Genomic DNA, 57,671 nt, shown 5'->3' with positions numbered 1-57,671 from the left:
ACGGAGCAACGCCGCGTGAGTGATGAAGGTTTTCGGATCGTAAAGCTCTGTTGTTAGGGAAGAACAAGTGCGAGAGTAACTGCTCGCACCTTGACGGTACCTAACCAGAAAGCCACGGCTAACTACGTGCCAGCAGCCGCGGTAATACGTAGGTGGCAAGCGTTGTCCGGAATTATTGGGCGTAAAGGGCTCGCAGGCGGTTTCTTAAGTCTGATGTGAAAGCCCCCGGCTCAACCGGGGAGGGTCATTGGAAACTGGGAAACTTGAGTGCAGAAGAGGAGAGTGGAATTCCACGTGTAGCGGTGAAATGCGTAGAGATGTGGAGGAACACCAGTGGCGAAGGCGACTCTCTGGTCTGTAACTGACGCTGAGGAGCGAAAGCGTGGGGAGCGAACAGGATTAGATACCCTGGTAGTCCACGCCGTAAACGATGAGTGCTAAGTGTTAGGGGGTTTCCGCCCCTTAGTGCTGCAGCTAACGCATTAAGCACTCCGCCTGGGGAGTACGGTCGCAAGACTGAAACTCAAAGGAATTGACGGGGGCCCGCACAAGCGGTGGAGCATGTGGTTTAATTCGAAGCAACGCGAAGAACCTTACCAGGTCTTGACATCCTCTGACAACCCTAGAGATAGGGCTTTCCCTTCGGGGACAGAGTGACAGGTGGTGCATGGTTGTCGTCAGCTCGTGTCGTGAGATGTTGGGTTAAGTCCCGCAACGAGCGCAACCCTTGATCTTAGTTGCCAGCATTTAGTTGGGCACTCTAAGGTGACTGCCGGTGACAAACCGGAGGAAGGTGGGGATGACGTCAAATCATCATGCCCCTTATGACCTGGGCTACACACGTGCTACAATGGACAGAACAAAGGGCTGCGAGACCGCAAGGTTTAGCCAATCCCATAAATCTGTTCTCAGTTCGGATCGCAGTCTGCAACTCGACTGCGTGAAGCTGGAATCGCTAGTAATCGCGGATCAGCATGCCGCGGTGAATACGTTCCCGGGCCTTGTACACACCGCCCGTCACACCACGAGAGTTTGCAACACCCGAAGTCGGTGAGGTAACCTTTATGGAGCCAGCCGCCGAAGGTGGGGCAGATGATTGGGGTGAAGTCGTAACAAGGTAGCCGTATCGGAAGGTGCGGCTGGATCACCTCCTTTCTAAGGATATATGGAGCAGTGTGCGTTTTCGTCTTGTTTAGTTTTGAAGGAACTTGCAAAAGATCCTACAACATCATATCTTCGATATGAAAGATGGGCCTGTAGCTCAGCTGGTTAGAGCGCACGCCTGATAAGCGTGAGGTCGGTGGTTCGAGTCCACTCAGGCCCACCATCTTCTATTAAATAGGGGCCTTAGCTCAGCTGGGAGAGCGCCTGCCTTGCACGCAGGAGGTCAGCGGTTCGATCCCGCTAGGCTCCACCAACGTGTTCTTTGAAAACTAGATAACAATAAGTAATACATTCACATTGAATGCAATGCAAAGTTCATCACACATAGTGATTCTTTCTAAAGTAAGAAATGGTTAAGTTAGAAAGGGCGCACGGTGGATGCCTTGGCACTAGGAGCCGATGAAGGACGGGACGAACACCGATATGCTTCGGGGAGCTGTAAGCAAGCTTTGATCCGGAGATTTCCGAATGGGGAAACCCACTGCTCGTAATGGAGTAGTATCCATACTTGAATACATAGAGTATGAGAAGGCATACCCGGGGAACTGAAACATCTAAGTACCCGGAGGAAGAGAAAGCAAATGCGATTCCCTGAGTAGCGGCGAGCGAAACGGGAACAGCCCAAACCAAGAGGCTTGCCTCTTGGGGTTGTAGGACACTCTATACGGAGTTACAAAGGAACGATATAAGCGAAGAGGTCTGGAAAGGCCCGCCAAAGAAGGTAACAGCCCTGTAACTGAAATGTTGTTCTCTCCAGAGTGGATCCTGAGTACGGCGGAACACGTGAAATTCCGTCGGAATCCGGGAGGACCATCTCCCAAGGCTAAATACTCCCTAGTGACCGATAGTGAACCAGTACCGTGAGGGAAAGGTGAAAAGCACCCCGGAAGGGGAGTGAAATAGATCCTGAAACCGTGTGCCTACAAGTAGTCAGAGCCCGTTAAAGGGTGATGGCGTGCCTTTTGTAGAATGAACCGGCGAGTTACGATCCCGTGCAAGGTTAAGCAGAAGATGCGGAGCCGCAGCGAAAGCGAGTCTGAATAGGGCGCATGAGTACGTGGTCGTAGACCCGAAACCAGGTGATCTACCCATGTCCAGGGTGAAGTTCAGGTAACACTGAATGGAGGCCCGAACCCACGCACGTTGAAAAGTGCGGGGATGAGGTGTGGGTAGGGGTGAAATGCCAATCGAACCTGGAGATAGCTGGTTCTCTCCGAAATAGCTTTAGGGCTAGCCTCAAGGTAAGAGTCTCGGAGGTAGAGCACTGATTGGACTAGGGGCCCCTACCGGGTTACCGAATTCAGTCAAACTCCGAATGCCGATGACTTATCCTTGGGAGTCAGACTGCGAGTGATAAGATCCGTAGTCGAAAGGGAAACAGCCCAGACCGCCAGCTAAGGTCCCAAAGTATACGTTAAGTGGAAAAGGATGTGGAGTTGCTTAGACAACCAGGATGTTGGCTTAGAAGCAGCCACCATTTAAAGAGTGCGTAATAGCTCACTGGTCGAGTGACTCTGCGCCGAAAATGTACCGGGGCTAAACGTATCACCGAAGCTGCGGACTGTTCTTACGAACAGTGGTAGGAGAGCGTTCTAAGTGCTGTGAAGTCAGACCGGAAGGACTGGTGGAGCGCTTAGAAGTGAGAATGCCGGTATGAGTAGCGAAAGACGGGTGAGAATCCCGTCCACCGAATGCCTAAGGTTTCCTGAGGAAGGCTCGTCCGCTCAGGGTTAGTCGGGACCTAAGCCGAGGCCGAAAGGCGTAGGCGATGGACAACAGGTTGATATTCCTGTACCACCTCCTCACCATTTGAGCAATGGGGGGACGCAGGAGGATAGGGTAAGCGCGGTATTGGATATCCGCGTCCAAGCAGTTAGGCTGGGAAATAGGCAAATCCGTTTCCCGTAAAGGCTGAGCTGTGATGGCGAGCGAAATTTAGTAGCGAAGTTCCTGATTCCACACTGCCAAGAAAAGCCTCTAGCGAGGTGAGAGGTGCCCGTACCGCAAACCGACACAGGTAGGCGAGGAGAGAATCCTAAGGTGATCGAGAGAACTCTCGTTAAGGAACTCGGCAAAATGACCCCGTAACTTCGGGAGAAGGGGTGCTTCTTAGGGTGTTAAAGCCCCGAGAAGCCGCAGTGAATAGGCCCAGGCGACTGTTTAGCAAAAACACAGGTCTCTGCGAAGCCGTAAGGCGAAGTATAGGGGCTGACGCCTGCCCGGTGCTGGAAGGTTAAGAGGAGCGCTTAGCGTAAGCGAAGGTGCGAATTGAAGCCCCAGTAAACGGCGGCCGTAACTATAACGGTCCTAAGGTAGCGAAATTCCTTGTCGGGTAAGTTCCGACCCGCACGAAAGGCGCAACGATCTGGGCACTGTCTCAACGAGAGACTCGGTGAAATTATAGTACCTGTGAAGATGCAGGTTACCCGCGACAGGACGGAAAGACCCCGTGGAGCTTTACTGCAGCCTGATATTGAATGTTGGTACAGCTTGTACAGGATAGGTAGGAGCCTTGGAAACCGGAGCGCTAGCTTCGGTGGAGGCATCGGTGGGATACTACCCTGGCTGTATTGACCTTCTAACCCGCTGCCCTTATCGGGCAGGGAGACAGTGTCAGGTGGGCAGTTTGACTGGGGCGGTCGCCTCCTAAAATGTAACGGAGGCGCCCAAAGGTTCCCTCAGAATGGTTGGAAATCATTCGCAGAGTGTAAAGGCACAAGGGAGCTTGACTGCGAGACCTACAAGTCGAGCAGGGACGAAAGTCGGGCTTAGTGATCCGGTGGTTCCGCATGGAAGGGCCATCGCTCAACGGATAAAAGCTACCCCGGGGATAACAGGCTTATCTCCCCCAAGAGTCCACATCGACGGGGAGGTTTGGCACCTCGATGTCGGCTCATCGCATCCTGGGGCTGTAGTCGGTCCCAAGGGTTGGGCTGTTCGCCCATTAAAGCGGTACGCGAGCTGGGTTCAGAACGTCGTGAGACAGTTCGGTCCCTATCCGTCGCGGGCGCAGGAAATTTGAGAGGAGCTGTCCTTAGTACGAGAGGACCGGGATGGACGCACCGCTGGTGTACCAGTTGTTCTGCCAAGGGCATCGCTGGGTAGCTATGTGCGGACGGGATAAGTGCTGAAAGCATCTAAGCATGAAGCCCCCCTCAAGATGAGATTTCCCATTCCGCAAGGAAGTAAGATCCCTGAAAGATGATCAGGTTGATAGGTCTGAGGTGGAAGCGTGGTGACACGTGGAGCTGACAGATACTAATAGATCGAGGACTTAACCTATATTCTAATGTGAAGCTTGAACATTGTTATCTAGTTTTGAGAGAACATTCTCTCCATCAGGTTTGGTGGCGATAGCGAAGAGGTCACACCCGTTCCCATACCGAACACGGAAGTTAAGCTCTTCAGCGCCGATGGTAGTTGGGGGTCTCCCCCTGTGAGAGTAGGACGCCGCCAAGCTTGTATAAGGATCAGTTCCATACGGAACTGGTCTTTTTTGTTTTTTAAGAAAAGGAACAAACACCCGATCTGACATGGATACATATACTAAACTACCATCTGAAACATTCTTAATTTTGTATACAATTGAAAGCGCTAGGGCATACTGAAGCTATAAGTGGAGGTGTCACAATGAGCAAAAAAGAGCGAGAAGCGATTTGTTTGATTTGTGAAGAGAAAAAGACAAAGGGAATTTATTTATATCATCAGTTTTTGTGCCGCGACTGTGAGCGAAAGTTAATTTCTACATCGACCTCGGATCCTAGCTATTCCGATTATGTGAGAAAGCTTAAAAATCTTCATACGCCGCCTTTGTATTCATAGACCACTAGATGGTCTTTTTTTATGAGCTATGAAGGATTGGGCTTGTTTTTTGGAACTTAGTTTGGACATCATCCGTAATTCATAATAAGATAAACAGAGAGCCTGATTATTCATAGGAGTCGATGAACATGAAATCAATCTTTTATACATTTATATGGGCCATCCTCTCTACTTTTTTTTCGCTTGTGATTTTAACCGTCAGTATAGGGGTTTTCCATCATCATGTTGGATTATCGATACTGTATGCGATGATTGGGTGGGGCGTGATGTTTGTGGGGAGCAGATGGACTGCTTTCCAATTGTTTTTAAAGAAACATGGACTGTCTCGTAGTGATTATGTATATATCAAACAGCATTTAAAAGAAGCAGGACAAAAGCTTGTGCGTTTAAAAAAAGCTTTATTTGCTGTGAAAAACGTACAAACGATCAAACATAATTATGAAGTTTTTCGGCTTGCACGACGAATCTATACAATAACAAAAAAAGAGCCTAATCGATTTTATGATGCACAGCGTTTTTATTTTGAAAGCTTGGATTCTGTCGTTGAACTAACTGAGAAATATGCACTCTTGTATAATCAGCCTAATCGTAGTCATGAGCTGGAAATGACATTGAGCCAAACCCGAGTGACATTGACAGAGCTGCAAAAGCAATTGACGAATGATTTGCAGCAAGTGTTAGGAAGAGATATAGAAGCTCTTCATATTGAGCTTGAAGTAGCTGATAAAATGATGAAGAAATAGATGAAAGGAGTCAAACTCGATGAAACCGGAAGATCGCGCCACAACATCACTTGCTTCCAATACAGATCTTCAGTTTCGGGTGTTTGATACCTTATCTGATGAAGAGAAAAAAGAAGCTGTGCAGCGAGCTCAGCAGATCCCTGAAAGTCCGCAAAAGCTCCTTTTCTATGGTACACGTGTGCAGGAACGACTATTGGAACAATCACAACAGATGATGAAATATGTTGAGAAAAAAGATATCGATCAAATAGGAGACGTGCTTGAAGCCTTTTTGCAGCAGCTGCAAGTAGTGGAGCCTGAGGATTTAGTGCCAAAGAAACAGGGCTTTTTTTTGAAATGGTTTCAACGGGATAAGCGATCTATTCAGGAGATCATATCACGATTTCAACATGCAAAATCACAGATCGAGAGATTGTCCGCAAGGCTTCGTTATGCAAGAGGTGTATTAATCTCGGATCATATATTATTAGAGCGTTTATTTGAAGAAAATCAAACATATTTTCAAGAGATGACGATGCAGGTTGCCGCAGTTGAAGCGAAAATGACAACGTTAGAGCAGCAGCCTCTTTCAGAAACGCAACTTTCTGTTGAACGGACGTTAGAGGAGCAATTGATGAGTCAAGAAGTCAATGAAGAAGAGTATGTGGAGAGACTAAAGGAACGAAAGTATGATTTGCTGTTAAGCCGGCAAATTGCATTGCAATGTAATGCTCAAATTCGGATGATCCAGCATACGAATCATACATTGGCCAATCACATTCAATCAACTGTTTCAGCATCTATTCCTCTATGGATCAACCAAATGTCGATTGCATTAACACATATTCAGCAGCGGGCCAATTCAGCTCTTGAGAACCGAATCCAAAAAACATATGAAAATGTATCGAAACAGCAGGGGCAGATTCTTGAAGAGGCATCTTTAGCCCCTATAGATACGTTGAAAAAGGTTCAACGTCAATTAGCTGAAACATTACAGGAAACATTACAGGTGAAAGAGCATGGAAGCCAAGAGCGAGCTCAATTGAAAAGCAGAATGTATGAGGCAGAGCAGCAGTTGGCGAATCCAATAAAGGAATGAGAAACCATCTTTCGGTTCACTTGTTTGAACGTTATAATAGACTTAAGATATCGTTAAAGTGAAAAGGGTCGATTTGTTTGAGAACACCTTTATATACAGCATTAGCACAGCATGCGGAAAAGAAGCCTTATTCTTTTCACGTTCCAGGACATCACAATGGAGATGTCTTTTTTGATGAGGCACGGTCTCACTATGCTTCAATCCTTCAATTGGATGTGACGGAGCTTGAAGGCCTAGATGATCTTCATCACCCGACTGGGGTCATCCAAGAGGCAGAACATTTATTGACTAAGCTATATGGTTCAGGTCAAAGCTTCTTCCTTGTGAATGGCACAACAGTCGGAAATTTGGCGATGGTGATGACAGCATGCCGCACGGGAGACGAGATTTTTGTCCAGCGTAATTGCCATAAGTCTGTCTTTCATGCGATCGAGCTTGCAGGGGCAACGCCTATTTTGATAGACGCTGAGATAGACGCACACTTGCACGTTCCAACACATGTGACGGATGATACAGTGAGAAAAGCCATAGCAAAACATCCTCATTGCCGGGCAATCGTTTTGACTTATCCGAACTACTACGGACACGCAGCTGATTTATCAAAGCTGATTCACATGTGTCATGAAGCAGGTATGGTTGTTTTGGTTGATGAGGCACATGGTGCGCATTTTGTCTTAGCCGGTGCCTTTCCTCCATCTGCTCTTTCCTATGGAGCGGACGTGGTGGTACAATCAGCACATAAAACCCTTCCGGCAATGACGATGGGTTCCTATCTTCATCTTCAAGGGGACCTAATCGATGCGAAGCGTTTGAAAACCTTGCTCACGATGCTTCAAAGTAGTTCGCCCTCTTATCCAATTATGGCCTCATTAGATGTAGCAAGAGCTTATGTCGAGGAGATCAAAGGAAAAGGGACATTGGATGTAATCATGAAAGAACTGACAGAGCTGAAAGATCAGTTCAACCGTCTGACCCATCTTGAAGTGGTTGAACCTGACTCGCTACATTCCGATCCTTTAAAATGCGTCATTCGATCAACAAAAGGACTGACTGGTTACGAACTAAAGCAGGTGCTTGAATCAGTGGATGTTCATCCAGAGCTTGCGGACGAACATCAGGTTTTACTTGTACTTAGCTTAGAACAGAGGCAGAACGTTCCTTTCAAGCGGATTGAGCAGGCTCTTAAGCAAAGTGATTCATTGCTCAAAGGAAAAAAACATATCCAAAATGAGACGATATCTATTGAGACTGATGTACAAAATCAAGACATAGAGGCTGTCCCATTTGAACATGCAGCAGGCCGGATGAGTGCAGAATCCATTATTCCCTATCCACCTGGAATTCCTTTGATGATTAAGGGAGAGCGTATTGAAAAAGAACAAATTGAGGCGTTAAGCCGTTTGCTTGGTCACGAGGTTCATATTCAAGCAAGTCAGGTCATTCATCAGAGAAAATTATATGTTTATATAGAAGAGGAGACACTATGAGTGGTATGTTTATTACGTTTGAAGGGCCAGAGGGTGCCGGAAAAACGACAGTGATACGAAAAGTGTACGAAGAAATGGAACGTCAAGGATATGCAGTGATGGCGACACGCGAGCCGGGTGGGATTGACATTGCTGAACAGATCCGTGAAGTCATTTTAAATGAAAAAAATACAAAAATGGATGCGAAAACAGAGGCATTGCTGTATGCAGCAGCAAGAAGGCAGCATTTGGCTGAAAAGGTAGAACCGGCATTGCAGCGCGGAGAGACAGTCTTGTGTGATCGTTTTGTTGATAGCTCTCTTGCTTATCAAGGCTATGCGAGAGGACTTGGAATTGACCAAGTCAGATCAATTAACGACTTTGCTATTGATGGCACGATGCCGCAAATGACGATTTACTTTTCCATTACACCTGAGGAAGGGCTAAAGCGAATTCACGCCAATCAAGGAAGAGAAAAGAATCGATTAGACATGGAGACGCTGAATTTCCACCAGTTGGTCAGAGAAGGCTATGAACTACTTATTGCGCAATCACCAGAACAATTCCATGTAGTGGATGCTTCTCAGCCAATGCAAGATGTCTATGAAGAAGTACTTCGAGTGATTCAGGACACATTAAAGAAAAATCAAAAATGATCTCATTCCCAATCGTTGTTATAATATAGAGGAAGACATCGGCATGTCACCTGTGCCTAAAACAAAGGAGGCCAATCAAATGAAATTAATTGTTGCCGTTGTACAGGACCAAGATAGCAGCAAGTTGTTGAAAATATTGACTGAACATCAATTCGGCGTGACAAAATTAGCTTCAACTGGTGGGTTTTTAAAGTCTGGGAATACGACTTTTATCATTGGTTGTGATGATGTCCGAGTGGATAAAGCGTTACAGCTTATAAAAGAAAATTGCCGTAAACGTGATCAAATGATTGCACCTGTATCTCCAATGGGTGGTAACGCAGATTCATATGTACCATACCCTGTTGAGGTTGAAGTTGGTGGAGCTACTGTCTTTATTCTGCCAGTTGAACAATTTCATCAATTCTAAGGATGGGTTGCTGTGAAAATTAATCAAGATATGCGGCTGCTTTTAGAAAAGCGTGAACTCCAAGGCATGAAAGGAAGCCAGACATCTGCCTCTTTTAAAGCATCGATGGAGACGCAAAGCGGCAAAATGCGCTTAGAGCAGCTGACGGTTATGCTGAGTGATATCGAAGTGTTCGGTAAAAAGCTGACAAAGTCACGAAACTTAAAGGACTTGGCTAGGTTTAAAGGTCTTGTGAAGCGCTTTGTGAAAGAGACAGTCGATAATGGGTTAAATATAGAAACATCAAGAAGCTTTGACATTTATGGCAACACGCGTACACTCGCTTTAGTCAAAGCATTAGATGAAAAGCTGATTGAATTAACAGAGGATATGATGGACCAAGAGAAGCCATCTATTGATTTGCTTGAACGTATTGGAGAAATAAAAGGTTTATTGATTAACCTTTACACATAGAGAGTGATAACATGGCAATTAGCTGGGATGACATGAATGAGTTGCAGCCGCGCGTCATGCGGCTGATTTTTAATAGTATTGATAAAGATCGACTTGCGCATGCCTACTTATTTGAAGGAAAAAAGGGTACTGGTAAGCGGGATGCTGCGATGCTTTTGGCTAAGAGTTTTTTTTGCTTGGAATCAGGAGTGAAACCGTGTGAATCCTGTCAAAACTGCAAGAGGATTGAGTCAGGTAACCATCCCGATTTACATCTCGTGCAGCCTGATGGTCAATCAATTAAGAAAGCGCAAGTACAGGCATTGCAAGAGGAATTTACAAAAGCAGGTGTGGAATCTCACCGAAAAATGTATATCATTCTTCATGCGGACAAAATGACGGTTAATGCCGCGAACAGTTTATTAAAGTTCCTAGAGGAGCCTAACCGGGAAACGATGGCAATTTTAATCACTGAGCAATCGCATAAAATGTTGGATACGATTATTTCAAGATGTCAGATGCTCAGCTTTCAGCCGCTGCAGCCACAATCCTTGGAGCAGCAGCTATTACAAGAAGGCGTATCTCAGCATCTTGCAAGGCTTTTGTCGAATTTAACCAACAATTTAGCAGAAGCACTCGAATTAAGTCGAAATGATCAGTTTGCAGAGTCTAGAGCGAAAGTGATAAAATTGTATGAAGTCTTACACCAGCGAAAAGAACATGCATTTTTTTATATACAGGATCAATGGATGCCTTTTTTCAAAGAGAAAGACCTTCAAGAAACAGGTCTGGATATGCTTTTATTTATATATCGTGATGTATTGTCGATTCAAATAGGAAATGAAGATAAAGTCATTTATCAAGACTTATTCCAGACAATGAAGCAGCACGCGCTGCATTCCACACAGCAGATGGTGACGAACCAGATCCTTGCTGTATTAGAAGCGAAAAAGAGACTTCAATCCAACGTGAATGCCCAAGGGCTGATGGAGCAATTGGTGTTGATGTTGCAGGAGGGATAAGCTTGTACAACGTAATTGGTGTTCGCTTTAAAAAAGCGGGCAAAATCTATTATTTCGATCCTAATGGATTTCATATAGAAAATGATAGTTGTGTCATTGTAGAGACGGTCAGAGGAGTTGAGTACGGACAAGTGGTCATCGCTAATAAAAAAGTAGATGAACACGATGTCGTTCTTCCTCTGCGTAAGGTGATTCGTGTAGCAGACGAACGAGACCGACTCATCGTTGAGGAAAACAAAGAAGCAGCGATGACAGCCTTTGATACATGTCTTCAGAAGGTAAGTGAACACGGTCTTGAAATGAAACTGGTTGATGTTGAATTTACATTTGACCGAAACAAGGTCATTTTCTACTTCACAGCGGATGGCAGAGTAGATTTCCGTGAGCTAGTGAAGGATCTTGCATCGATCTTCAAAACGAGAATTGAACTTCGCCAGATTGGTGTAAGAGACGAGGCAAAAATGCTGGGTGGCATAGGACCTTGCGGGCGAATGCTTTGCTGTTCGACATTCTTAGGAGACTTTGAACCAGTATCCATTAAGATGGCAAAAGATCAAAACCTGTCGCTAAATCCCACAAAAATTTCAGGGCTTTGCGGTCGTTTGATGTGCTGCTTGAAATATGAGAATGATGAGTATGAAACAGCGAAAGAACAATTGCCGGATATCGGTGAAACGATTCAAACATCTAGTGGCTCTGCAAAGGTAGTAGGGCTCAACATTTTAGAACGAATTTTGCAAGTTGAATTAACCGGGCAAGAAAAAGTGGTAGAATATACTTGGGAAGAATTATTACAAGAAGGCGTTGTATCTGCACAAACAACTGAGTAACGAGGTGTGCCACCTTGGATAAAAAGGAACTATTTGATACGGTGATCAATTTAGAAGAACAAATTGGTTCTCTTTATCGCCAGTTAGGTGATTTGAAAAATCATATCGGTGAAGTGATTGAAGAAAATCATCAGCTGCAGATGGAGAATCAGCACTTGCGTGAACGTCTGGATCAGTCCGATCGGGACAAATCGTCTGAGACAGAGAATGATTCTGCTCAGAAACCAGGTCATTCTGATATAGGAGAAGGTCATGATAATCTGGCTCGGTTATATCAGGAGGGCTTCCATATTTGCAATGTACATTATGGAAGCATACGTAAAGAGGGAGACTGTTTGTTCTGTCTGTCATTTTTAAATAAAAAATGAGAAAAGGCTTCCGCTGAATCGGAAGCCTTTTTCACAGGAAAAGAAAGGATACATCATGGTTTCGTTAAGAGAAGATGAACGATTAGATTATTTGCTCGCCGAAGATATGAAAATTATTCAAAGTAAAACGGTTTTCGCCTTTTCATTGGACGCAGTGTTATTAGCAAAATTTGCGTATGTGCCCATCCAAAAAGGAGAGATCATTGATCTTTGCACGGGAAATGGCATTGTGCCATTGCTGCTTTCGACTCGATCTAAGGCTTCCATTACTGGGGTCGAAATTCAAGAGCGGCTGTTTGATATGGCAAAAAGAAGTGTGGCGTATAATCAACTTGAAAAGCAGATAGAACTGATTCATGGCGATCTGAATGATATGCCAGCACGCTACGGCAATCACAAAGTAGATGTCATCACATGTAATCCACCATATTTTAAGACACCTTCTAAAGAAGAAATCAATGAGAATGAATACTTGGCCATTGCTCGGCATGAAATTCATTGTACATTAGAAGATGTCATTCGCGTTTCTTCCACGCTGCTGAAGCAAGGAGGGAAACTGGCGATGGTTCATCGGCCGGGACGGCTGCTTGAGATTGTGGAATTGATGAAGAAGTACCGAATTGAGCCAAAACGAATTCAATTTGTTTATCCCAAACAGGGGAAAGAAGCCAATACCATCTTAGTAGAGGGGATAAAAGATGGAAAACCAGATCTGAAAATTCTCCCGCCTCTTTTTGTTTATGGAGATGATCAAGAGTATACTGAGGAAATCAGGACGATACTGTATGGAGAAGCATAATCATTATTTCTATGTATTGAAATGTGCAGACGGCAGCCTATATGCAGGTTATACAAATGATTTACAAAAAAGACTGACGACCCACAATAGTGGAAAGGGAGCAAAGTATACAAGAGCAAGACGGCCAGTTGAGCTGTATTATCATGAATGTTTTGCAACCAAAAGAGAAGCCATGCAGCAAGAATATCGTTTCAAAACGTGGACACGGAAAAAGAAAGATCTTTATATAGAAGAAATGCGTATTGAAAAGGAGGCGGCACATGAAAACACAGAAAAGCTTTGATGGTCAATCAGATATGGGCATTCTATATCTCGTCCCAACCCCAATTGGCAATTTAGAAGATATGACGTTTCGAGCCATACAAACATTAAAAGATGTAGACTATATTGCCGCAGAGGATACAAGACAAACGAAAAAACTTTGTCATGTCTATGAAATTGATACGCCATTAACGAGTTATCATGAGCATAACAAAGACAGTAGCGGCCACAAGTTGATCGAATGGTTAAAAGAAGGAAAAAACATCGCACTCGTGAGCGATGCTGGTTTACCGACGATCTCTGATCCAGGTGCTGAAGTGGTCCGTGACTTTACGAATATCGGCGGTTATGTCGTTCCGTTACCTGGAGCAAATGCTGCACTTACAGCACTCATTGCCTCAGGGATCACGCCACAGCCATTTTTCTTTTATGGATTTCTTGACCGACAAAAAAAGGAAAAGAAAAAACAGCTCGAAGCTTTGAAGAAGCGTCAAGAAACAATCATTTTCTATGAAGCGCCTCATCGGTTAAAAGAAACGCTGACTTTGATGAAGGAAGTGTGGGGCAACCGGAATATCGCCATTACGAGAGAACTAACGAAAAAATTTGAAGAGTTTATTCGTGGAGATTTAGAGTCTGTGCTGACATGGGCGGTAGAGAATCAAATCCGAGGTGAATTCTGTCTAGTCGTACAAGGTAACGATCAAGATGAAGAAGAGCTAAATGAAGAAGCCTGGTGGAAGTCCTTATCTGAAAAGGAACACGTAATCCATTACATAGAGGAAGGATTAACGTCGAAGGAAGCGATTAAACGTACAGCCGTCGAACGCGGTGTACCAAAGCGCACCATATACGATGCCTATCATATTGAACAATAAAGAAAGGTTCTTGCAAACGGTGCAAGAACCTTTTTTATATCAAACTTATTTTTGTGATTGAAGTTGGTTTTGGATTTCGTTAATGATTTGCTCTGCACCTTCACGGCTAAGAACTAATTTACCATTAGCAAGTTTAAGGTTATCGTCTGATACTTCACCTGTAACTTGGCAAGTCATGTTTGGTTTATATTTTTTTAGGATAATTTTTTCATCATCAACATAAATTTCCAAAGCGTCTTTTTCAGCGATTCCTAGAGTACGGCGAAGTTCGATTGGAATCACCACGCGCCCTAATTCGTCAACTTTACGTACAATACCTGTAGATTTCATCTTCATTCTCCTCCCAAAGAGTTCTTATTCTTAATATAATATTATCTTCGTCATTATTCGACAAATTCCTTACATTCATAGCATAACAAGGTTTCCATAAATCGTCAATCATTTTGTTTACTATTGTTTGTAAAATATGACTCTTAAAGTCAAAAGACCTTGAAACTACTGATTTATAAGGATTTTGCGGCTTTTTTCTATGAAAATATGAGAAATGACGAGTTCAGATTAACAAGACTTTTGCCCTAAATTAGACAATTGTAAATCTGGAGATAGATTTCATACGACAATATTCGACAAAATGTCGACAGGTTTGTCGTTTTTTTCGAAAAACTCATCTTTTTCGATCATTTCATCTTGTTCTATGTATATATGCTTGATCTTAAAGGCTAAGATGGTATCATAGAGAAAGCACAAGTGCAAAATTTAATAAATGGATCTAACACATTTTCATGTAATGATGATAACCGCTCTCGTCCATTGGGCGGGAGTTTTTGACATTTATACACGCAGGAGGTTCCAACATGCCGGAAAAGAAAAAAACGTTCTATCTGACAACACCTATTTACTATCCGAGCGGAAAATTACATATTGGACATGCTTATACGACAGTAGCAGGGGATGCTATGGCTCGTTATAAACGTCTTCAAGGCTATGATGTGATGTATTTAACGGGTACAGATGAGCACGGACAAAAAATTCAGCAAAAAGCTGAAGAACAAAACATCACACCGATCGAGTATTTAGATCCTGTCGTAGCAGACATTCAATCACTATGGAAGAAACTCGACATTTCCAATGATGATTTCATCCGTACAACAGAAAAAAGACATACGAAAATCATTGAGCAAGTATTTCAAAAGCTGCTTGATCAAGGCGATATTTATTTAGACCAATATGAAGGCTGGTACAGTATTCCTGATGAGACATTCTATACGGAAACACAGCTTGTGGATGTTGAGCGGAATGAAAAAGGAGAAGTCACTGGCGGGAAAAGCCCTGACAGCGGACATCCTGTCGAATTAATTAAAGAGGAATCATATTTCTTCCGTATGAGTAAGTATGCGGATCGTTTACTAGACTATTACGAAAAGAATCCAACGTTCATTCAGCCTGAATCAAGAAAGAATGAAATGATCAATAACTTCATCAAACCAGGTTTAGAGGATCTAGCTGTATCAAGAACAACCTTTGACTGGGGAATTAAAGTTCCAAACAATCCAAAGCACGTCATCTATGTATGGATTGATGCGTTGTTCAACTATTTAACTGCGATTGGTTACGGTACTGATCAGGATGAAAAATATAAAAAATATTGGCCTGCCAACGTGCACCTCGTAGGGAAAGAAATTGTTCGTTTTCATACGATTTATTGGCCAATTATGCTGATGGCACTCGATCTGCCGCTGCCGAAACAAATTTTCGCACACGGCTGGCTGTTGATGAAAGATGGTAAGATGTCTAAATCAAAAGGGAACGTAGTAGATCCGGTCACATTAATAGATCGCTACGGTCTTGATGCCCTTCGTTATTACCTCCTTCGTGAAGTACCATTTGGTGCGGATGGTGTGTTTACACCAGAAGGATTCGTGGAACGTGTAAACTATGACCTTGCCAATGACTTAGGTAACTTGCTTAACCGTACAGTTGCGATGGTTCAAAAATATTTTGACGGTACATTAAGCAGCTATAAGGGTCCAGTTAATGAGTTTGATGAGGAGCTTAAAGCAGTAGCTGAGCAAACAGTCAAAGCCTATGAAGAAGCGATGGAAAACCTTGAATTCTCTGTGGCTCTTTCAAATGTTTGGACATTAATCAGCAGAACCAATAAATATATTGACCAGACAGCTCCTTGGGTGCTGGCAAAGGATGAAACAAAACGAAAAGAGCTGCATTCTGTCATGTATCATTTAGCAGAATCACTCCGCATCACAGCAGTGCTCTTAACGCCTTTCCTAACGAAAACACCTGAGAAAATTTTCTTCCAGCTTGGCATTGAAGAAGAGAAGCTTAAAAGCTGGGATAGCATTCTATCTTTCGGTGCGATTCAACAAGCGACGGTACAAAAAGGCGAACCTTTGTTCCCGCGTTTAGAGGTTGAAGAAGAAGTAGCATATATTAAAGAGAAAATGCAGGGAAGTGCACCAAAGGTAGAAGAAAAGAAAGTAGAAATAGAAGAAACAGAATTACCTGAGCTAGGAGCAGAAATTGCTTTTGATGATTTCTCAAAAGTTGATCTTCGAGTCGCACAGGTACTGGAAGCAGCCCCAGTGAAAAAAGCAGATCGTCTCTTAAAGCTGCAGCTTGATTTTGGATTTGAAAAGAGACAAATTGTTTCGGGGATAGCCAAGCATTATCAACCTGAGGAATTAGTAGGGAAGAAGCTCGTCTGTGTAGCAAATCTCACACCAGTTAAACTCAGAGGGGAAATTTCCCAGGGAATGATTTTAACTGGAGAAACTAGCGGGAAATTGCAGGTTCTTGAAGTGGATCAATCTCTAGCAAATGGAACAAAAATTTTATAAATCAACAAAGGTGTTCCACGTGTAACATTTCGTCGAACACCTTTTGTTTTTTAGAAGAATTGTCGAAAGGAGCAATCAACGATGTTATTTGATACACATGCCCACTTAAATGCGGAACAATATAATAAAGACTTAGAGCAGGTGATCGAAAGAGCGAAGAGTGAAAAAGTCGAAAAAATCGTAGTGGTAGGGTTTGACCGCCCGACAATTACGAGAGCAATGGAATTAATTGAAGAGTATGATTTCATCTATGCAGCCATTGGCTGGCACCCAGTCGACGCCATCGATATGACAGATGAGGATTTGCTGTGGATCAAAGAATTATCTCAACATGAAAAAGTCGTTGCAATTGGAGAAATGGGTCTCGATTACTATTGGGACAAGTCGCCAAAAGATGTGCAAAAAGAAGTCTTTAGACGTCAAATTGCTCTTGCGAAGGAAGTGAATCTTCCGATCATTATTCATAATCGTGACGCAACGGAAGATGTCGTGACGATCTTAAAGGAAGAGGGAGCGGCTGAAGTTGGAGGGATTATGCATTGCTTTACTGGCAGCCTAGAAATCGCAAAAGCGTGTATGGATATGAACTTTTATATTTCATTCGGTGGACCCGTGACATTTAAAAATGCCAAAAAACCGAAGGAAGTTGTCAAAGACATACCAAGTGACCGACTTTTGATTGAAACAGACTGCCCATACTTAACACCAGCGCCATTTAGAGGAAAACGCAACGAGCCAAGTTATGTGAAATATATCGCAGAACAAATTGCGGAGTTACGAGAAATAAGCTTTGAAGAGCTTGCTGAATTGACCACAAAAAATGCGAAAAAAGTTTTCGGTATAAACTGACAGTATATGATGTCAATCCTTGTTTAAGCTTGTCCATTTGTGAAACATAACGAAAATGTTCTACACGTTTACGCCTCTTCATAGGATAAGTTGTCGATAAGTCTTTCTTCCCTTCCTTCCATTAATCTCCCATAATAGGGTTACAATCGAGCATTTTTGTACAGTGGGTGGAAGGGTTGACAGGTTTTGAGATACTCTATATAATCTCTCCGAGGAGAAGGAGGCGTTTTTCATCGTACAAAAAATGAAAAATCTGTTTTCTGTTAAGCTAGGAAAAGGCAAGGTTTTATTACTAGTTGTTTGCTTGCTTTTAGCTGGAACTGGGACGGCTTACGGTGCGCATGAGCTCACTAAGCAGTCTATTACCATTTCAATCAATGGTAAAGAGAAGACAATTCGTACACATGAAGAGACAGTAGCGCAGCTGTTTTCAGACCTTGGAATAAAGACCAAGGCGGAGGATCATATCTCTCCAAGTCTAAATACAAAGATTGAAGACAACATGAACATTGTGTATGATGCGGCTATACCGGTTCATCTGACCCTAGATGGGAAAGAGAAAACGATATGGACAACAGATCAGACGGTTGGAGCATTATTGAAGAATGAGAAGATAGATATTGGGAAGCACGATCAAGTAACTCCAGGAAAGAATAACAAGATTAAAAAGGATATGGATCTTGTGGTTCAGCAGGCCTTCCAGGTCAGCGTAAATGATGGAGGAAAAGAGAAAAAAGTGTGGACCACTTCGACTACGGTCGCTGACTTTTTAAAGCAACAAGAGCTGAAGCTCAAGAAGCACGATAAGATCAAACCTGCGTTACATAGTCACATTTCTAATAAAAGCGCAGATATCCAGATCACTCGGGTGGAAAAAGTCACCGATGTAGTGGAAGAGAAAATTGCTTTTGATACCAAACATAAAAAGGATCGTTCTCTTGAAAAAGGAAAAGAGAAGGTGCTTAAAAAAGGTGAAGAAGGTAAATTGAAGAAGCACTATGCCATTGTGAAAGAAAACGGCAAAGTGGTGTCTAAAGAATTGATTAAAGAAGTGACTGAAAAAGATAGCAAGGATCGTTTAGTGGCCATTGGTACACAAGAGTCCCAAAAAGAGCCTAAAGCGACACCTGCCGTTTCAAGAAGCAATGAATCGTCAGGAAAAGAATTTTATGTGACGTCGACAGCCTATACAGCGAGCTGTGCTGGATGTACGGGCAGAACGTCAACTGGCTATAATTTAAAATCAAATCCAGGTGCAAAGGTCATAGCAGTTGATCCGAGTGTCATTCCGCTAGGCTCTAAAGTGTATGTGGAAGGCTATGGATATGCCGTTGCATCAGACACTGGATCTGCTATAAAAGGGAATAAAATTGATGTGTTCGTCCCAAATAAGTCGGCAGCTTATCAATGGGGAAATAAACGAGTGAAAATTAGAGTACTCAAATAAACACATCAAATCATTTATATGAACAGAGGGCTTTGCGCACCCTCTGTTTTTTTGGTTATAATAGAAGCACTGTTTTCTAATTAATTAGACGCAAAAACAGCAAGAAAGGTTTCATTTTTTAACCAAAAATTGTTTATTGTTTTTGCAAGCGGAGGAATACATGAAAATCAAAGAAATCATTGTGGTGGAAGGTCGTGACGACACTGCGAGAGTGAAGATGGCAGTTGATGCAGATACGATCGAAACAAACGGATCAGCCATTGGCGATACAGTTATTCAACAAGTGCGTCTTGCTCAGGAGACGAGAGGGGTCATTATTTTAACTGATCCTGATTTCCCTGGGGAGAAGATCCGGAAAACCATCGCAGAAGCGGTTCCTGGCTGTAAGCACGCATTTTTGCCAAAACATCTTGCGAAGGCGAAGCGGGACAAAGGAATTGGTGTCGAGCATGCTTCCTTGGACAGTATTCGGGAATGCCTTGCCCATGTCCATGAGGAAATGGAAGTAACGGAAAGTGACATTACATTAGATGACTTATTTGACGCAGGCCTAATCGGAGGCGAATCATCGAAACGCCGCAGAGAACGACTAGGTGTGCTATTAAATATAGGATATACCAATGCGAAGCAGCTGCATAAGCGCCTTCACATGTTCCAAATAACCAAACATGATTTTATTGCGGCCTTAAAGACCGTCATGCAGGAGGAAGCCGATGAATAAAGATATAGCGACACCCATCAGAACGAAGGAAATACTGAAGAAATACGGTTTCTCTTTTAAAAAGAGCTTAGGGCAGAACTTTTTAATTGATACAAATATACTCGATCGTATTGTCGATCACGCAGAGGTGACGGATGAGACCGGCGTGATTGAGATTGGGCCTGGTATCGGTGCATTGACCGAGCAGCTCGCTAAGCGTGCAAAGAAAGTCACTGCTTTTGAAATCGATCAGCGGTTATTGCCCATTTTAAACGATACACTTTCTCCATATGATAATGTTACGATCATTCATCAAGACGTATTAAAGGCAGATGTGGGAAAGGTCATCGAGGAAAACTTTGCTGACTGTAAAGAAGTGATGGTTGTCGCCAACCTTCCGTATTACGTGACGACACCGATTATTATGAAGCTGCTTGAAGAAAACCTTCCATTGAAAGGGATTGTAGTCATGCTGCAAAAAGAAGTAGCAGATCGTATGGCCGCTGTCCCTTCATCAAAGGAATACAATTCGCTGTCTATCGCAGTTCAATACTATACGGAAGCGAAAACGGTGATGGTTGTGCCTAAAACGGTTTTCGTTCCACAGCCAAATGTCGATTCGGCTGTGATCAAGCTGACCGTTCGTGAAACGCCTGCTGTCTCAGTAGAAAATGATGAGTTTTTCTTTCAATTGATCCGTGCGAGCTTTGGTCAGCGCCGAAAAACATTGATGAATAATCTCATGAACAACTTACCTGATGGAAAGCAACATAAAGCGATCATTGAAGAAGCACTTCAAACAGCAGACATTGATGGAAAGCGCCGCGGCGAGTCATTATCCATTGAGGAATTTGCCCGTTTGGCGAATGTTTTACAAAAAGCCCTGTCTTAAGGGCTTTTTTCTTTTGTTTTTCACCACTTCGTTTGTTCGGGCATAGGCTAGAAAGAACAGCACCATGAAAGACGAACATATTTAGCGCAAGACGATACCAACAGGATATGAGCCTGATTGTGGAGTGAAAAGCATGCAATTTCAAATAGGAGATATGGTGACAAGGGCATCCTATCAAATGGATATTTTGTTTCGAATTATTCGAATTGATGAGACCGATCAGCACGAAGCCACCGCCATATTGCATGGGAATGAAGTGAGGCTGATTGCTGATGCCAAGTTGTCAGATCTCGTCAAGGTTCAAAAAGAGGAACAGCTGACTAGAGAGAAAAATGACGAAAGAAAAATCAATGAATCGCTCGATTTACTAAGACAGGATTATCAGCTGCTGCGGGAAAAACAAGAGTATTATACTTCTGGACAATATCAGCATCAGGAGCAGTATTTTCACATGCCTGGAAAGGTCCTTCATTTAGATGGAGATGCTTCATACTTAAAGAAATGCTTAGATGTATATGAACGAATTGGAGTACCTGTGTATGGGGTGCATTGCCATGAGAAGAAAATGCCAAGCATGATTGACTCGTTAATTGATCAATATCGGCCAGATATATTGGTTATCACAGGACATGATGCGTATTCCAAGCAAAAGGGCGGCGTACATGATATCAGTGCATATCGTCATTCTCGGCATTTCGTTGAAACGGTTCAAAAAGCCAGACGGAAAATCCCTCATTTAGATCAGCTTGTGATCTTTGCTGGTGCCTGTCAATCTCATTTCGAATCATTGATCCAAGCAGGTGCCAATTTTGCGAGCTCGCCTTCCCGTGTGAATATCCATGCGCTCGACCCCGTCTATATCGTTGCGAAGATCAGCTTCACTCCATTTGTAGATCGAATCAACGTGTGGGATGTGCTCCGAAATACATTAACAAGAGAAAAAGGGCTCGGAGGCATCGAGACGAAGGGTGTTCTAAGGGTAGGTATGCCATATAAAAGAGATCATGAATCGACATAACCCGACTGATTTCAGTCTGGTTTTTTTTATGTTCAAAAAGAAATTGCAAAAGGATACATAATTCACCGGAAATTGAGAAAAATAGGGAGGAGAAAAGGTAGAAGTTTGTCAAAATTATTTTGTTGACAATGGCTCGTGTTCGTTGATATAATTTAATTTTTATTTGACAAAAACGGGCCGTTGTTGTATAATTATCTCAGTGAGGTGGATGCAATGGCGAAGACTTTGTCCGACATCAAAAGATCGCTTGATGGTAACTTAGGTAAACGTTTGACGTTAAAGGCTAACGGGGGCCGCCGTAAAACAATTGAGCGTTCGGGCATTTTAGCTGAAACGTACCCTTCTGTATTTGTGATTCAATTAGATCAAGATGAGAATTCGTTTGAAAGAGTTTCTTATAGTTATGCAGATATACTGACTGAGACGGTCGAATTAACGTTCGATGATACCGCTAGCTCAGTCGCCTATTAATGGGCAGTGAACTTTTTGTTTACTGCTTTTTGTTTTGCCTTTTTTTCTGAATGGGAGTCTGTCCATTTTTTGAAAGGGGTAAAAGAAAGGATTCGATACAAAATAAGAAAGCCACACAAGCGGTGGCACTGATTCGAATTCTCGACTAAAGGGGCTGTTTCGTTTGGGTAGACGCCGAGGCATTATGTCAGATGAGTTCAAATACGAGCTGGCGAAGGATCTTGGATTTTATGATACCGTCAAAAATGGAGGCTGGGGAGAGATTCGTGCGCGTGACGCAGGTAATATGGTCAAACGTGCCATTGAATTAGCTCAACAGCACATGGCTCAGGATGAGAATCAACGATAGAAAAACGGTCAGGGATACCTCGGGTGTCTCTGGCTTTTTTTGATGAAAAAGTCAGTGTGCTCAGCGTAAAAGCCTATATTCATCAGATCGATCAAATGTGATACAATATTGATACTTATGTTTAGATGGAGAAGTAGGTGAAATGTTTGCGTATTTTAGAAAAAGCACCGGCGAAAATTAATCTCTCACTTGATGTTCATGGAAAAAGACCGGATGGATATCACGAAGTGGAGATGGTGATGACAACAATAGACCTTGCAGATCGACTTGAGCTGACGGAGCTGGACAAGGATGAAATTCGTGTATCATCTCATAATCGATTCGTGCCAGATGATCAGCGTAATTTGGCTTATCAGGCGGCTAAATTACTTAAAACAAGGTTCGGTATTCAAAAAGGTGTATCCATTGTCATCACAAAAACAATTCCAGTCGCAGCAGGGTTAGCTGGAGGCAGCAGTGATGCAGCAGCAGCACTTCGCGGCTTAAATCGTTTGTGGAAGCTGAACCTCACGTTAGATGAACTAGCTGAGCTTGGAGCGGAGATCGGCTCAGATGTGTCCTTTTGTGTTCACGGAGGCACAGCACTAGCGACAGGACGTGGAGAAAAGCTGCAGCATATTGCAACACCGCCGCATTGCTGGGTGATTTTAGCGAAGCCGGTGATTGGGGTATCTACAGCTGAAGTCTATAGACAATATGACGCAAGCAAAGTAGAACACCCGAATGTAAAGCGTATGATTGAAGCGATTGAAGCGAAAGATTATAAAGAGATGTGCGGCTCACTCGGAAATGTTCTAGAGTCTGTGACATTAAAGATGTATCCAGAAGTAGATATGATCAAAAGACAGATGAAGCGTTTCGGTGCTGACGCTGTTTTAATGAGTGGAAGCGGCCCTACAGTATTTGGCTTGATTCAATATGAATCGAAGGTACAAAGAATATATAACGGACTGAGAGGGTTTTGTGATCAAGTATACGCTGTCCGCATGATCGGCGAACAAAATGCCCTTGATTAAATCCGTATATTAAGTTATATTTATCATAAATTATTCGGGTTCTGGGGGTAAGTTCATGAAGTTTCGTCGAAGCGGCAGATTGGTGGACTTAACAAATTATTTGTTAGCCCACCCGCACGTACTAGTACCGTTAACTTTTTTTGCAGAAAGATATCAATCTGCGAAGTCCTCCATTAGTGAAGACTTAACGATTATCAAACAGACCTTCGAACAGCAGGGAATAGGCACGTTGCTTACTGTACCTGGTGCTGCTGGCGGAGTGAAATATATTCCAAAGATTCACCTAAAAGAAGCAGACGACGTGGTAAACGATATCGGAGAAGCTCTATCGACTCCTGAACGTGTACTTCCTGGCGGTTATTTATATTTAACCGATGTTTTAGGGAATCCTTCAATCCTTGCGAAAATCGGTAAGCTATTTGCGACCATCTTTGCAGATCGTGCGATTGATGTCGTCATGACTGTTGCGACAAAGGGTATTCCTATTGCCTATTCTGTTGCGGGTTATTTAAATGTGCCGGTTGTGATCGTTAGAAAAGATAATAAAGTAACTGAGGGATCAACTGTAAGTATTAACTACGCGTCAGGTTCGTCTAATCGAATTCAAACCATGTCACTTGCAAAGCGGAGCTTAGATAAAGGATCCAATGTCCTGATCATTGATGACTTTATGAAAGCTGGCGGAACCATTAACGGCATGGTGAATTTGCTTGAGGAATTTAATGCAAATGTTGCAGGGATCGGTGTTCTTTTAGAAGATGAAGGCGTAGATGAACGTCTCGTTGATGAGTATGTATCGCTTTTAAAGCTTTCAACCATTGATATGAAGCAGAAGATCATTGAGATCAATGAAGGCAATTTCCACGAGTTTTTTCATTCGAAAGCTTAAGCATTGATAAACATGTAGTTGAATGGGAGAGATTGATATGACAAAAGTTGTTCAAACCAAACATGCACCAGCAGCCATTGGACCTTACTCTCAAGGGATTATTGTCAATAACATGTTTTACAGCTCCGGGCAGATTCCATTAACGGCAGCTGGAGACTTTGTAAATGGAGATATTAAAGAACAAACTCATCAAGTGTTCCGTAATCTTAAGGCCGTACTTGAAGCAGCAGGTGCTTCCTTTGAAACAGTCGTGAAAGCAACAGTTTTTATCAAAGATATGGAACAATTCGCAGAAGTAAATGAAGTGTACGGTGAGTATTTCCATACACATAAGCCAGCTCGTTCTTGTGTGGAAGTGGCAAGACTTCCTAAGGATGCACTCGTAGAAATTGAAGTGATTGCATTAGTAAAGTAAACAGGCAATCGTAACGAAAGCCGTTTGGTTTCATCATATGCAGGAAAAGACATCATCATGATGTCTTTTTTTCGCGCAGAGAATGTAAGCGTCGTCACGAAGATGACAAAAAATGTATAAATATCCCGATATTTCAAAAAAAGTTTAAAAAAAGAGCAGGAGAATCACCACAATCGTTGAATACCTAAGTAATGCTTTTATATTGGGAAAAGGTGGTGAACTACTGTGGAAGTTACTGACGTAAGATTACGCCGCGTGAATACCGATGGTCGCATGAGGGCGATTGCATCCATCACGCTGGACCACGAATTTGTTGTTCATGATATTCGTGTGATTGATGGAAACAATGGCTTGTTTGTTGCAATGCCTAGCAAACGCACGCCTGATGGAGAGTTTCGCGACATTGCACATCCAATTAATTCAGGTACTCGGGGAAAAATCCAAGATGCTGTATTAAATGAATATCATCGCTTAGGCGAAGAGGAAGAGACAATTGAATATGAAGAAGCTGGAGCTTCTTAATGATACGTTAACCTAAAAAGGCAGCTTTAAGAGAAAATGGATGTTTTCTTTTAAATGCTGTCTTTTTTGCGTTTTTCCTCATGTGTCTTATATGTTTCATCCGTTAGAAAAATATTGTACTTCCTCATGTATCCTTGAAATCAGTCCTTATTTAGGATATATTTTTCTATGGATAATAGGGATATTGGAGGCCAATCAATGGATAAGCGGTTCGCAGTGATTTTAGCAGCGGGAAAAGGAACGAGAATGAAGTCAAAGCTATACAAAGTACTTCATCCAGTTTGCGGAAAGCCAATGGTCGAGCATGTGGCAGATGAAGCGTTAAAGCTTTCTTTAGCCAAGCTAGTGACGATTGTCGGTCATGGAGCAGAGAACGTCAAAGAGCAGCTTGGAGACAGAAGTGAGTATGCACTTCAAGAAGAACAGCTGGGAACAGCACATGCCGTCAAGCAAGCAAAGTCGTTCCTTGCGCAGGAAAAGGGAACAACCATTGTCATTTGTGGTGATACGCCATTATTGACAGCGGAAACAATGGAAGCTATGTTGAGCGAGCATCAAAAACATCAAGCGAAAGTCACTATTTTAACAGCACATGCGGATGACCCGACAGGTTATGGTCGTATTATTCGTGACGAAACCGGTGCTGTCGTGAAAATTGTGGAGCATAAAGATGCGAATGATGCGGAACGTCAAGTGAATGAAATTAATACAGGGACTTATTGTTTTTCAAATGAAGATCTCTTCCGTGTGATTGAGCAAGTGTCGAATGAAAATGCACAGGGCGAATACTATTTGCCAGATGTCATTGAAATTTTAAAGAATGAAGGACAAACGGTTGCAGCATATCAAACACCGCATTTTGAAGAAACACTTGGAGTCAATGATCGTATCGCTCTATCACAAGCAGAGCAATTCATGAAGCGACGTATTAATCATCAGCATATGAAGAATGGTGTGACCTTGATTGATCCTGAGAACACGTATATTTCACCTGATGCAGTGATCGGTGAAGATACAATGATTTATCCTGGGACGGTCATCAAAGGGAATGTGAAAATCGGTGCAGACGCCACTATTGGGCCAAACACTGAAATTGTTGACAGCATCATCGGAGACCGCACAGTGATTAAGCAATCTGTCGTCTGCGATAGTGAGGTTGGAGTCGATGTGACAATTGGGCCGTTTGCTCATATTCGCCCGTTGTCGAAAATTGGCGATGAAGTGAAGATCGGGAATTTTGTCGAAATCAAGAAAACGGTTTTCGGTGACCGCAGCAAAGCATCTCATCTAAGCTATATTGGAGATGCAGAGGTCGGAACTGATGTAAACCTTGGCTGTGGATCTATTACAGTCAACTATGATGGGAAGAACAAATTCTTAACGAAGATTGAAGATGGCGCTTTTATTGGCTGTAATTCTAATCTCGTGGCACCAGTCACTGTCGGAAAAGGGGCATATGTTGCAGCTGGTTCAACGGTTACAGAAGATGTACCGCAGGATGCATTGTCTATTGCTAGAGCAAGACAAGTCAATAAAGAAGATTATGTGAAAAATATTCATAAAAAATAATCCAAATACCCGGAGGTTTACCATGTCTAATCGTTATGCTGATGCGAATTTAAAGATATTCTCTTTGAATTCAAACCCTGAACTTGCGAAAGAAATTGCCGATCGTATCGGAGTTGATGTAGGAAAGAGCTCTGTTAAACGCTTTAGTGACGGTGAAGTCCAAATCAATATTGAAGAAAGTATCCGCGGCTGTGATTGTTATGTCATTCAATCCACTAGTGCGCCAGTGAATGAGCACATTATGGAGCTGCTCATTATGGTAGATGCACTAAAACGCGCTTCTGCGAAAACGGTCAATATTGTGATCCCTTATTACGGATATGCACGTCAAGATCGTAAGGCAAAACCTCGTGAGCCAATCACTGCGAAGCTATTTGCGAACTTACTTGAAACAGCGGGTGCTACACGTGTCATTGCACTTGATCTTCATGCGCCGCAAATCCAAGGTTTCTTTGATATTCCAATCGATAACTTAATGGCTGTGCCAATCTTAACAAACTATTTCGAACAGAAAAACTTGAATGATATCGTCGTTGTGTCTCCTGACCACGGTGGTGTAACACGTGCGCGTAAAATGGCAGATCGCCTGAAAGCGCCAATCGCAATTATCGACAAACGTCGTCCAAAGCCAAACGTTGCTGAAGTGATGAACATCATTGGTAACATTGAAGGCAAAACGGCGATTCTCATCGATGATATCATTGATACAGCTGGTACCATTACACTTGCTGCAAATGCACTTGTGGAAAATGGAGCGGCTGAAGTCTATGCTTGCTGTACTCACCCAGTATTGTCTGGACCAGCAGTAGAACGTATCACAAATTCTAAAATTAAAGAATTAGTTGTGACAAACAGTATTCACTTAACAGATGACAAGAAAGTTGGAAAATTCATTCCACTTTCAGTTGGTCCTTTGCTTGCAGAAGCCATCATCCGTGTACATGAAGAAGAATCTGTGAGCTACCTTTTCAGCTAATTTTCTGATTAAAAAAGGCCCTAGGCATCCGCTTAGGGTCTTTTTGCTATCATCATTCACAGCAAATAGGTTTAAAATGATTCGGTTATGGGTAATTATGAGAGTAGTGACAAAAATGAAATAGGATGGTGCTGAATATGGCAACTTTAAAAGCAAATAAAAGAACTGATTTCAAACGTTCCACACTGCAAAAAATCCGTCATTCAGGACACGTTCCTGGTGTCATATACGGAAAAAATACAGACAACCTGGCTGTTTCACTAGACAGCATCGATTTATTAAAGACCTTACGTGATGAAGGGAAGAATACAATCATCACACTAGACGTGAACGGTGAAACAAAATCTGTGATGGTCACAGAATTACAAACAGACCCGCTGAAAAATGAGCTTGTCCATGCAGATTTCCAAGTGGTCGATTTACAGCGTGAAATTGAAGCGGATGTACCTGTTCAACTGATTGGCGAATCTAAAGGAGTTAAAGATGGCGGTGTGCTTCAGCAGCCACTATTTGAACTATCCATTACAGCGAAACCAAAAGATATCCCTCAGCATATAGAAGCAGATATTACAAACTTAGAAGTGAATGATGTCCTAACAGTCGCTGATTTGTCTGTTCAGTCATCATATCAAGTGAATAACGATCCAGAAGAAGTCGTGGCATCCATTTTACCGCCTCAGCAATCAGAGGTTCCTGAACCAGATAGCACAGAGGAACCAAAAGAACCTGAGGCCATTAAAGAAAAGGATAACGATGGAGAATAACTGGTCATTTAGAGACGTAACCCTCCCGCGGTTGCGTCTTTTGTGCTAGAATGAAAAGAATTCATACGTTTTACATGAGGCAATCCTATTGGCTCATTTTTTAGGCGTGTGCTTTGTGACAAAGGAGGTTATTGGTTTCATGCTTGCATTCGTTGGATTAGGTAATCCAGGAAAAGAATATGAAAAAACAAGACATAATGTCGGGTTTATGACAATAGAAGAATTATCGAAAAAATGGGACATCCCTTTAAATCAGTCAAAATTCAATGGACTGTTTGGAACAGGGTTTGTTTCAGGGCAAAAGGTTCTACTTGTAAAGCCGCTTACATATATGAACTTATCAGGAGAATGCGTGCGTCCGCTAATGGATTACTATGATATTCCTCTTGAACATTTGAAAGTCATCTATGATGATCTTGATTTGCCAACTGGCCGGATTCGTTTGCGTACAAAAGGAAGTGCTGGCGGGCATAATGGAATCAAATCGTTGATTCAGCATTTAGGGTCACCTGAGTTTGATCGATTCCGTATTGGCATTGGACGCCCTCAAAATGGCATGAAGGTCGTCGATTACGTGCTAGGACGCTTTTCAGAAGAGGAGCAGCCTGACATTGCATCAGCCATTCAGGCGTCTGTTGAAGCTTGTGAGTCGGCTTTAACTAAGCCATTTTTAGAAGTGATGAATGATTTTAACAAAAAGGTATAAGAATGATAAGCAAAGCACATACTGATCATAAAATCTCAGCATGGGAGGATCACGTATGGCTTTGCATTATTACTGCCGGCACTGTGGTGTAAAGGTTGGCAGTCTAGATGAATCCGCTGTTCAAAGTGAAGCACTTGGATTTCATCACTTAACAAATGAGGAAAGAAACGATATGATTTCTTATAGGGAAAATGGTGATTTACATGTACAAACCATTTGTGAGGATTGCCAAGAGGCGCTCGAAAGAAATCCTGATTACCATCAGTATCATACCTTTATTCAATAAAAAGCTTTGGTGTAGATAATAGACCAAAGCGTTTTTCTGTTTTAAACAAGCAGGGAGGAGGAGCCAAATGAAAAATATACAATCATTTATCAAACAAAGTGATGATTTTCAGTCCATTTTTAATGGGCTAAAGGAAGGGTTAAAAGAACAGCTGCTCGCCGGACTATCAGGCTCCGTCAGATCTTTATTTACAGCCGCTATATCAGACGAACTTAAGCGGCCAATGTTTATTGTGACTCACAACTTGTATCAAGCGCAGAAGGTAACTGATGATCTTGCCAGTGTGATGTCAGATCGCTCGGTCCTTCTTTATCCTGTGAATGAACTCATTGCTTCAGAAATTGCCGTTGCAAGCCCTGAGCTCAGAGCACAGCGTCTAGATGTTCTGAACCGGCTGGCGAATGGAGAAAACCCCATTATCGTCACCCCGGCTGCTGCGGTGCGTCGAATGCTTCCGCCAGTTGAGCTCTGGAAGGAGAGTCAGATCCATTTAAAGCTTGGTGAAGAAATTGATTTGGAGGCGTTTTCAAAACAGCTTGTACAAATCGGTTATGACCGGACGTCAATGGTTGCTGCGCCCGGAGATTTTAGTGTGCGCGGAGGAATCATAGATATTTATTCGTTAACGGAAGATCATCCAATTCGTATTGAGCTGTTTGATACAGAAGTAGACTCAATTCGAACATTCCACTCGGATACACAGCGTTCATTAGAAACACTTCAAGAAATTAAAATCGGTCCCGCAAAAGAGCTGATTGTGAGAGGGCCTGAACGAGTGAGAGCCATTGAACAGCTTGATCAAGGACTTGCGAAGAGCTTAAAGAAATTCAACTCGGACCAGCAAAAAGAATTGCTGCATCAACATATTTCTGCTGATCGAGAGAAGCTGCTAGAAGGTATCGTGACACAGGAAATGACGAAGTACCTGTCCTATTTCTATGAAAAACCTGCTAGTTTGCTAGATTACACTTCACAGGATACGATTATTATTTTAGATGAAATTAGCAGGATTCAGGAGATGGAAGAACAGCTTGAGCAGGAAGAAGCCGATTGGACAATTAGCCTGCTTGAAGAAGGCAATATTCTTCATGATTTATCCCTTTCTTTCCCGTTCCAACAACTGATCAATCAGCAATCGCGGTCGATTCTGTACTACTCCTTGTTCCTGAGACATGTCCAGCAGACAAATCCGCAAAATATCGTCAATGTATCTAGTAAGCAAATGCAGAATTTCCACGGTCAGATGAATGTGCTTGCAAGTGAAATTGAACGCTACAAAAAACAACAATATACAGTTGTCTTCTTAGGTGCGGATGAAGAGCGGACAGACAAACTGTCTTCTGTCTTACATGATTATGACATTGAAGCCGCTCTTGCCAAGCCGGACGCAGAGCTTGTAAGCGGGCAGGTGTATATTTTACAAGGTGAGCTGCAAACAGGCTTTGAACTGCCGTTATCGAAAATTGCCGTGATCACAGAAGGCGAGCTCTTCAAGAAACGTGTGAAGAAGCAGGCGCGTAAGCAAAAGCTGACCAATGCAGAGCGAATTAAGAGCTATTCAGAGCTTCAAGTCGGCGATTACGTGGTGCACATTAACCACGGGATCGGTAAGTATTTAGGAATTGAAACGCTTGAAATCGGCGGCATTCATAAAGATTATTTAAATATTCATTATCAAGGAAGCGACAAGCTTTATGTACCGGTTGAACAAATTGATCAGGTACAGAAATATGTTGGATCAGAAGGTAAAGAACCAAAGCTGTACAAACTAGGCGGCAGCGATTGGAAACGTGTGAAGAAAAAAGTAGAGTCCTCTGTACAGGACATCGCAGATGATCTCATTAAGCTGTACGCAGAGCGTGAGGCAAGCAAAGGGTATGCCTTCTCGCCTGATCATGAGATGCAGCACCAGTTTGAATCAGCGTTCCCTTACCAGGAAACAGATGATCAAATCCGTTCGATTCATGAAATCAAACAAGACATGGAGCGGGAGCGTCCAATGGACCGCCTGCTTTGTGGAGATGTGGGATACGGAAAAACAGAAGTGGCGATTCGAGCCGCCTTCAAAGCGATTGCTGACGGGAAGCAAGTTGCTCTACTCGTGCCGACAACCATCTTAGCGCAGCAGCATTTTGACACGATTATGGACCGATTCCAAGACTATCCGGTCAAAATTGCTCAGCTGAGCCGTTTCCGTACAAGAAAAGAAACAACCGAAACGTTAAAAGGGTTGAAAAATGGAACGATTGATATGGTTATTGGTACACACCGTTTGCTTTCTAAAGATATTGTCTATAAAGACTTAGGTTTGTTGATTATTGATGAAGAGCAGCGTTTTGGTGTGACCCATAAAGAGAAAATTAAACAGATGAAAGCCAATATCGATGTACTGACATTAACGGCTACGCCAATTCCGCGTACGCTGCATATGTCTATGCTTGGCGTACGGGATTTATCGGTTATTGAAACACCGCCTGAAAACCGTTTCCCTGTTCAAACCTATGTGGTCGAGTACAATGGCGCTTTAGTCAGAGAAGCGATTGAGCGAGAACTAGCACGCGGTGGTCAAGTGTACTTCCTGTACAACCGTGTCGAGGATATTGAACGAAAAGCAGATGAAATCTCTATGTTAGTTCCAGATGCGAAAGTCAGCTATGCACATGGGAAAATGAGTGAGAACGAGCTGGAATCAGTGATGATCAATTTCCTTGAAGGTGAATCAGATGTATTGGTCAGTACCACCATCATTGAAACGGGAGTCGACATTCCAAATGTGAACACGCTCATCGTCTACGATGCGGATAAAATGGGGCTTTCTCAGCTGTACCAGCTAAGAGGACGAGTAGGACGCTCGAATCGGGTCGCATATGCTTATTTCACGTATCGAAAAGATAAAGTTCTTTCTGAAGTAGCAGAGAAGAGACTTCAAGCTATTAAAGAATTCACAGAGCTCGGATCAGGATTTAAAATTGCGATGCGTGATTTAACGATTCGAGGAGCAGGAAATTTACTTGGTGCACAGCAGCATGGATTCATTGATTCTGTTGGATTCGACCTCTATTCTCAAATGCTGAAAGAAGCCATTGAGGAAAGAAGAGGCGATACAACGGCTCAAGATAAATTCGAACCGGAAATCGATCTGCAAATCGATGCTTACATCCCGGACACTTACATTTCGGATGGGAAGCAAAAGATCGAGATGTATAAACAGTTCAGAGCGATTGGATCAATTGAAGAGCGAAAAGAGCTTCAAGATGAGATGATCGACCGATTCGGTGAATATCCGCAAGAAGTGGCGGACTTGTTCACGATTGCGACGATGAAAGTATACGCAGTGCAGGAACGTGTCGAACTGATCAAGATGGATAAAGGCATTGTCAGGCTCACCCTTGAAGAGCAATCAAGCAGTGAAATCGACGGTCAAAAATTATTTGCCCTCGGCAGTAAATATGGCCGTGATATTGGCCTAGGAATGGAAGGCAGCAAGCTGATTATTTCTGTCCAAACGAAAGGCAAGAAGACAGGGGAATGGCTTGAAATCGTTCTGAATATGCTTCGGGGTCTTCAAGATGTGAAAAAAGAAACCATTCCATCTTCATAAAAATTTGTTTGTCTCTCGTGTATATTACGGTTGATGTGACGGATACTAATCTCAGGGTCAAGTGGTGAATGTTGCATAAAGTGGACGCTTTTGCTCCATTCACCCAACACATCATCAAACGAAAGAGAGGCAGCAGTGAATGAAAGCAACTGGAATTGTACGCCGCATCGATGATCTAGGTAGAGTGGTTATTCCGAAGGAGATTCGCAGAACATTGCGCATCCGGGAAGGAGATCCGCTTGAGATTTTCGTCGACCGCGATGGAGAAGTCATTTTGAAGAAGTATTCGCCGATTAGTGAGCTAGGAGACTTTGCGAAGGAATATGCTGATGCATTATTCGACAGTTTGGGTCATTCCATCCTGATTTGTGATCGAGATACGTATATTGCTGTATCCGGCAGTTCGAAAAAAGAGTACTTAAACAAATCCATCAGTGATTTACTTGAACGAACAATGGACCAGCGCAATTCTGTATTAGAAGAAAGCAAAAAAGAAATTCAACTTGTCGATGGTATTGATGATGACGTATCTGCTTATACCATTGCACCTATTGTTGCAAACGGAGATCCGATTGGCGCCGTCGTCTTATTTTCTAAAGAGCGTTCAATGGGGGAAGTGGAGCATAAAGCGGCAGAAACAGCAGCTGGCTTCCTAGCCCGTCAAATGGAACACTAGGTCTAATAATTCTATATCATTTTGATGAAACGAAAGAATGCCGATGAAATCATTTGATTTTGTCGGCGTTTTTTATATGGAATGAAACAAAACGAGAAATGTGCCGTCTACTCCTTAGAAAGAAACGGCTTTTCATTCACGTATGATATAATGAGTACGTTTAACTGTAGATCTATTTTTAAAGGAGTCATCCATGAAAAATGCTGTGAATCAGCCGCATTGGCTTTTCCAGGGAGCGGTGATTTTGACCATCGCAGGCTTGTTATCAAAGGTACTAAGTGCCGTTTATCGTGTTCCGTTCCAGAACATCGTAGGAGACACAGGGTTTTATATTTATCAGCAAGTGTACCCCTTCCTAGGTATTGCGATCATGCTCGGCACCACAGGGTTTCCTGTCATGGTGTCCAAGCTTTTGAGTGAGCATGGGGAGGAGAATCGACGAATTATTACAAGGGTATCCTTGGTCTATATCACTTTACTGAGCCTGGTCTTATTTCTTTGTCTTTACATAGGAGCAGGCAGTATTGCGAGCCTTATGGCGGACAGTCAATTAATCCTGCTCATCCAAATGAGTGCTTTCGTGTTTTTATTTCTGCCGCTTATCGTGATGCTGAGAGGCGTTTTTCAGAGTGACGGTATGATGCTTCCAACGGCTGTTTCTCAATTGGTTGAGCAGCTCATCAGGGTAGGCGTCCTGCTTGTTTTATCCTTCTATTTCGTCAGGCACGGCTATTCGCTTTATGAAACAGGGGCGGGTGCAGTCTTCTCCTCCATAGCGGGAAGCGCGGCCTCGCTTATACTGCTTCTTTTCCTTTGGCTGACTTACCGAAAACAGTCTTCTGCACCTATGACAGTCAAGCGGGCGACACTTCGGAAAAAGGATGTTTTGAAGAGTTTGGTGCTGTATACATTCACGATTTGTGTCAGCGGATTGCTCATTTTATGGATGCAAATGATTGATGCCTTTCATCTGTATGCGTTGCTGCGCAGTGAAGGACTGAGTGAAGCCGCGGCAAAGGCGGCAAAAGGTGTGTATGACCGAGGGCAGCCGTTTTTACAGCTAGGGACAGTGTTTGCCATTAGCATCGGGACCTCTCTTGTGCCATTTTTATCTGCTGCCATGAGGAATGGAGAGCATGAAGCGATCAGGCAAAAAGTACGTACATCGTTTAAAACCACGTCAGTTTTAGGGATTGGTTCCGCAGTTGGGCTGATTTGTATTCTTTCGTCAGTCAATACCATGCTTTTTCGTAATGATTTAGGTACCGATGCGCTGCAAATATTCTGTATTTCCATCGCATTTACATCGATTGCGATTACGCAAGCAGCTTTACTTCAAGGGCTTGGGCATACTGTGTATCCGGCTGTTGTGGTGCTTCTCAGTGTGCTAGTGAAATGGATACTCACGCTTGCACTTGTGCCGCTATTTGGCATCTACGGTGCCGCATGGTCAACCGTGTGCGGTTTTCTCGCTGCCGCTCTGCTCAATGCCGTTTATTTGAGGCATAAAGGATGGATTTCGTTGAGAGAGTTGTTCCCAGTGAAAATTCTTTTATCGGCCGCTTTCATGGCCATTGTCTTAATAGGGTATCAGGCACTGTTTTCTTGGGTCATTCCCTTTGAAAAACGTCCTTTTTCCGTTTTAGAGAGCCTGACGTCAGTTTTTATTGGTGGTTTCGCCTTTTTATATAGTATTCTTAAGCTAGAAGTATTTACGGACGAGGAATGGAGACTCATTCCATTAGGAGAAAAGATTTTATATTTTAAACAGATGAGAGGGAATCAAAATGGCAGGTAAGATTACCGTCGTCGGTCTTGGGGCAGGCGACATGGATCAGCTGACGCTCGGTGTATACAAGCAGCTGAAGCAGGCGAAAGAAGTATTTATGAGAACGCAGGACCACCCGCTTACCGCAGAGTTGATGCAGGAGGTTCCATCGCTGACCTTTTTTGATGAGATTTATGAAAAGCACGATCAGTTTGATTCGGTCTATCAGGAAATCACGGAAATTTTATTTACAGAGGCTGCGGAAAAGGAGATTGTGTACGCAGTACCAGGTCACCCATTTGTCGCTGAAAAGACCGTCCAGCTATTAGTTTCTCAGCAGCAAGAGCGCGGGATTGAGGTGTCCGTTGCTGGTGGACAAAGCTTTTTGGATGCGACGTTTAACTCCTTGCAGATCGACCCCATCGAGGGATTCCAATTCGTTGATGCAGGAGATATGAGAGCGGACGATCTGAAATTGACCCAGCATGTCCTCATTTGTCAGGTATATGATCAGCTCACCGCTTCGAATGTGAAACTCACGCTGATGGAAAAGCTTCCAGACGATTATGAAGTCTATATTGTGACTGCGGCTGGAAGCAGCCTGGAACAGATTGCTGCCGTTCCTTTATTTGAACTTGATCGAGATGTGTCGATAAATAACTTAACGAGTGTTTATGTGCCTCCGATTCAAGATGAAAAGCTGCTTTACCAACAATTTGACACCTTCCGTGACGTCATCCGTACATTAAGAGGTCCGGGCGGCTGTCCATGGGATCAACAACAAACCAATGAGTCACTTAAACCCTATTTAATTGAAGAATGCTATGAACTGCTTGAAGCGATAGATGAAGATGATCCAGACCATATGGTGGAAGAGCTCGGAGATGTGATGCTGCAGGTGTTACTTCATGCTCAAATTGGTGAAGATGACGGCTTTTTCTCAATTGATGACGTCATCCAGCATGTCACAGAAAAAATGATTCGTAGACATCCCCATGTGTTTGGCGACACAAATGTTTCTGAAGCAGAAGAAGTGGTCGTCAACTGGGAAAAAATCAAGCAGCAGGAGAAGCCGGAGCGGGCAGCCTCTATGTTGCAATCCATCCCGGCGACGCTTCCAGCACTAACAAAGGCATATAAGCTCCAAAAGAAAGCCGCCAAAGTAGGCTTTGATTGGACAGATGTGAAAGATATTTGGAACAAATACGAAGAAGAAAAGCAGGAATTTCTCGTTGAAGTGGCAGAGAAGCCGGACGAAAGTGCAACGAAGCAGATGAAAGATGAATTTGGAGATCTTTTGTTTGTTCTCGTCAACATTGGAAGGTTCTATCAGCTAGAGCCTGAAACGGCGCTCGCTTCCGCCAACACAAAATTCATGCGTCGCTTTCAGCATATCGAACAAAAAGCAAAGGACATGGGACGTTCATTAGAGGACTTAACGCTAGAGGAAATGGACGATCTATGGAACGATGCCAAACGTATAGAAAGAGGTGAGCATACATGAGATTAGATAAATTTTTAAAAGTGTCCCGTTTAATCAAAAGAAGAACATTGGCAAAAGAAGTCGCTGATCAAGGCAGAATTTCGATTAACGGCACACAGGCGAAAGCCAGCTCTGATGTGAAAGAAGGAGACGAGCTTAAAATCCGTTTTGGTCAAAAACTAGTGACGGTTCAAGTCAACGAGTTAAAGGACACAACGAAAAAAGAAGAAGCCGCTGGCATGTATACTGTGCTAAAAGAAGAAAAAACAGCAGAATAGGGCTTGTTCTAAATGATCCTCCTGTCACATACAATGCAGTAACAATGCAAGTATGAGATATGGGGGATGTATAAATGAATCAATATTATAATCAACCTCAAGGCACGAAGCTGTCATCAGAAGCGGAACACAATATCACAATGCGAAACAGAAAGCATTTAGATATTACCGGCGTCAAACAGGTGGAAAGCTTTGATAATGAAGAATTTCTGCTTGAGACGGTCATGGGGATTCTCGCTATCCGTGGAGAAAATCTGCAAATGAAAAACCTAGACGTCGAAAAAGGCGTTGTGTCGATTAAAGGACGTGTCTTTGACTTAATTTATGTAGATGAGCAGCACGGGGAGAAAGCTAAAGGATTTTTTAGCAAGCTGTTTAAATGACGCTGACAGTCCAGTTTTATACGATGCTTTCGATGGTAGCGATGGGCATCTGGCTGGGCGCATCGCTTGATACGTACAAGCTGTTTGTGAATCGGGAAAAGACAGCAAAATGGCTTTTGATTATACACGATCTCCTTTTTTGGCTGGTACAGGGTCTCTTATTCTTTTATGTTCTGCTGCTGACAAATGAGGGAGAATTCAGGCTTTATATCTTTCTAGCCGTTGCACTAGGTTTCTCGATGTATCAGGCATTGATGAAACAGCTGTATATGAACATTCTCAAATTTATCACGATGTGTATTTATCAAACCGTTCTCATCCTTAAAAGGCTGGTCATGTCGATCGTCTTCCAGCCGATCCGTTGGATTGTCACAATGGTCATAAGTGTTATACTGTTCTTGTTCCACTCGCTCTTACGTCTTGTTCGTTTTACGTTTCGGCTCGTGTGGAAGGTGCTGTCCATTGTTTGTTATCCGCTCATCTGGTTACTTAATGTGACCATTATTCATCGGATTCCCGAAAAATGGCGAACATCAATGAGATTGTTTTTCTCTAAAGGAGCAGGAATTTTACAAGGGACCAAGAAATTATCTGGTACCATCAAAACGAAATGGAAACAATTCTGGACAAAGTAAGAGAGGAGGCCTTCAACCTTGAACAAGAGAAAAAGAAATATCGCACAAATTCAAAATGATTACCAAAAACAAATGGAACAGCAAGCACAACGCTTAAAACGCAAACGCCGTGGACTCCTTAGAAGGCTTACCGTGTTTGGTGTGATCGTGCTCATGTTTGCTGTCTTGGTGACAAGTGCCCTCTGGTCGCAATCGTCCTCATTAAAGGAAAAAGAAGAGAAGAAGGTTGCGCTCGAAAAAGAATTAAAGCAATTACAAACAAAGCAGGAAGATATTTCTGATGAAATTAAAAAGCTGAAAAGCAAGGAATACGTACTCGAACTGGCACGACGAGACTATTATATGTCCAAAAAAGGCGAAAAAATCTTTGATGTGGGCAATAAGAGCGATTAGCCTTGTTGACACTTAAAATTCAGTTTATGTATAATTGAACAAATGAGATTTTTTTATAAGTCTAAGGAGGAGCACTTTTTTTATGTCGATTGAAGTTGGCAGCAAGTTACAAGGGAAAGTTACGGGCATTACAAATTTTGGAGCTTTTGTGGAGTTGCCAGGCGGTTCAACTGGTCTCGTTCATATCAGTGAGGTAGCCGATAACTATGTAAAAGATATTAATGAGCATTTAAAAGTCGGTGAACAAGTTGAAGTGAAAGTGATTAACGTTGAAAAAGACGGTAAAATCGGCTTGTCCATTAAAAAAGCAAAAGATCGTCCTCAACAACAACAATCAAGACCGAGCAGAAATGATTTCCGTCCGAAGGAATCGTTTGAGCAAAAAATGAACAAATTCTTAAAAGATAGTGAAGACCGCTTAACATCTTTAAAACGTAACACGGAATCAAAACGTGGGGGACGCGGAGCAAGAAGAGGTTAACTTGTTGCTGCTTTCTATATATCTTTCACAACAAAGCACCTGCTGTCCGCAGGTGCTTTTTTTCTTGATCCATACGACATTTTTTGAGATTTCGTCATTTAATTTAAAACTTCCTATTGACGGACAAGCGATTCCTTTGTATTATAGATCTTGTGCTTCTTGGCGCATTTTTATTATGGCGGTGTAGCTCAGCTGGCTAGAGCGTACGGTTCATACCCGTGAGGTCGGGGGTTCGATCCCCTCCGCCGCTATCCTTTTTATTAGAACATAAAAGCAAGGCCCGTTGGTCAAGCGGTTAAGACACCGCCCTTTCACGGCGGTAACACGGGTTCGAATCCCGTACGGGTCATCTTCGAAAACAGCTTTCTTTAGGAAAGCTGTTTTTTTGTGTCTTCGTAAAATTCTGATGAAAGACATCGACTTTCATGAAAGTATGCCTTTTTGACGAATAAAGCGTCGAACGTTTTATGGAAACGACAACTTCTTTTGACAAAATTTCTTTTTCACCTTCGCTATAATGACAAGCAACGAATATCAGGTGGGGGATGAAAAGATGGAAAAACTAGAAAGAAGAACTGATTTAACAGGAGCGGGGTTTGAAAGAATCAGTGCAGGGTTAAAAAAGATGAAAAACCTGTTTCTTCATCATACGCATTCTCTTTTTTTCTATAAAGGGTTTATTTATGTCGTTCTTGGTTTTTTATTAGGACGAGCCTTTATATTATCTGAAATTATGCCGTTTGCTCTGCCTTTCTTTGGCTCGATGCTACTTATCAAAAGAGATAAGTCCATGCTTGCTTGTCTCGCTTTACTTGCTGGAGCCATGACGATATCACCTCAAAATGCATTGTTTGTGTTTGCGTCGCTGATCGTATTCCTTCTTATGTCCAAGGTGGTTTCTTTCATCATTAAAGACCCAGTGAAAACATTGCCGGTTGTCATTGTGCTGTCAATGCTGATCACCAGAGGAGCGTTTGTTTACCTAGAGCAAGGTGCTGTGCAAAGCTACGATTACGTCATGGCGGGTGTCGAAGCAGGACTTGCCTTCATTTTGACACTGATTTTCCTTCAAAGCCTGCCGATTTTTACAGTCAGGAAAATCAAACACTCCTTAAAGGTTGAAGAAATTATTTGCTTTATGATTTTGATTGCCTCAGTTTTAACAGGTCTGGCAGGCATCACATTTCAAGGAATGCAGGCAGAGCATATTTTGTCACGATATGTAGTGCTGAGCTTTGCCTTTATTGGAGGAGCGAGTATTGGTTGTACAGTGGGTGTCGTGACTGGGTTAATTCTCGGTCTCGCTAACATCGGAAACCTTTATCAGATGAGTCTTCTTGCCTTTTCAGGTTTATTAGGGGGATTGCTGAAAGAGGGGAAGAAAGCAGGCGCAGCCATTGGCTTAATTGTGGGTTCCTTACTTATTTCCTTGTACGGAGAAGGATCAGCAGGACTCATAACCACGCTATATGAATCATTGATTGCGGTTGCGCTCTTCTTGCTCACGCCACAATCAGTGACCTCTAAGGTAGCGAAATATATTCCTGGTACGGTAGAGCATGTACAGGAACAGCAACAATACGCCCGGAAAGTACGAGATGTGACAGCAAAAAAGGTAGACCAATTTTCTAACGTATTTCATGCGCTGTCTGAGAGTTTTGCGACATTTTACGATTCCATTCCTGAAGAAAAGAAACAGGAAGAGGATGTAGATCTTTTTTTAAGTACGATCACAGAACGATCCTGTCAAACGTGCTATAAGAAAAATAAATGCTGGGTGCAGAACTTTGATACAACCTATGAACTGATGAAACAAGTTATGCATGAATCTGATGAAAAAACCTACGAGCAAAACCGGAAATTGAAGAAGAAATTTAGCCAGCACTGCTCAAAATCAAAACATGTCGAGGAATTGATTGAAGAGGAGATCGCTTACTATAAAGCCAACCAGACTCTGAAGAAAAAAGTCCAAGACAGCAGACGCCTTGTAGCTGAACAGCTGATGGGTGTCTCACAAGTGATGGAGGATTTTTCCCGGGAAATAAAACGGGAAAGAGAACAGCATTTTATTCAAGAAGAGCAGATGATAGAAGCACTTCAGCACTTTGGAATTGAAATTCAGCAAGTAGAAATTTATAGCTTGGAGCAGGGGAATGTCGATATTGAAATGAGAATCCCATATTGCCAGGGCCATGGTGAATGTGAAAAAATCATCGCCCCTATGCTCTCAGATATTTTAGAAGAACAGATTTTAGTCAAAGCAGAGCAGTGTGCAGAGCACCCAACAGGCTATTGCCACGTTGTATTTGGCTCTGCAAAATCATATCGAGTGGCTACAGGCGTAGCGCATGCAGCAAAAGGCGGAGGATTAGTGTCTGGAGACAGCTACAGCATGATGGAGCTGGGTGCGGGCAAATATGCCGCGGCTATTAGTGATGGAATGGGCAATGGAGCAAGGGCTCATTTTGAAAGCAATGAAACGATTAAGCTGTTAGAAAAAATATTGGCATCAGGCATCAATGAAAAAGTGGCGATTAAAACCATTAATAGTATTTTATCTTTACGAACGACAGATGAAATCTATTCAACGTTAGATTTATCCATTATTGATTTACAGGATGCGAGCTGTAAATTCCTTAAGATCGGTTCAACACCCAGCTTTATTAAACGGGGTGATCAGGTGATGAAGGTACAAGCGAGCAACTTACCGATTGGGATTATTGATGAATTTGAAGTGGAGGTTGTGAGTGAACAGATGAAGGCAGGAGATCTGCTGATTATGATGAGTGATGGCATTTTCGAAGGACCAAAGCATATTGAAAATCATGATCTCTGGGTGAAACGCAAAATGAAAAGCTTTAAAACAGAAGATCCGCAAGAGATTGCTGATTTATTAATGGAAGAGGTCATTCGAACAAGATCGGGTCAAATTGATGACGATATGACGGTTGTTGTCATCAGGCTTGATCACAATACGCCTAAATGGGCATCCATTCCGACTGGTACATTCTATCTTGAGAAACAAGAGATTTCTTGAAATATCGTATAATATGAATTTCTTCTGGCGATGATGGGGATATAAAGCATTCAGTTACGATCCCAGGAGGAATGAAGATGCGAAAAGGTCACGTAAACCAAATCTTATTGATTACAGATGGCTGCTCAAATCACGGGGAAGATCCACTTGCGATTGCCTCATTGGCAAAGGAACAAGGGATTACAGTCAATGTCATTGGCATTATGGAGGAAAACAGACACGATCATGAAGCAATGAAAGAAGTTGAGGGGATTGCTCTAGCAGGCGGAGGCATTCATCAAGTTGTCTACGTCCAGCAGTTATCTCAAACGGTACAAATGGTTACAAAAAAAGCGATGACACAAACCTTGCAAGGTGTTGTGAATAAAGAATTGCAGCAAATCCTTGGTAAGGACACTGAAATTGAAGAGCTTCCGCCTGATAAGCGCGGGGAAGTGATGGAAGTAGTCGATGAGTTAGGAGAGACGGTTCACCTTCAAGTACTTGTGCTTGTTGATACAAGTGCAAGTATGAAACCGAAGCTGCCGACCGTTAAAGAAGCACTCATTGACCTCTCCATTAGTTTAAATTCAAGAATTGGTGAAAATCAGTTTGGAATGTGTATATTTCCCGGGAAAAACTCAGATGCTGAAATTGTGTTGAATTGGACGCCTCGATTCGATTCACTGTCATCTATTTTCCCGAAACTGACCACGGGAGGAATTACTCCAACTGGACCAGCGCTTCGAGAAGCACTCCAGCATTTCAAATCAGTTCGTTCACGTAAAGGGCTGCTTGAAGCAAAGGAAGAGCATGATGAATTCGGCTTCTAACATTCCGTTAGGCACGGTGATTCATGGGAAATGGCATCACCATCATTACCGCATCGTAAAAGAGCTAGGAAAAGGGGCGAACGGTATTGTCTATCTAGCCGAATCGCCAAATGGTCAAGTAGCCCTTAAAGTGAGTGATGACAGTATGCTCATTGCATCTGAAGTCAATGTGTTAAAATCCTTTTCTAAGGCTCCTGTGAAAACCATGGGGCCTTCTTTTTATGATATGGATGATGCGATTTATCCCGGCATGCTTCAAAAGCGTTCCTTTTATGTGATGGAGTATGTCAGAGGCCCATTACTACTTGAATTTGTAAAACAAAAAGGTGATGAGTGGATCGTTGTTTTAATGGTTCAACTTTTATCTAACCTGGCTCATTTACATCAAGAAGGCTGGATTTTTGGTGACTTGAAGCCAGATAATCTCATCGTGTCAGGTCCCCCGGCAGCGATCCGGTGCATTGATGTAGGGGGAACGACAAAAGCAGGCAGGGCAATCAAGGAGTATACCGAGTTTTTTGATCGAGGCTATTGGGGATTCGGCACAAGAAAGGCAGAGCCATCCTATGATCTGTTTGCCTTAAGTATGGTGATGGTGAACTGTGCGTATAAGAAAGAATTCAAAAAAGGAGCAGAGCCAGAAAAGCAGCTTTACAGAGCCATTGAAGGACATCCTTTATTAAAGCGTTATGAGCGGGTGTTAAAGGCTGCTCTACAAGGTAAATATCAATCAGCGGCGGCTATGAAGAGTGCAATGCTGAAAGAAGGACAGCTGATCGCTTCAAGAAAAGCGAGTCAAAAGAAGCAGCAAAAAAACGGGCAAAAGCCCGCTGTTCAACAAAATCAACAGGTGACTTCACGATCGAGAGTTGCAGCAGCAAAAAGAACACCAGTACGCAAAAAATCAGGCGGGCTTTTTGAAACTGTTCTTATCGTGTGCAGTGTACTTGCTCTTTACTGTGCATATGTAGTTTTGTTCCTGCTATAGACCTGTAAAAAAGCAGGCTTCATCTTTGCTTGGAGCTACTGAAAGTGATAGGATATGTATATCTTTAAATTACCTGCTCTTTGTGAGGAGGAAGTTGTGAATAGAATTGAATCATTTTTGAAAAAACATGATGTTTACCTTGAAAATACGACAGTCATTGTCGGGGTTTCTGGCGGACCAGATTCCATGCTTTTACTGCACGAACTAAACAAACGTCGAAAAGGTTCCTTTCAGCTGATTGCAGCCCATGTAGATCACATGTTCAGAGGAGAAGAATCCTTTGCTGATTTGGCATTTGTTGAGGCATACTGCAAGGAGCAAGGAATTCCTTTTGAATCGGCCCGCATACAAGTTGCCCAATATGCAAAAGAAAACCACTTAAACAAACAGGCAGCTGCAAGAGAGTGCAGATATGCTTTCTTTCGTCAATTGATGGAGCAATACAACGCTCAATTTCTAGCGCTTGCACATCATGGAGACGACCAAGTAGAAACAATGATGATGAGGCTTGTGAGAGGGACAGTTGGAATAGGACTCGCAGGTATCCAAGCAAAACGTCCTTATCAAGATGGATGGCTGATTCGGCCGCTCATTGGATATTCCAAGGATGACGTGCTGACCGCTTGTGAAAAAGAACATATTCCCTATGTCATTGATCAAAGCAATCACACAGATGACTACTTGAGAAACCGGATAAGAAGACACATTCTTCCTGTGTTAAAAGAAGAGGCACCTCATGTACATGAAAGCTTTCAGTTTGTAAGTGACATGCTGACTGAAGATGAGCAATATTTGCAGGCATTAACAAAGGAACAAATGAACCAAGTGATAACGAATCAATCGCCTAAGCAAATTAAGATCAAAACGAAGCCTTTGCTTGACCTGCCTTTGCCTTTACAAAGAAGAGGCATTCAACTAATATTAAACTATCTTTATGAAAACACTCAATCAGCGTTTTCAAACCAGCATATTCTAGGGACTTTGGACTGGTTATCTCATACCGAACAACCGTCTGGATCATTAGATTTGCCAAAAGGTTTACAAGCTGTCAAGTCTTATGATTACTGTATGTTTACCTTTGAACGATCGCTTGTACTAGACCAGACTTATGCTCTTCACTTAAAGGGTGAGCTTGGAGAGAAGCTTTTCCTTCCAAATGGGCAGTCTATCGTGGTATCAAATCATGTTCCGAAGGATGCACGGAACGGAAACCATTTTTTCTTGCTTCAAAAAGATCAAGTTCGTTTCCCTTTGATCATTCGCTCACGAAAAAATGGTGATCGAATGAAACTTAAAGGGATGAATGGATCAAAAAAGGTGAAGGATATATTTATTGATAAAAAAGTGCCTCTTGCAGAAAGAGACAGCTGGCCGATCGTCACTGACTCGGATCATCAAATCATCTGGATCCCAGGTCTGAAAAAATCCGTTTTTGAAGAAATTGATATGACAAACAGCGATCTCATTGTATTACAATATAGACAGCATGAAAATTTGTAGGGGGCAAGCAAAAGCATGAAACAAGATATTGAAAAGGTTTTGATCTCAGAAGAAGAGATCCAGCAAAAAGTGAAGGAACTGGGTGCAACATTAACCAGCGATTATGATGGTAAATTTCCCCTGGCTATTGGTGTTTTGAAAGGGGCTCTTCCATTTATGGCAGACCTGATCAAACACATTGATACATATTTAGAACTTGATTTTATGGATGTATCTAGCTACGGAAAATCTACCGTATCTTCAGGAGAAGTAAAGATCATAAAAGATCTAGATACTTCTGTTGAAGGAAGAGATATTTTAATTATGGAAGATATCATCGACAGTGGGTTAACTTTGAGCTATCTGGTAGAGCTTTTCCGATACCGTAAAGCAAACTCCATAAAAATTGTGACATTGCTTGATAAACCAAGCGGTCGTAAAGCAGACATCAAAGCAGATTATGTTGGATTTGAAGTGCCAGATGCATTTGTTGTCGGCTATGGATTGGATTTCGCTGAACGTTACCGAAACCTCCCGTATATTGGAGTGTTAAAACCATCTGTTTACGAAGGCTAATCAGCATACGTATACATGAGGTTATTGGTTGTATTGGAATGATTTTCTATGATACTATTGAACATAGTTGTGCTTACTGTGGGAGGAGGTAAGGAATGAATCGGGTTTTTCGTAATACGATTTTTTATATACTTATTTTATTACTTGTGATAGGGGTAGTCAGTTGGTTAGGATCCCCTAATCAAAAGCCTGAGAACATGTCTTACAGCAAATTTTCGCAAAATCTAAGTGCGGGAAAAGTGGAGAGTATCTCCATTCAGCCTGTAAGAGGGGTTTATGAAATTCGTGGTCAATTAGATGGCGCGAAGAAAGATGAATACTTCATTACCCATGTTCCAGATGGTCAAGGTGTTGACCAGATTTACAGTGCACTAAAGAATACAGATGTAAAAGTAGAACCAGCACCTGAAACAAATGGATGGCTGCAAGTTCTGACAACCATCATTCCGTTCATCATCATCTTTATCCTGTTCTTCTTCTTACTGAACCAAGCTCAGGGCGGTGGAAGCCGTGTTATGAACTTTGGTAAGAGTAAGGCGAAGCTTTACACAGAAGAGAAGAAACGTGTGAAATTTAAAGATGTTGCCGGTGCAGATGAAGAAAAGCAAGAGCTTGTAGAAGTGGTAGAATTCCTGAAGGACCCACGTAAATTCGCAGAGCTTGGCGCAAGAATTCCTAAAGGGGTTTTACTAGTAGGACCTCCAGGTACAGGTAAAACATTGCTTGCGAGAGCATCTGCAGGAGAAGCAGGCGTTCCTTTCTTCAGCATCAGTGGTTCTGACTTCGTCGAGATGTTCGTCGGTGTCGGTGCATCACGTGTACGTGATTTATTCGAAAATGCGAAAAAGAATGCACCATGCTTAATCTTTATTGATGAGATTGATGCAGTGGGTCGTCAGCGTGGAGCCGGTCTAGGCGGTGGTCATGACGAGCGTGAACAAACGCTTAACCAGCTTCTTGTTGAAATGGATGGTTTTAGTGCGAACGAAGGTATTATTATCATCGCTGCAACGAACCGTGCAGATATCCTAGATCCTGCATTGCTGCGTCCGGGACGTTTTGACCGTCAAATTACGGTTGACCGCCCAGATGTCATTGGCCGTGAAGAAGTACTGAAGGTTCATGCGAAAAACAAACCGCTTGATGATACAGTGAATTTGAAAGCCATTGCAAGCAGAACACCTGGGTTCTCTGGAGCAGATCTTGAGAACTTACTAAACGAAGCAGCACTTGTTGCTGCCCGTCATAACAAAAAGAAAATTGATATGCGTGATATCGACGAAGCGACTGACCGTGTAATCGCTGGGCCGGCGAAGAAAAGCCGCGTCATTTCGAAGAAAGAACGTAATATCGTGGCTTACCATGAAGCGGGTCATACCGTTATTGGTCTTATCCTAGACGAAGCGGACATGGTGCATAAAGTAACGATCGTTCCTCGTGGTCAGGCAGGCGGATATGCGGTCATGCTTCCAAGAGAAGACCGTTATTTCCAAACGAAGCCAGAGCTTCTTGATAAAATTGTCGGCTTGCTCGGCGGTCGTGTTGCAGAGGAAATTACGTTTGGTGAAGTAAGTACAGGTGCTCACAACGACTTCCAGCGTGCAACTGGCATTGCAAGAAAAATGGTTACAGAGTTCGGTATGTCTGATAAACTTGGTCCACTTCAATTCGGTCAAGCACAAGGAGGTCAAGTATTCCTTGGCCGTGACTTTAACAACGAACCGAATTATAGTGAAGCGATCGCTTACGAAATTGACCAAGAAATTCAGCGTTTCATCAAGGACAGCTACGAACGTGCGAAACAAATTCTCACTGAGAATAAAGATAAGCTAGAAATCATCGCACAAGCCCTTCTAGAAGTTGAAACATTAGATGCTGAGCAAATTAAATCTCTTTACGAAACTGGAAAGCTTCCAGAGCGTGTATACGCAGATGACGAAGAGAAAAACGATGATGTGAAAGTGAACATCAAGAAAAAAGAAGAAGATGAGGAGATCTAATCTCCTTCTGTGAAAGCTGCCGGGATCATCGGCAGCTTTTTTTATTTCGATTCCTGAATGGATCGGTTTCGAATTGTTTACAAATGGAACTCAATTCGTGTATGGTATGATAGAAAGTCGAAAAATGCTCTTTTTGAGAAACTATTCAAAGTGGTGATGAAGTTGTTACTCGTGATAGATGTAGGGAACACAAATACCGTTTTAGGTGTTTATCATAATGGCGATCTAAACTACCATTGGCGAATTGAAACAAGCCGTCATAAAACAGAAGATGAATTTGGTATGGCCATCAGGTCTTTATTTGATTATGTCGGGCTGATGTTTGACCAAATAGAAGGAATTATCATCTCGTCTGTTGTCCCGCCAATGATGTTTGCATTAGAAAGAATGTGCGAGAAGTACTTTCACATAACTCCCCAAATTGTAGGGCCTGGGATGAAGACAGGATTAAACATTATGTGTGACAATCCAAAGGAAGTCGGGGCTGATCGAATTGTGAATGCAGTAGCGGCGATTCATCTATATGGAGCACCTCTCATTGTCGTAGACTTTGGCACAGCGACAACCTACTGCTTTATCAATGAACAAAAACAATACATGGGTGGGGCAATAGCACCTGGTATTACCATCTCAACAGAAGCTTTATATACAAGAGCGGCGAAACTGCCGAGAATTGAAATTGTCCGTCCAGATCACATTGTTGGAAAAAACACCATCAGTGCCATGCAATCCGGCATCCTTTATGGATATGTTGGGCAAGTCGAGGGAATAGTGAAACGGATGAAGCAGCAAGCGAAACAAACACCGAAAGTCATTGCAACAGGCGGTTTGTCCACATTGATTGGAAATGAATCAGACTGCATTGATATTGTTGATCCGTTCTTAACATTAAAAGGACTTCAACTCATTTATGAACGTAATCGTGTCGGTGTACTATAGGAGGTTTAAAATCGAATGGACTACTTAGTTAAAGCGTTAGCATATGACGGAAAAGTCCGAGCATATGCTGCAAACACAACAGATACAATCAACGAAGCACAAAGAAGACACCATACATGGCCAACAGCATCAGCAGCGATTGGCAGAACAATGACAGCTACAGTCATGATGGGTGCTATGCTGAAAGGTGAAAATAAGCTAACGGTCAAAATTGAAGGCGGTGGACCAATCGGTGCCATCATTGCTGATGGAAACGCAAAGGGCCAGGTGCGCGGATATGTCTCAAACCCACAAGTCCATTTTGACTTAAATGAACATGGCAAGCTGGATGTTAGACGTGCAGTCGGGACATCTGGAACGTTAAGTGTTGTTAAAGATATCGGGCTGAAAGATCACTTTACAGGACAAACGGAGATCGTTTCAGGTGAAATTGGAGATGACTTCACTTATTACCTTGTCTCTTCTGAGCAAGTGCCTTCCTCTGTAGGTGTAGGGGTTTTGGTCAATCCAGATAACTCGATCCTTGCAGCAGGCGGTTTCATCATTCAATTACTGCCTGGAACAGAAGATGCTGTCATTGAAAGATTAGAAAAGCGGCTCTCAACCATTGAACCCATTTCTAAACTCATTGAAAAAGGGATGACACCAGAAGAAATCTTAGAAGAAGTACTCGGAGAAAAACCTCAAATTTTAGAAACTGTACCTGTCGAATTCTCTTGTAACTGCTCAAAAGAACGTTTTTCTAATGGCATTATCAGCCTAGGAAAAGCCGAAATTGAAGACATGATTGAACAAGACGGACAAGCAGAAGCTCAATGCCATTTTTGTAACGAAACGTATGTATTTACAAAAGAAGAGCTAGAAGAGCTACGTGAAGAAATAACCCGCTAAGCTCTAAGCAGCGGGTTTTCTTTTTAGAATGGAAAGGAGACGAAAGATGAGACTAAAAGCAAGAGTAGTATGGACATTTATTCTCGTGTTGCTTATGATCAATGCCGTTGTCATTGCATATGTATTAACAAAGTCGCAAATGTCACAGGCTTCTTCAAACGGGAAGAGCGGTGAAGAAATTGCGTCGATTGGAAAAGAGAAGGTGACACGTCAAGAATGGTTAAAGAAGATGGAAGACCGCTATGGAAAGGCAACACTTGAGCAAATGATTAATCAGAAGGTGGTCGATCAGCTTGCGAAAGAAAACAAGCTTGAGGTGTCCTCAAAAGAAATCAATCGTGAATTGTTGATGCTTAAAGCGGTATCAAATAATTTCTACGAAGATGGACATACGAGTGAAAAGGACTGGACAGAACAGATTCGTTATCAAATATTATTAGAGCAGCTTTTAACGAGAGATGCTGTCGTTTCCGAAAAAGAAGCGAAATCCTTTTATGAAAAAAACAAGGACTTATATCAATATGATGATTCATACCGTATTCGTCATATCGTCGTGAAGACAAAGGGCGAAGCTGAAAATGTATTGAAGGATCTAAAAGGCGGATCTAGCTTTGAAGCGGTGGCAGCTGAACGCTCCATTGACCGCTACACCTCTCCATATGGCGGAGATCTTGGGTTTGTGACAGAAGAACAAGAAAGTATCCCAGCCCTATACATACAGGAAGCTCAAAAGCTTCAGCCAGATGAATGGACAAAAGAACCGATCGAGACCAAAAACGGGTATGCCATTATTCAATTGAAAGAAAAATTAGATGGCCGCTCCTTCTCGTATGAAGAAGTCAAAAATCAGATCAAAAGGCAGATTGCCATGGAAGATCTAGGTGAAAAGGCGAATGTTAAAACCCTGTGGAAAGAAGCAAAAGTCACATGGTTTTACGATGGCGAGCAGGACTAAAAGCATTGACAAAATTTTTCGAAATTGATAATTTAATATTAATACAATAAAATTACTCGGAGATAGAGGTGTTAGTGATGGCTCGTATTGCAAATTCAGTTTTTGAACTAATAGGAAATACACCAGTCGTTAAATTAAACCGTTTAGTAGATGAAGACAGTGCGGATGTCTACTTGAAACTTGAATATATGAACCCGGGCAGCAGTGTAAAAGATCGTATTGCGTTAGCGATGATCGAAGATGCTGAAGCGAAAGGTACTTTAAAAGCCGGCGACACGCTCATCGAACCAACAAGCGGAAACACAGGGATCGGTCTTGCAATGGTAGCGGCAGCTAAAGGAATTAACGCAATTCTAGTGATGCCAGACACAATGAGTCAGGAGCGCCGCAACCTTTTACGCGCTTATGGTGCAGAGCTTGTATTAACACCAGGTGCAGAAGGAATGAAAGGTGCCATCAAAAAGGCAGAAGAATTGGCAGAAGAGCACGGTTACTTCATGCCTCAGCAATTTAACAACGAAGCCAATGCGGAGATTCACCGTCGTACTACAGGAAAAGAAATTCTTGAACAGTTTGACGGCGAGCTTGATGCATTTATTGCAGGTGTTGGTACGGGCGGCACAATTACGGGTGCTGGTGAAGTCCTCAAAGAAGCCATCCCGTCGATTCAGCTTTATGCGGTAGAGCCGACAGATTCTCCTGTACTATCAGGAGGAAAGCCAGGCCCACATAAAATCCAAGGGATTGGGGCAGGTTTTATCCCTTCCATCTTGAACACGGAAGTATATGATGGCATTATCCAAGTGAAAAACGAAGATGCATTTGAGCTTGCAAGAAAAGCAGCGAAAGAGGAAGGAATCCTTGGCGGTATTTCTTCAGGAGCAGCTATTTACGCAGCACTTCAAACAGCGAAGAAGCTTGGTAAAGGGAAAAAGGTTCTCGCAATTATCCCAAGTAATGGGGAGCGTTACCTCAGCACACCCCTTTATCAATTCGATTAAACCGATTACCCCAGCATTTGCTGGGGTTTTTTTATGAAATCTGTAGATGGAAAGCAAATACTATTTTCTAAATAAATTGGATTGCATTACAATAAGATTAATGAAAATGAAAAAGGATGATAACATGACACAACGCAGGCCGATGGGCATCAAAATTCCTTTTACGAAAGATGCATTCTTGAAAAGATACGAACAATTAACTGCTGGCGAAACACACCATGTTCTGCTTGAAAGTGCTCGCGGCGGTTCATACAGCATTGCTGGCATTCACCCAATCGCTAAAGCGAAGGGAAAAGACGGGATGACAACCATCCATTATCAAGATGAGGTGCTGTTCAAAGAAGGCGATCCATTTAGAGCGTTTACGGATTGGTTCCAAACCCTTCGAACCGAAACGAATGAGGAATACCCTGATTTTCAAGGTGGGGCGATTGGATTTTTAAGCTATGATTATGCTAGATATATCGAGCATTTTAAGATGCTGTCCATTGATGACCTGAAAACACCTGACCTTTATTTTCTCGTGTTTAATGATGTTGCGGTCTTTGATCATGAAGAAAACGTGCTGTGGCTGATCACTCACACAGAGGGAGCGGAATCTGTGAGTGTCACTCATCAAAGACTTGAAGATTTGAAGCAAAAGTGGACAAGCTCTGCAAAAGAATCAGCGCAATCACCTGTTTATGAACCTTCTGCAGAATTTGTACCAGCAGCACCTTTTACCGAAGAAACCTTTGGAGAAGCAGTAGAGAAGATTAAGCAATATATCGCAAGCGGTGATGTGTTCCAAGTGAATTTATCCATCAGACAAGATGAACAGCTCCACACCCACCCTTATGATTTATACAAAACGTTACGTCAAGTCAATCCATCTCCTTATATGTCTTATCTGCACACGCCTGATTTCCAAATTGTTTGTGGATCTCCAGAGCTGCTGATTAAGAAAAAGGGGACTCAATTAGAAACAAGACCGATTGCGGGTACAAGATCAAGAGGCAAAGACGATGCTGAGGATCAAGCGCTGGCAAAAGAGCTCATTGAAAATGAAAAAGAACGCGCGGAGCATGTGATGCTCGTGGATCTTGAGCGGAATGACCTTGGACGCGTGTCCACTTATGGCTCAGTAAGAGTGAACGAATTTATGGCGATTGAGAAATATTCACACGTGATGCACATTGTATCCAACGTACAAGGGGAACTGCGTGATGATTGTGATGCAGTAGATGTCATGAGAGCTGTATTCCCAGGCGGCACAATTACAGGTGCTCCAAAGGTGAGAACAATGGAAATCATAGAAGAGCTTGAGCCGACAAGGCGTGGGCTTTATACTGGATCTATAGGCTGGTTTGGATTCAATCAAGATATGCACTTTAACATCGTCATTCGTACGGCGTACTGCACTGAAGGCAAAGCCTTTATGCAATCGGGTGCTGGGATCGTCATCGATTCTGTACCAAAGCACGAATACAAAGAATCGATTAAAAAAGCCTATGCAGTAAAAAAAGCATTACAGTTGAGCAAAGAAGAGACTATTTTGAGTTAGAGGTGAGCAGAGCATGATATTAATGATTGATAATTATGATTCATTTACGTACAACCTGGTCCAGTATTTAGGTGAGCTTGGAGAAGAATTGATTGTGAAACGGAATGACCAAGTAACCATTCAAGAAATCGAAGAACTCAAGCCAGATTTTCTCATGATTTCTCCAGGGCCATGCAGTCCTGATGAAGCGGGAATTAGTATGGAGGCAATCAAGCACTTTGCGGGAAGTATTCCGATCTTCGGTGTGTGCCTGGGGCATCAATCCATTGCGCAAGTCTTTGGAGGGGATGTCGTTCGTGCTGAACGCTTAATGCATGGTAAAACGTCAGAGATTGCTCATGACGGAAAAGGTGTCTTCACTGGACTCCAAAATCCGCTCGTCGCAACGAGATATCATTCGTTAATTGTCAAAAATGAAACGCTGCCGGAGTGCTTTGACGCAACAGCCAGTACAAAGGAAGGTGAGCTCATGGCCATTCGCCATAAAGAGCTACCAATTGAAAGTGTACAGTTTCATCCTGAATCGATTATGACGTCCTTCGGAAAAGAAATGCTGAAAAATTTCATTGAAACCTATCGTAAAAAGGGGCATGAAGTAAACGCATGATCATTTATCTGAACGGTCAGTATATAGAGGAGAAAGACGCGACTCTTTCTCCTTTTGATCATGGTTTTCTATATGGCATCGGTGTATTCGAAACATTTACCAGCCTGGCAGGACAAGTCTTTCTGTTAGATTGGCACCTTGAAAGGCTCAATCAATCATTGCGTGACCTTTGCATCGAATCCACAATAGAGAAACCATTTGTACTCGACATCATTCATACCTTACTAAATAAAAACGAAATAGCCGGTGGTCATGCGAGAATTCGCTTCAATGTTTCTGCAGGCAGAGGCAATGGATTTTCTGCAGATCCTTATGAAGAGCCTGTCGTGTTTGTCATGATCTCTCCATTCCGGCCCGAATCTATTTTAGATGAGAAGCAGGGAGTCATTCTTCAAACGAGAAGAAATACGCCGGAAGGTTCAAGGCGCCTCAAGTCTCATCATTATATGAACAACCTGCTGGCTAAAAGAGAAGTGGGGAATGATCCGTCGTTAGAAGGCATCTTTTTAACAAAAGAAAATGATGTGGCAGAAGGCATTACCTCCAATGTATTTTGGCGAAAAGGCGATGTGATTTATACACCGTCACTTGATACAGGCATTTTAAATGGGGTCACTCGTCGATATTGTATCGAAACACTCCAAGCGATGGAGGCGTCGCTAAAAGTAGGGCGATACCCGGTCTCCCATTTGCTATCAGCTGATGAGGCATGGATGACCAATTCTGTTCAAGGGATTGTGCCTTTCGGAAGTATAGGGGAAATCTCCTTGCACCAAAACAGCCGGATCATCTCAACGAAATTGAGAACACAATATACTAAAGAACGTCTAGAACATAAAGAGTAGGTGGACACAATGACACAACAAGTGATAAAACAGCCTAAAATCATACAAGCCAAGCACCACACCCTTAGTTATGAAGAAAAGACATTGGTCATGGGCATTTTAAATGTCACACCTGACTCTTTTTCAGATGGAGGAAAGTTTAATCAAGTGGATAAAGCGCTGGCTCATGCGGCGCAGCTGATAGAGGACGGGGCACATATCATTGATATAGGCGGAGAATCGACTCGCCCAGGAGCGGCGTTTGTCTCAGAACAAGAGGAGCTTTCAAGAGTCATTCCCGTCATTGAAAAGATCACAAAAGAATTGGATGTACCGATTTCCATTGATACGTATAAAGCCCATGTGGCAGATGAAGCAGTGAAAGCCGGAGCTTCCATCATCAATGATGTATGGGGAGCGAAGGCAGATCCTCAAATGGCGCATGTGGCAGCGAAGCACAATGTGCCGATTATTTTAATGCACAATCGGCCAGAGCGAAACTATACACATCTAATTTCAGATATGATCGCAGATTTGAAAGAAAGTGTTCAAATTGCGAAACAAGCGGGTGTCCGTGATGACATGATCATATTAGACCCAGGTATAGGGTTTGCGAAAAATAAAGAGGACAACCTGATAGTGATGAATGAGCTCGAACATTTTTGTCACCTTGGGTATCCACTGCTCTTAGCTACATCTCGAAAGCGATTCATCGGAGCTGTCTTAGACCTGCCACCGGAAGAACGTACTGAAGGAACGGGGGCTACGGTCTGCCTTGGGATTCAAAAAGGCAGTGCGATGGTTCGTGTACATGATGTAAAAGAAATCGCAAGAATGGCAAAAATGATGGATGCCATGTTGAATAAGGGAGGCGCTTATCATCGATAAAGTATATGTAAATGGAATGGAATTTTACGGCTACCATGGCGTATTTGCAGAAGAAAATAAATTAGGACAGCGGTTCCGTGTGGATTTAACAGCTTCACTTGATTTAAGTAAAGCCGGACAAACGGATGACCTCAATGAGACGATCAATTATGCAGAGCTCTACCATATCTGCAAAAGCATTGTAGAGGGTGAATCAGTCAACCTCGTTGAAACACTGACAGAAAGAATTGCGAGCCAAGTGTTAAAGGACTTCCCGACAGTTCAGGAATGTACAGTGAAGGTGATCAAACCAGATCCGCCAATTCCAGGACACTATCAGTCCGTTGCCATTGAAATGACGAGATCGCGCGCATGAACAATACCGCATACATCGCTTTAGGTTCGAACATAGGGAAAAAGGAAACCTATTTAAAAGAAGCCGTCAAAAAACTGCACGAACATCCAGAGGTTCAAGTAGAATCAATCTCATCTATATATGAAACAACTCCTGTAGGTTACGAAAACCAAGATGACTTTTTAAATATGGCTGTGAAAATTTCCACCTCGCTTCGTCCGCATGAACTACTGACACTTACTCAGAAAATCGAGCAAGAGTTAGGCAGAACAAGAGAAGTGAAATGGGGACCGCGAACGGCTGACCTTGACATTTTACTTTATAATCGTGAAAATATTGAAACAGAACAGCTTGTAGTGCCACATCCTAGAATGTACGAACGTTTATTCGTTCTCGTTCCGATGAGTGAGATTTGCCCAGAAATCGGCGAAGTACAAATAAATGCCGTAACAGACCAAGAAGGTGTAAGCATATGGAAAAAGATATGTGGGGTAGAAGAATTCGTGCATACCGAAAGCTAAAAGGGTATACTCAGGAAGGGTTCGCGAAAAGACTGGGCATCTCTGTCTCTGTCTTAGGAGAAATTGAGCGAGGCAATCGATTACCAACAAACCAATTGGTTGATCAAATAGCAGATGCTTTAAATATAACGGTGGAAGAACTTTCACCAATTCTTGAAGAAGGAAGGAGGGGAAATGATGTTTAAAATCGGAGATATCGACATTAAAAACAAAGTGGTGCTCGCACCTATGGCTGGTGTGTGCAACTCTGCCTTCAGACTGACAGTGAAAGAGTTTGGAGCAGGTTTAGTCTGCGCTGAAATGATCAGTGACAAGGCGATCCTGATCAACAATGCAAGAACAATGGGTATGCTATACATTGATGAACGGGAAAAGCCTTTGAGCCTTCAGATATTTGGAGGTGAAAAAGACACTCTCGTTGAAGCAGCAAAGTTTGTAGACCAGAATACCACAGCGGACATTATTGATATCAACATGGGCTGTCCTGTACCGAAGATTACGAAATGTGATGCAGGAGCGAAATGGCTGCTTGATCCAAACAAGATTTATGAAATGGTCTCTGCTGTTGTAGATGCTGTAGATAAACCTGTTACGGTGAAAATGAGAATGGGCTGGGACGAAGATCATATCTTCGCTATCGACAATGCCGGTGCTGTTGAACGAGCAGGTGGACAAGCGGTTGCGCTTCACGGGCGGACACGTGTGCAGATGTACGAAGGAACAGCGAATTGGGATATTATAAAAGAGGTCAAACAATCTGTTTCCATTCCTGTCATCGGCAATGGAGATGTTAAAACCCCTCAAGATGCAAAACGTATGCTTGATGAAACGGGTGTAGATGCTGTCATGATCGGAAGAGCCGCACTAGGAAACCCGTGGATGATCTATCGAACGGTTCATTATTTAGAAACGGGTGAACTGAAAGA

General features: G+C 42.7%; 57 protein-coding genes, 4 tRNA genes, 3 rRNA genes and 1 pseudogene (2 of these 65 running past the window's edge). 64 read left to right on the top strand and 1 reads right to left on the bottom strand.

Annotated elements, in window-relative coordinates:
* The 18 genes from MHH40_RS10330 to rsmI form a co-directional block, all read left to right on the top strand.
* Window positions 1-1,155 (top strand): 16S ribosomal RNA (locus tag MHH40_RS10330) (it extends 394 nt beyond the left edge of the window).
* 95 nt (window positions 1,156-1,250) lie between these two features.
* Window positions 1,251-1,327 (top strand) — tRNA-Ile (locus tag MHH40_RS10325).
* 14 nt (window positions 1,328-1,341) lie between these two features.
* Window positions 1,342-1,417: transfer RNA gene (locus tag MHH40_RS10320), tRNA-Ala, on the top strand.
* Window positions 1,418-1,515: 98 nt separating this feature from the next.
* Window positions 1,516-4,446, top strand: a 23S ribosomal RNA gene (locus MHH40_RS10315).
* A 61-nt stretch (window positions 4,447-4,507) separates the two neighbouring features.
* A 5S ribosomal RNA gene (gene rrf, locus MHH40_RS10310) occupies window positions 4,508-4,623 on the top strand.
* The 16S, 23S and 5S rRNA genes sit together here with 2 tRNA genes alongside, the layout of an rRNA operon.
* 171 nt (window positions 4,624-4,794) lie before the next feature.
* Window positions 4,795-4,986 carry a sigma factor G inhibitor Gin gene (locus MHH40_RS10305; protein WP_003217973.1) on the top strand — a complete coding sequence of 64 codons (192 nt, stop codon included), beginning with the start codon at window positions 4,795-4,797 and terminating at the stop codon, window positions 4,984-4,986.
* A 128-nt stretch (window positions 4,987-5,114) separates the two neighbouring features.
* Window positions 5,115-5,729, top strand: a complete 615-nt coding sequence (locus tag MHH40_RS10300) for a 5-bromo-4-chloroindolyl phosphate hydrolysis family protein (RefSeq protein WP_212046568.1) — start codon at window positions 5,115-5,117, stop codon at window positions 5,727-5,729.
* A 19-nt stretch (window positions 5,730-5,748) separates the two neighbouring features.
* Window positions 5,749-6,807 carry a toxic anion resistance protein gene (locus MHH40_RS10295; RefSeq protein WP_340901038.1) on the top strand — a complete coding sequence of 353 codons (1,059 nt, stop codon included), beginning with the start codon at window positions 5,749-5,751 and terminating at the stop codon, window positions 6,805-6,807.
* Between the two features lie 77 nt (window positions 6,808-6,884).
* Window positions 6,885-8,294, top strand: a complete 1,410-nt coding sequence (locus tag MHH40_RS10290; RefSeq protein ID WP_226804557.1) for an aminotransferase class I/II-fold pyridoxal phosphate-dependent enzyme — start codon at window positions 6,885-6,887, stop codon at window positions 8,292-8,294.
* A complete protein-coding gene (tmk, locus tag MHH40_RS10285; protein ID WP_340901036.1) occupies window positions 8,291-8,929 on the top strand; it encodes a dTMP kinase in 639 nt (212 codons plus the stop codon). The genes MHH40_RS10290 and tmk overlap by 4 nt, the downstream gene beginning before the upstream one ends.
* Before the next feature lie 79 nt (window positions 8,930-9,008).
* Window positions 9,009-9,338: a cyclic-di-AMP receptor gene (locus MHH40_RS10280; RefSeq protein WP_012008640.1), complete on the top strand. Its 330-nt coding sequence runs from the start codon at window positions 9,009-9,011 to the stop codon at window positions 9,336-9,338.
* A gap of 12 nt (window positions 9,339-9,350) precedes the next feature.
* Window positions 9,351-9,791 (top strand): YaaR family protein, encoded by a 441-nt coding sequence (locus MHH40_RS10275; RefSeq protein WP_044140388.1) that lies wholly within the window; start codon window positions 9,351-9,353, stop codon window positions 9,789-9,791.
* Between the two features lie 11 nt (window positions 9,792-9,802).
* Window positions 9,803-10,792, top strand: a complete 990-nt coding sequence (gene holB, locus MHH40_RS10270; protein WP_212046565.1) for a DNA polymerase III subunit delta' — start codon at window positions 9,803-9,805, stop codon at window positions 10,790-10,792.
* 2 nt (window positions 10,793-10,794) lie between these two features.
* Window positions 10,795-11,622, top strand: a complete 828-nt coding sequence (locus tag MHH40_RS10265; RefSeq protein ID WP_003217932.1) for a PSP1 domain-containing protein — start codon at window positions 10,795-10,797, stop codon at window positions 11,620-11,622.
* 14 nt (window positions 11,623-11,636) lie between these two features.
* Window positions 11,637-11,990 carry a DNA replication initiation control protein YabA gene (yabA, locus tag MHH40_RS10260; protein ID WP_003217957.1) on the top strand — a complete coding sequence of 118 codons (354 nt, stop codon included), beginning with the start codon at window positions 11,637-11,639 and terminating at the stop codon, window positions 11,988-11,990.
* 55 nt (window positions 11,991-12,045) lie between these two features.
* Window positions 12,046-12,789, top strand: a complete 744-nt coding sequence (locus MHH40_RS10255) for a tRNA1(Val) (adenine(37)-N6)-methyltransferase (protein WP_044140390.1) — start codon at window positions 12,046-12,048, stop codon at window positions 12,787-12,789.
* The gene (locus tag MHH40_RS10250) at window positions 12,776-13,072 is read left to right on the top strand and encodes a GIY-YIG nuclease family protein (protein WP_003217970.1); all 297 of its coding nucleotides are present in this window, start codon (window positions 12,776-12,778) and stop codon (window positions 13,070-13,072) included. The genes MHH40_RS10255 and MHH40_RS10250 overlap by 14 nt, the downstream gene beginning before the upstream one ends.
* Window positions 13,050-13,928 (top strand): 16S rRNA (cytidine(1402)-2'-O)-methyltransferase, encoded by an 879-nt coding sequence (gene rsmI / locus MHH40_RS10245; protein WP_003217903.1) that lies wholly within the window; start codon window positions 13,050-13,052, stop codon window positions 13,926-13,928. The genes MHH40_RS10250 and rsmI overlap by 23 nt, the downstream gene beginning before the upstream one ends.
* A 45-nt stretch (window positions 13,929-13,973) precedes the next feature.
* On the opposite strand, the gene MHH40_RS10240 is transcribed toward rsmI, so the two are convergent.
* Complete coding sequence (locus tag MHH40_RS10240; RefSeq protein ID WP_087975202.1) at window positions 13,974-14,264, bottom strand: AbrB/MazE/SpoVT family DNA-binding domain-containing protein; 291 nt, start codon at window positions 14,262-14,264, stop codon at window positions 13,974-13,976.
* A gap of 518 nt (window positions 14,265-14,782) precedes the next feature.
* Between MHH40_RS10240 and metG the strand changes: the two genes are divergently transcribed.
* The 46 genes and pseudogenes from metG to dusB form a co-directional block, all read left to right on the top strand.
* Window positions 14,783-16,783 (top strand): methionine--tRNA ligase, encoded by a 2,001-nt coding sequence (metG, locus tag MHH40_RS10235; RefSeq protein ID WP_340901033.1) that lies wholly within the window; start codon window positions 14,783-14,785, stop codon window positions 16,781-16,783.
* A gap of 81 nt (window positions 16,784-16,864) precedes the next feature.
* Window positions 16,865-17,632 (top strand): TatD family hydrolase, encoded by a 768-nt coding sequence (locus MHH40_RS10230; RefSeq protein WP_340901032.1) that lies wholly within the window; start codon window positions 16,865-16,867, stop codon window positions 17,630-17,632.
* 244 nt (window positions 17,633-17,876) lie between these two features.
* A complete protein-coding gene (locus MHH40_RS10225) occupies window positions 17,877-19,079 on the top strand; it encodes a G5 and 3D domain-containing protein (protein ID WP_050945796.1) in 1,203 nt (400 codons plus the stop codon).
* A gap of 160 nt (window positions 19,080-19,239) precedes the next feature.
* The gene (gene rnmV / locus MHH40_RS10220) at window positions 19,240-19,800 is read left to right on the top strand and encodes a ribonuclease M5 (protein ID WP_012008650.1); all 561 of its coding nucleotides are present in this window, start codon (window positions 19,240-19,242) and stop codon (window positions 19,798-19,800) included.
* Window positions 19,793-20,671 (top strand): 16S rRNA (adenine(1518)-N(6)/adenine(1519)-N(6))-dimethyltransferase RsmA, encoded by an 879-nt coding sequence (gene rsmA, locus MHH40_RS10215; protein ID WP_251191533.1) that lies wholly within the window; start codon window positions 19,793-19,795, stop codon window positions 20,669-20,671. The genes rnmV and rsmA overlap by 8 nt, the downstream gene beginning before the upstream one ends.
* A 133-nt stretch (window positions 20,672-20,804) precedes the next feature.
* Window positions 20,805-21,689 carry a sporulation peptidase YabG gene (gene yabG / locus MHH40_RS10210; RefSeq protein WP_034620903.1) on the top strand — a complete coding sequence of 295 codons (885 nt, stop codon included), beginning with the start codon at window positions 20,805-20,807 and terminating at the stop codon, window positions 21,687-21,689.
* Window positions 21,690-21,902: 213 nt separating this feature from the next.
* Complete coding sequence (gene veg / locus MHH40_RS10205) at window positions 21,903-22,160, top strand: biofilm formation stimulator Veg (RefSeq protein ID WP_003217979.1); 258 nt, start codon at window positions 21,903-21,905, stop codon at window positions 22,158-22,160.
* Window positions 22,161-22,323: 163 nt separating this feature from the next.
* On the top strand, window positions 22,324-22,509 hold the full coding sequence (locus MHH40_RS10200) for a small, acid-soluble spore protein, alpha/beta type (RefSeq protein WP_012008653.1): 186 nt from the start codon (window positions 22,324-22,326) through the stop codon (window positions 22,507-22,509).
* A 146-nt stretch (window positions 22,510-22,655) separates the two neighbouring features.
* Window positions 22,656-23,525 carry a 4-(cytidine 5'-diphospho)-2-C-methyl-D-erythritol kinase gene (gene ispE, locus MHH40_RS10195; RefSeq protein WP_034620899.1) on the top strand — a complete coding sequence of 290 codons (870 nt, stop codon included), beginning with the start codon at window positions 22,656-22,658 and terminating at the stop codon, window positions 23,523-23,525.
* A gap of 55 nt (window positions 23,526-23,580) precedes the next feature.
* Window positions 23,581-24,414, top strand: a complete 834-nt coding sequence (gene purR / locus MHH40_RS10190; protein WP_003217919.1) for a pur operon repressor — start codon at window positions 23,581-23,583, stop codon at window positions 24,412-24,414.
* Window positions 24,415-24,451: 37 nt separating this feature from the next.
* Entirely contained in the window at window positions 24,452-24,829 is a 378-nt protein-coding gene (ridA, locus tag MHH40_RS10185) for a 2-iminobutanoate/2-iminopropanoate deaminase (RefSeq protein WP_003217959.1), read from the top strand.
* Between the two features lie 225 nt (window positions 24,830-25,054).
* Window positions 25,055-25,351 carry a septation regulator SpoVG gene (gene spoVG, locus MHH40_RS10180; RefSeq protein WP_034324487.1) on the top strand — a complete coding sequence of 99 codons (297 nt, stop codon included), beginning with the start codon at window positions 25,055-25,057 and terminating at the stop codon, window positions 25,349-25,351.
* A gap of 198 nt (window positions 25,352-25,549) precedes the next feature.
* Entirely contained in the window at window positions 25,550-26,920 is a 1,371-nt protein-coding gene (glmU, locus tag MHH40_RS10175; RefSeq protein WP_003217924.1) for a bifunctional UDP-N-acetylglucosamine diphosphorylase/glucosamine-1-phosphate N-acetyltransferase GlmU, read from the top strand.
* Window positions 26,921-26,942: 22 nt separating this feature from the next.
* The gene (locus tag MHH40_RS10170; RefSeq protein WP_003217907.1) at window positions 26,943-27,896 is read left to right on the top strand and encodes a ribose-phosphate diphosphokinase; all 954 of its coding nucleotides are present in this window, start codon (window positions 26,943-26,945) and stop codon (window positions 27,894-27,896) included.
* Between the two features lie 137 nt (window positions 27,897-28,033).
* Entirely contained in the window at window positions 28,034-28,660 is a 627-nt protein-coding gene (locus MHH40_RS10165; RefSeq protein WP_251191529.1) for a 50S ribosomal protein L25/general stress protein Ctc, read from the top strand.
* Between the two features lie 139 nt (window positions 28,661-28,799).
* Window positions 28,800-29,366, top strand: a complete 567-nt coding sequence (pth, locus tag MHH40_RS10160) for an aminoacyl-tRNA hydrolase (RefSeq protein WP_340901030.1) — start codon at window positions 28,800-28,802, stop codon at window positions 29,364-29,366.
* Between the two features lie 55 nt (window positions 29,367-29,421).
* Complete coding sequence (locus MHH40_RS10155) at window positions 29,422-29,652, top strand: anti-sigma-F factor Fin family protein (protein ID WP_003217967.1); 231 nt, start codon at window positions 29,422-29,424, stop codon at window positions 29,650-29,652.
* A gap of 67 nt (window positions 29,653-29,719) precedes the next feature.
* Window positions 29,720-33,253, top strand: a complete 3,534-nt coding sequence (gene mfd / locus MHH40_RS10150) for a transcription-repair coupling factor (protein WP_340901029.1) — start codon at window positions 29,720-29,722, stop codon at window positions 33,251-33,253.
* Between the two features lie 139 nt (window positions 33,254-33,392).
* Window positions 33,393-33,929: a stage V sporulation protein T gene (gene spoVT, locus MHH40_RS10145; protein WP_003217990.1), complete on the top strand. Its 537-nt coding sequence runs from the start codon at window positions 33,393-33,395 to the stop codon at window positions 33,927-33,929.
* 193 nt (window positions 33,930-34,122) lie between these two features.
* A complete protein-coding gene (locus MHH40_RS10140) occupies window positions 34,123-35,727 on the top strand; it encodes a putative polysaccharide biosynthesis protein (protein ID WP_340901028.1) in 1,605 nt (534 codons plus the stop codon).
* On the top strand, window positions 35,717-37,201 hold the full coding sequence (mazG, locus tag MHH40_RS10135) for a nucleoside triphosphate pyrophosphohydrolase (RefSeq protein ID WP_340901027.1): 1,485 nt from the start codon (window positions 35,717-35,719) through the stop codon (window positions 37,199-37,201). Before MHH40_RS10140 ends, mazG begins: the two co-directional genes overlap by 11 nt.
* On the top strand, window positions 37,198-37,458 hold the full coding sequence (locus MHH40_RS10130) for an RNA-binding S4 domain-containing protein (protein WP_003217975.1): 261 nt from the start codon (window positions 37,198-37,200) through the stop codon (window positions 37,456-37,458). The genes mazG and MHH40_RS10130 overlap by 4 nt, the downstream gene beginning before the upstream one ends.
* A 74-nt stretch (window positions 37,459-37,532) precedes the next feature.
* A complete protein-coding gene (yabP, locus tag MHH40_RS10125) occupies window positions 37,533-37,841 on the top strand; it encodes a sporulation protein YabP (RefSeq protein ID WP_003217974.1) in 309 nt (102 codons plus the stop codon).
* Window positions 37,838-38,476: a spore cortex biosynthesis protein YabQ gene (gene yabQ, locus MHH40_RS10120; RefSeq protein ID WP_003217942.1), complete on the top strand. Its 639-nt coding sequence runs from the start codon at window positions 37,838-37,840 to the stop codon at window positions 38,474-38,476. Before yabP ends, yabQ begins: the two co-directional genes overlap by 4 nt.
* An 18-nt stretch (window positions 38,477-38,494) precedes the next feature.
* Window positions 38,495-38,869, top strand: a complete 375-nt coding sequence (locus MHH40_RS10115) for an FtsB family cell division protein (protein WP_003217952.1) — start codon at window positions 38,495-38,497, stop codon at window positions 38,867-38,869.
* Between the two features lie 82 nt (window positions 38,870-38,951).
* Window positions 38,952-39,350, top strand: coding sequence for a S1 domain-containing RNA-binding protein (locus MHH40_RS10110; protein ID WP_003217901.1), 399 nt, complete (start codon window positions 38,952-38,954; stop codon window positions 39,348-39,350).
* A 177-nt stretch (window positions 39,351-39,527) separates the two neighbouring features.
* Window positions 39,528-39,601, top strand: a tRNA-Met gene (locus tag MHH40_RS10105).
* 26 nt (window positions 39,602-39,627) lie between these two features.
* Window positions 39,628-39,699, top strand: a tRNA-Glu gene (locus MHH40_RS10100).
* Window positions 39,700-39,903: 204 nt separating this feature from the next.
* Entirely contained in the window at window positions 39,904-42,387 is a 2,484-nt protein-coding gene (gene spoIIE / locus MHH40_RS10095; RefSeq protein ID WP_003217965.1) for a stage II sporulation protein E, read from the top strand.
* A 77-nt stretch (window positions 42,388-42,464) separates the two neighbouring features.
* Complete coding sequence (locus MHH40_RS10090) at window positions 42,465-43,199, top strand: vWA domain-containing protein (RefSeq protein WP_003217969.1); 735 nt, start codon at window positions 42,465-42,467, stop codon at window positions 43,197-43,199.
* The gene (locus MHH40_RS10085) at window positions 43,183-44,187 is read left to right on the top strand and encodes a protein kinase domain-containing protein (RefSeq protein WP_335365495.1); all 1,005 of its coding nucleotides are present in this window, start codon (window positions 43,183-43,185) and stop codon (window positions 44,185-44,187) included. Before MHH40_RS10090 ends, MHH40_RS10085 begins: the two co-directional genes overlap by 17 nt.
* Before the next feature lie 96 nt (window positions 44,188-44,283).
* A pseudogene (gene tilS / locus MHH40_RS10080) lies at window positions 44,284-45,706 on the top strand (tRNA lysidine(34) synthetase TilS).
* Window positions 45,703-46,242, top strand: coding sequence for a hypoxanthine phosphoribosyltransferase (gene hpt / locus MHH40_RS10075; RefSeq protein ID WP_003217950.1), 540 nt, complete (start codon window positions 45,703-45,705; stop codon window positions 46,240-46,242). Before tilS ends, hpt begins: the two are co-directional and overlap by 4 nt.
* Window positions 46,243-46,337: 95 nt before the next feature.
* Window positions 46,338-48,242: an ATP-dependent zinc metalloprotease FtsH gene (gene ftsH, locus MHH40_RS10070; protein WP_034620893.1), complete on the top strand. Its 1,905-nt coding sequence runs from the start codon at window positions 46,338-46,340 to the stop codon at window positions 48,240-48,242.
* A 162-nt stretch (window positions 48,243-48,404) separates the two neighbouring features.
* On the top strand, window positions 48,405-49,181 hold the full coding sequence (locus tag MHH40_RS10065; protein ID WP_050945788.1) for a type III pantothenate kinase: 777 nt from the start codon (window positions 48,405-48,407) through the stop codon (window positions 49,179-49,181).
* Window positions 49,182-49,196: 15 nt separating this feature from the next.
* A complete protein-coding gene (gene hslO, locus MHH40_RS10060; RefSeq protein WP_003217983.1) occupies window positions 49,197-50,072 on the top strand; it encodes an Hsp33 family molecular chaperone HslO in 876 nt (291 codons plus the stop codon).
* A gap of 46 nt (window positions 50,073-50,118) precedes the next feature.
* Window positions 50,119-51,027, top strand: a complete 909-nt coding sequence (locus MHH40_RS10055; RefSeq protein WP_050945787.1) for a peptidyl-prolyl cis-trans isomerase — start codon at window positions 50,119-50,121, stop codon at window positions 51,025-51,027.
* Window positions 51,028-51,104: 77 nt separating this feature from the next.
* Window positions 51,105-52,028 (top strand): cysteine synthase A, encoded by a 924-nt coding sequence (gene cysK / locus MHH40_RS10050; protein ID WP_003217917.1) that lies wholly within the window; start codon window positions 51,105-51,107, stop codon window positions 52,026-52,028.
* Window positions 52,029-52,152: 124 nt separating this feature from the next.
* Window positions 52,153-53,571 (top strand): anthranilate synthase component I family protein, encoded by a 1,419-nt coding sequence (locus MHH40_RS10045; protein ID WP_050945807.1) that lies wholly within the window; start codon window positions 52,153-52,155, stop codon window positions 53,569-53,571.
* 13 nt (window positions 53,572-53,584) lie between these two features.
* Window positions 53,585-54,178 (top strand): aminodeoxychorismate/anthranilate synthase component II, encoded by a 594-nt coding sequence (pabA, locus tag MHH40_RS10040; RefSeq protein WP_003217897.1) that lies wholly within the window; start codon window positions 53,585-53,587, stop codon window positions 54,176-54,178.
* Window positions 54,175-55,023, top strand: a complete 849-nt coding sequence (gene pabC, locus MHH40_RS10035; RefSeq protein WP_251191522.1) for an aminodeoxychorismate lyase — start codon at window positions 54,175-54,177, stop codon at window positions 55,021-55,023. The genes pabA and pabC overlap by 4 nt, the downstream gene beginning before the upstream one ends.
* A 9-nt stretch (window positions 55,024-55,032) precedes the next feature.
* Window positions 55,033-55,890, top strand: a complete 858-nt coding sequence (gene folP / locus MHH40_RS10030) for a dihydropteroate synthase (RefSeq protein WP_106036312.1) — start codon at window positions 55,033-55,035, stop codon at window positions 55,888-55,890.
* Window positions 55,883-56,245 carry a dihydroneopterin aldolase gene (gene folB / locus MHH40_RS10025; protein WP_034620891.1) on the top strand — a complete coding sequence of 121 codons (363 nt, stop codon included), beginning with the start codon at window positions 55,883-55,885 and terminating at the stop codon, window positions 56,243-56,245. The genes folP and folB overlap by 8 nt, the downstream gene beginning before the upstream one ends.
* A complete protein-coding gene (folK, locus tag MHH40_RS10020) occupies window positions 56,242-56,745 on the top strand; it encodes a 2-amino-4-hydroxy-6-hydroxymethyldihydropteridine diphosphokinase (protein WP_340901024.1) in 504 nt (167 codons plus the stop codon). Before folB ends, folK begins: the two co-directional genes overlap by 4 nt.
* On the top strand, window positions 56,697-56,930 hold the full coding sequence (locus MHH40_RS10015; RefSeq protein ID WP_003217963.1) for a helix-turn-helix domain-containing protein: 234 nt from the start codon (window positions 56,697-56,699) through the stop codon (window positions 56,928-56,930). The genes folK and MHH40_RS10015 overlap by 49 nt, the downstream gene beginning before the upstream one ends.
* On the top strand, window positions 56,923-57,671 hold the 5' portion of the coding sequence (dusB, locus tag MHH40_RS10010) for a tRNA dihydrouridine synthase DusB (protein ID WP_340901022.1). 253 nt of this gene lie beyond the right edge of the window; 749 of the gene's 1,002 nt are visible here — the first part of the coding sequence; it begins with the start codon at window positions 56,923-56,925; its stop codon lies off the right edge, out of view. The genes MHH40_RS10015 and dusB overlap by 8 nt, the downstream gene beginning before the upstream one ends.

Origin of the sequence: Bacillus sp. FSL K6-2431 (assembly GCF_038005165.1) — a bacterium.
Lineage (GTDB): Bacteria > Bacillota > Bacilli > Bacillales > Bacillaceae > Bacillus > Bacillus pumilus.
This window is presented reverse-complemented; position numbering and strand designations above follow the sequence as displayed.

Excerpts from the sequence above, each read along its gene's own strand:
- rsmA (WP_251191533.1), top strand. The coding sequence starts at position 19,793 with ATGAATAAAGATATAGCGACACCCATCAGAACGAAGGAAATACTGAAG.
- MHH40_RS10240 (WP_087975202.1), bottom strand. The coding sequence starts at position 14,264 with ATGAAGATGAAATCTACAGGTATTGTACGTAAAGTTGACGAATTAGGG.
- pabC (WP_251191522.1), top strand. The coding sequence starts at position 54,175 with ATGATCATTTATCTGAACGGTCAGTATATAGAGGAGAAAGACGCGACT.
- ftsH (WP_034620893.1), top strand. The coding sequence starts at position 46,338 with ATGAATCGGGTTTTTCGTAATACGATTTTTTATATACTTATTTTATTA.
- hpt (WP_003217950.1), top strand. The coding sequence starts at position 45,703 with ATGAAACAAGATATTGAAAAGGTTTTGATCTCAGAAGAAGAGATCCAG.
- glmU (WP_003217924.1), top strand. The coding sequence starts at position 25,550 with ATGGATAAGCGGTTCGCAGTGATTTTAGCAGCGGGAAAAGGAACGAGA.
- mazG (WP_340901027.1), top strand. The coding sequence starts at position 35,717 with ATGGCAGGTAAGATTACCGTCGTCGGTCTTGGGGCAGGCGACATGGAT.
- MHH40_RS10085 (WP_335365495.1), top strand. The coding sequence starts at position 43,183 with ATGAATTCGGCTTCTAACATTCCGTTAGGCACGGTGATTCATGGGAAA.
- tmk (WP_340901036.1), top strand. The coding sequence starts at position 8,291 with ATGAGTGGTATGTTTATTACGTTTGAAGGGCCAGAGGGTGCCGGAAAA.
- MHH40_RS10230 (WP_340901032.1), top strand. The coding sequence starts at position 16,865 with ATGTTATTTGATACACATGCCCACTTAAATGCGGAACAATATAATAAA.
- MHH40_RS10090 (WP_003217969.1), top strand. The coding sequence starts at position 42,465 with ATGCGAAAAGGTCACGTAAACCAAATCTTATTGATTACAGATGGCTGC.
- MHH40_RS10155 (WP_003217967.1), top strand. The coding sequence starts at position 29,422 with ATGGCTTTGCATTATTACTGCCGGCACTGTGGTGTAAAGGTTGGCAGT.
- spoVT (WP_003217990.1), top strand. The coding sequence starts at position 33,393 with ATGAAAGCAACTGGAATTGTACGCCGCATCGATGATCTAGGTAGAGTG.
- mfd (WP_340901029.1), top strand. The coding sequence starts at position 29,720 with ATGAAAAATATACAATCATTTATCAAACAAAGTGATGATTTTCAGTCC.
- cysK (WP_003217917.1), top strand. The coding sequence starts at position 51,105 with ATGGCTCGTATTGCAAATTCAGTTTTTGAACTAATAGGAAATACACCA.
- MHH40_RS10295 (WP_340901038.1), top strand. The coding sequence starts at position 5,749 with ATGAAACCGGAAGATCGCGCCACAACATCACTTGCTTCCAATACAGAT.
- pth (WP_340901030.1), top strand. The coding sequence starts at position 28,800 with ATGCTTGCATTCGTTGGATTAGGTAATCCAGGAAAAGAATATGAAAAA.
- rsmI (WP_003217903.1), top strand. The coding sequence starts at position 13,050 with ATGAAAACACAGAAAAGCTTTGATGGTCAATCAGATATGGGCATTCTA.
- hslO (WP_003217983.1), top strand. The coding sequence starts at position 49,197 with ATGGACTACTTAGTTAAAGCGTTAGCATATGACGGAAAAGTCCGAGCA.
- MHH40_RS10140 (WP_340901028.1), top strand. The coding sequence starts at position 34,123 with ATGAAAAATGCTGTGAATCAGCCGCATTGGCTTTTCCAGGGAGCGGTG.
- rnmV (WP_012008650.1), top strand. The coding sequence starts at position 19,240 with ATGAAAATCAAAGAAATCATTGTGGTGGAAGGTCGTGACGACACTGCG.
- MHH40_RS10300 (WP_212046568.1), top strand. The coding sequence starts at position 5,115 with ATGAAATCAATCTTTTATACATTTATATGGGCCATCCTCTCTACTTTT.
- MHH40_RS10130 (WP_003217975.1), top strand. The coding sequence starts at position 37,198 with ATGAGATTAGATAAATTTTTAAAAGTGTCCCGTTTAATCAAAAGAAGA.
- yabP (WP_003217974.1), top strand. The coding sequence starts at position 37,533 with ATGAATCAATATTATAATCAACCTCAAGGCACGAAGCTGTCATCAGAA.
- metG (WP_340901033.1), top strand. The coding sequence starts at position 14,783 with ATGCCGGAAAAGAAAAAAACGTTCTATCTGACAACACCTATTTACTAT.
- MHH40_RS10015 (WP_003217963.1), top strand. The coding sequence starts at position 56,697 with ATGGAAAAAGATATGTGGGGTAGAAGAATTCGTGCATACCGAAAGCTA.
- MHH40_RS10305 (WP_003217973.1), top strand. The coding sequence starts at position 4,795 with ATGAGCAAAAAAGAGCGAGAAGCGATTTGTTTGATTTGTGAAGAGAAA.
- MHH40_RS10165 (WP_251191529.1), top strand. The coding sequence starts at position 28,034 with ATGGCAACTTTAAAAGCAAATAAAAGAACTGATTTCAAACGTTCCACA.
- veg (WP_003217979.1), top strand. The coding sequence starts at position 21,903 with ATGGCGAAGACTTTGTCCGACATCAAAAGATCGCTTGATGGTAACTTA.
- ridA (WP_003217959.1), top strand. The coding sequence starts at position 24,452 with ATGACAAAAGTTGTTCAAACCAAACATGCACCAGCAGCCATTGGACCT.
- MHH40_RS10045 (WP_050945807.1), top strand. The coding sequence starts at position 52,153 with ATGACACAACGCAGGCCGATGGGCATCAAAATTCCTTTTACGAAAGAT.
- MHH40_RS10170 (WP_003217907.1), top strand. The coding sequence starts at position 26,943 with ATGTCTAATCGTTATGCTGATGCGAATTTAAAGATATTCTCTTTGAAT.
- MHH40_RS10280 (WP_012008640.1), top strand. The coding sequence starts at position 9,009 with ATGAAATTAATTGTTGCCGTTGTACAGGACCAAGATAGCAGCAAGTTG.
- MHH40_RS10225 (WP_050945796.1), top strand. The coding sequence starts at position 17,877 with ATGAAAAATCTGTTTTCTGTTAAGCTAGGAAAAGGCAAGGTTTTATTA.
- yabQ (WP_003217942.1), top strand. The coding sequence starts at position 37,838 with ATGACGCTGACAGTCCAGTTTTATACGATGCTTTCGATGGTAGCGATG.
- pabA (WP_003217897.1), top strand. The coding sequence starts at position 53,585 with ATGATATTAATGATTGATAATTATGATTCATTTACGTACAACCTGGTC.
- folP (WP_106036312.1), top strand. The coding sequence starts at position 55,033 with ATGACACAACAAGTGATAAAACAGCCTAAAATCATACAAGCCAAGCAC.
- MHH40_RS10110 (WP_003217901.1), top strand. The coding sequence starts at position 38,952 with ATGTCGATTGAAGTTGGCAGCAAGTTACAAGGGAAAGTTACGGGCATT.
- holB (WP_212046565.1), top strand. The coding sequence starts at position 9,803 with ATGGCAATTAGCTGGGATGACATGAATGAGTTGCAGCCGCGCGTCATG.
- purR (WP_003217919.1), top strand. The coding sequence starts at position 23,581 with ATGAAGTTTCGTCGAAGCGGCAGATTGGTGGACTTAACAAATTATTTG.
- MHH40_RS10055 (WP_050945787.1), top strand. The coding sequence starts at position 50,119 with ATGAGACTAAAAGCAAGAGTAGTATGGACATTTATTCTCGTGTTGCTT.
- MHH40_RS10250 (WP_003217970.1), top strand. The coding sequence starts at position 12,776 with ATGGAGAAGCATAATCATTATTTCTATGTATTGAAATGTGCAGACGGC.
- yabG (WP_034620903.1), top strand. The coding sequence starts at position 20,805 with ATGCAATTTCAAATAGGAGATATGGTGACAAGGGCATCCTATCAAATG.
- MHH40_RS10255 (WP_044140390.1), top strand. The coding sequence starts at position 12,046 with ATGGTTTCGTTAAGAGAAGATGAACGATTAGATTATTTGCTCGCCGAA.
- folK (WP_340901024.1), top strand. The coding sequence starts at position 56,242 with ATGAACAATACCGCATACATCGCTTTAGGTTCGAACATAGGGAAAAAG.
- spoIIE (WP_003217965.1), top strand. The coding sequence starts at position 39,904 with ATGGAAAAACTAGAAAGAAGAACTGATTTAACAGGAGCGGGGTTTGAA.